The organism is Streptomyces sp. NPDC020801, assembly GCF_044334385.1.
Classification (GTDB): domain Bacteria; phylum Actinomycetota; class Actinomycetes; order Streptomycetales; family Streptomycetaceae; genus Streptomyces.
In genome coordinates, this window is record NZ_JBIRST010000008.1 from 1 (window position 1) to 57,671 (window position 57,671).

38 protein-coding genes and 1 pseudogene (1 of these 39 running past the window's edge) are annotated in these 57,671 nt (G+C 73.3%); 17 read left to right on the forward strand and 22 right to left on the reverse strand.

Features of this window, described 5'->3' with window-relative positions:
* Window positions 1–198 precede the first annotated feature (198 nt).
* The 6 genes from ACH4UM_RS17925 to ACH4UM_RS17950 form a co-directional block, all read right to left on the reverse strand.
* Entirely contained in the window at window positions 199–1,035 is an 837-nt protein-coding gene (locus tag ACH4UM_RS17925) for an undecaprenyl-diphosphate phosphatase (RefSeq protein ID WP_398179630.1), read from the reverse strand.
* A gap of 79 nt (window positions 1,036–1,114) precedes the next feature.
* Window positions 1,115–1,483: a fluoride efflux transporter CrcB gene (gene crcB, locus ACH4UM_RS17930; RefSeq protein ID WP_398179633.1), complete on the reverse strand. Its 369-nt coding sequence runs from the start codon at window positions 1,481–1,483 to the stop codon at window positions 1,115–1,117.
* A gap of 2 nt (window positions 1,484–1,485) precedes the next feature.
* Window positions 1,486–1,860: a DUF190 domain-containing protein gene (locus tag ACH4UM_RS17935; protein ID WP_398179636.1), complete on the reverse strand. Its 375-nt coding sequence runs from the start codon at window positions 1,858–1,860 to the stop codon at window positions 1,486–1,488.
* Complete coding sequence (gene crcB, locus ACH4UM_RS17940; protein ID WP_398179639.1) at window positions 1,857–2,318, reverse strand: fluoride efflux transporter CrcB; 462 nt, start codon at window positions 2,316–2,318, stop codon at window positions 1,857–1,859. The genes ACH4UM_RS17935 and crcB (ACH4UM_RS17940) overlap by 4 nt, the downstream gene beginning before the upstream one ends.
* Window positions 2,319–2,961: 643 nt before the next feature.
* Complete coding sequence (locus ACH4UM_RS17945) at window positions 2,962–3,924, reverse strand: SMP-30/gluconolactonase/LRE family protein (protein ID WP_398179642.1); 963 nt, start codon at window positions 3,922–3,924, stop codon at window positions 2,962–2,964.
* A 67-nt stretch (window positions 3,925–3,991) separates the two neighbouring features.
* Window positions 3,992–4,285 carry an ArsR family transcriptional regulator gene (locus ACH4UM_RS17950; protein WP_398179645.1) on the reverse strand — a complete coding sequence of 98 codons (294 nt, stop codon included), beginning with the start codon at window positions 4,283–4,285 and terminating at the stop codon, window positions 3,992–3,994.
* Between the two features lie 510 nt (window positions 4,286–4,795).
* On the opposite strand from ACH4UM_RS17950, the gene ACH4UM_RS17955 reads away from it, so the two are divergent.
* On the forward strand, window positions 4,796–5,140 hold the full coding sequence (locus ACH4UM_RS17955) for a VOC family protein (protein ID WP_398179648.1): 345 nt from the start codon (window positions 4,796–4,798) through the stop codon (window positions 5,138–5,140).
* Between the two features lie 58 nt (window positions 5,141–5,198).
* On the forward strand, window positions 5,199–5,591 hold the full coding sequence (locus ACH4UM_RS17960; protein ID WP_398179651.1) for a MarR family winged helix-turn-helix transcriptional regulator: 393 nt from the start codon (window positions 5,199–5,201) through the stop codon (window positions 5,589–5,591).
* Between the two features lie 209 nt (window positions 5,592–5,800).
* Here ACH4UM_RS17960 and ACH4UM_RS17965 read toward each other — a convergent pair whose 3' ends face one another.
* The 4 genes from ACH4UM_RS17965 to ACH4UM_RS17980 form a co-directional block, all read right to left on the reverse strand.
* On the reverse strand, window positions 5,801–6,208 hold the full coding sequence (locus ACH4UM_RS17965) for an SseB family protein (protein WP_398179654.1): 408 nt from the start codon (window positions 6,206–6,208) through the stop codon (window positions 5,801–5,803).
* Window positions 6,209–6,748: 540 nt separating this feature from the next.
* Entirely contained in the window at window positions 6,749–7,855 is a 1,107-nt protein-coding gene (locus tag ACH4UM_RS17970; protein ID WP_398180595.1) for a PP2C family protein-serine/threonine phosphatase, read from the reverse strand.
* A 120-nt stretch (window positions 7,856–7,975) separates the two neighbouring features.
* Complete coding sequence (locus tag ACH4UM_RS17975) at window positions 7,976–8,701, reverse strand: GNAT family N-acetyltransferase (RefSeq protein WP_398179657.1); 726 nt, start codon at window positions 8,699–8,701, stop codon at window positions 7,976–7,978.
* Window positions 8,702–9,036: 335 nt separating this feature from the next.
* Window positions 9,037–9,525, reverse strand: a complete 489-nt coding sequence (locus tag ACH4UM_RS17980) for an STAS domain-containing protein (protein ID WP_398179660.1) — start codon at window positions 9,523–9,525, stop codon at window positions 9,037–9,039.
* Between the two features lie 131 nt (window positions 9,526–9,656).
* Between ACH4UM_RS17980 and ACH4UM_RS17985 the strand changes: the two genes are divergently transcribed.
* On the forward strand, window positions 9,657–9,980 hold the full coding sequence (locus ACH4UM_RS17985) for a helix-turn-helix transcriptional regulator (RefSeq protein ID WP_398179663.1): 324 nt from the start codon (window positions 9,657–9,659) through the stop codon (window positions 9,978–9,980).
* Between the two features lie 94 nt (window positions 9,981–10,074).
* Here the strand turns inward: ACH4UM_RS17985 and glpK are convergent, their stop codons facing one another.
* Together glpK and ACH4UM_RS17995 are read right to left on the reverse strand one after the other, a co-directional pair.
* Entirely contained in the window at window positions 10,075–11,601 is a 1,527-nt protein-coding gene (gene glpK / locus ACH4UM_RS17990; protein ID WP_398179666.1) for a glycerol kinase GlpK, read from the reverse strand.
* Between the two features lie 49 nt (window positions 11,602–11,650).
* Complete coding sequence (locus tag ACH4UM_RS17995; RefSeq protein WP_398179669.1) at window positions 11,651–12,418, reverse strand: IclR family transcriptional regulator; 768 nt, start codon at window positions 12,416–12,418, stop codon at window positions 11,651–11,653.
* Window positions 12,419–12,565: 147 nt separating this feature from the next.
* Here ACH4UM_RS17995 and ACH4UM_RS18000 point away from each other — a divergent pair, with 147 nt between their 5' ends.
* Both ACH4UM_RS18000 and ACH4UM_RS18005 read left to right on the forward strand, forming a co-directional pair.
* Entirely contained in the window at window positions 12,566–12,991 is a 426-nt protein-coding gene (locus ACH4UM_RS18000) for an ATP-binding protein (RefSeq protein WP_398179672.1), read from the forward strand.
* A gap of 100 nt (window positions 12,992–13,091) precedes the next feature.
* The gene (locus ACH4UM_RS18005; protein ID WP_398179675.1) at window positions 13,092–14,543 is read left to right on the forward strand and encodes a purine-cytosine permease family protein; all 1,452 of its coding nucleotides are present in this window, start codon (window positions 13,092–13,094) and stop codon (window positions 14,541–14,543) included.
* 13 nt (window positions 14,544–14,556) lie between these two features.
* Here ACH4UM_RS18005 and ACH4UM_RS18010 read toward each other — a convergent pair whose 3' ends face one another.
* On the reverse strand, window positions 14,557–15,564 hold the full coding sequence (locus tag ACH4UM_RS18010; RefSeq protein WP_398179678.1) for a LacI family DNA-binding transcriptional regulator: 1,008 nt from the start codon (window positions 15,562–15,564) through the stop codon (window positions 14,557–14,559).
* 130 nt (window positions 15,565–15,694) lie between these two features.
* Between ACH4UM_RS18010 and ACH4UM_RS18015 the strand changes: the two genes are divergently transcribed.
* Complete coding sequence (locus ACH4UM_RS18015; protein WP_398179681.1) at window positions 15,695–16,849, forward strand: Gfo/Idh/MocA family protein; 1,155 nt, start codon at window positions 15,695–15,697, stop codon at window positions 16,847–16,849.
* Window positions 16,850–16,866: 17 nt separating this feature from the next.
* Here the strand turns inward: ACH4UM_RS18015 and ACH4UM_RS18020 are convergent, their stop codons facing one another.
* On the reverse strand, window positions 16,867–17,625 hold the full coding sequence (locus tag ACH4UM_RS18020; protein ID WP_398179684.1) for a TIGR03943 family putative permease subunit: 759 nt from the start codon (window positions 17,623–17,625) through the stop codon (window positions 16,867–16,869).
* Window positions 17,622–18,659 carry a permease gene (locus ACH4UM_RS18025; protein ID WP_398179687.1) on the reverse strand — a complete coding sequence of 346 codons (1,038 nt, stop codon included), beginning with the start codon at window positions 18,657–18,659 and terminating at the stop codon, window positions 17,622–17,624. The genes ACH4UM_RS18020 and ACH4UM_RS18025 overlap by 4 nt, the downstream gene beginning before the upstream one ends.
* 259 nt (window positions 18,660–18,918) lie before the next feature.
* Between ACH4UM_RS18025 and ACH4UM_RS18030 the strand changes: the two are divergent.
* Together ACH4UM_RS18030 and ACH4UM_RS18035 are read left to right on the forward strand one after the other, a co-directional pair.
* Window positions 18,919–19,242 (forward strand): annotated as a pseudogene (locus ACH4UM_RS18030) (DUF1731 domain-containing protein); the annotation flags it as partial.
* Window positions 19,243–19,286: 44 nt separating this feature from the next.
* Window positions 19,287–20,312: an alcohol dehydrogenase catalytic domain-containing protein gene (locus ACH4UM_RS18035; protein WP_398179690.1), complete on the forward strand. Its 1,026-nt coding sequence runs from the start codon at window positions 19,287–19,289 to the stop codon at window positions 20,310–20,312.
* Window positions 20,313–20,405: 93 nt separating this feature from the next.
* Here the strand turns inward: ACH4UM_RS18035 and ACH4UM_RS18040 are convergent, their stop codons facing one another.
* From ACH4UM_RS18040 to ACH4UM_RS18065, 6 genes are all read right to left on the reverse strand, one after another.
* The gene (locus tag ACH4UM_RS18040; RefSeq protein ID WP_398179693.1) at window positions 20,406–21,185 is read right to left on the reverse strand and encodes an alpha/beta hydrolase; all 780 of its coding nucleotides are present in this window, start codon (window positions 21,183–21,185) and stop codon (window positions 20,406–20,408) included.
* Between the two features lie 64 nt (window positions 21,186–21,249).
* Window positions 21,250–22,398, reverse strand: coding sequence for an alpha/beta hydrolase (locus ACH4UM_RS18045; RefSeq protein ID WP_398179696.1), 1,149 nt, complete (start codon window positions 22,396–22,398; stop codon window positions 21,250–21,252).
* On the reverse strand, window positions 22,395–24,869 hold the full coding sequence (locus tag ACH4UM_RS18050; protein ID WP_398179699.1) for a thioester reductase domain-containing protein: 2,475 nt from the start codon (window positions 24,867–24,869) through the stop codon (window positions 22,395–22,397). Before ACH4UM_RS18050 ends, ACH4UM_RS18045 begins: the two co-directional genes overlap by 4 nt.
* A gap of 63 nt (window positions 24,870–24,932) precedes the next feature.
* Window positions 24,933–38,879 carry an SDR family NAD(P)-dependent oxidoreductase gene (locus tag ACH4UM_RS18055; protein ID WP_398179702.1) on the reverse strand — a complete coding sequence of 4,649 codons (13,947 nt, stop codon included), beginning with the start codon at window positions 38,877–38,879 and terminating at the stop codon, window positions 24,933–24,935.
* A 196-nt stretch (window positions 38,880–39,075) separates the two neighbouring features.
* Complete coding sequence (locus tag ACH4UM_RS18060) at window positions 39,076–40,800, reverse strand: fatty acyl-AMP ligase (RefSeq protein ID WP_398179705.1); 1,725 nt, start codon at window positions 40,798–40,800, stop codon at window positions 39,076–39,078.
* Window positions 40,801–41,105: 305 nt separating this feature from the next.
* Entirely contained in the window at window positions 41,106–41,618 is a 513-nt protein-coding gene (locus tag ACH4UM_RS18065) for a class I SAM-dependent methyltransferase (protein WP_398179708.1), read from the reverse strand.
* 104 nt (window positions 41,619–41,722) lie between these two features.
* Between ACH4UM_RS18065 and ACH4UM_RS18070 the strand changes: the two genes are divergently transcribed.
* Window positions 41,723–42,217, forward strand: coding sequence for a lamin tail domain-containing protein (locus tag ACH4UM_RS18070; RefSeq protein WP_398179711.1), 495 nt, complete (start codon window positions 41,723–41,725; stop codon window positions 42,215–42,217).
* Between the two features lie 77 nt (window positions 42,218–42,294).
* Here the strand turns inward: ACH4UM_RS18070 and ACH4UM_RS18075 are convergent, their stop codons facing one another.
* A complete protein-coding gene (locus ACH4UM_RS18075; RefSeq protein WP_398179714.1) occupies window positions 42,295–43,227 on the reverse strand; it encodes an MIP/aquaporin family protein in 933 nt (310 codons plus the stop codon).
* Between the two features lie 476 nt (window positions 43,228–43,703).
* Between ACH4UM_RS18075 and ACH4UM_RS18080 the strand changes: the two genes are divergently transcribed.
* The 8 genes from ACH4UM_RS18080 to ACH4UM_RS18115 form a co-directional block, all read left to right on the forward strand.
* Entirely contained in the window at window positions 43,704–46,244 is a 2,541-nt protein-coding gene (locus ACH4UM_RS18080) for a Pls/PosA family non-ribosomal peptide synthetase (RefSeq protein WP_398179717.1), read from the forward strand.
* Window positions 46,245–46,258: 14 nt separating this feature from the next.
* Window positions 46,259–49,522, forward strand: coding sequence for an amino acid adenylation domain-containing protein (locus ACH4UM_RS18085; RefSeq protein ID WP_398179720.1), 3,264 nt, complete (start codon window positions 46,259–46,261; stop codon window positions 49,520–49,522).
* A 69-nt stretch (window positions 49,523–49,591) separates the two neighbouring features.
* Window positions 49,592–50,596: a TauD/TfdA family dioxygenase gene (locus ACH4UM_RS18090; protein ID WP_398179722.1), complete on the forward strand. Its 1,005-nt coding sequence runs from the start codon at window positions 49,592–49,594 to the stop codon at window positions 50,594–50,596.
* Window positions 50,593–51,672 carry a 2,3-diaminopropionate biosynthesis protein SbnB gene (sbnB, locus tag ACH4UM_RS18095; RefSeq protein WP_398179725.1) on the forward strand — a complete coding sequence of 360 codons (1,080 nt, stop codon included), beginning with the start codon at window positions 50,593–50,595 and terminating at the stop codon, window positions 51,670–51,672. The genes ACH4UM_RS18090 and sbnB overlap by 4 nt, the downstream gene beginning before the upstream one ends.
* 37 nt (window positions 51,673–51,709) lie before the next feature.
* A complete protein-coding gene (gene sbnA / locus ACH4UM_RS18100; protein WP_398179728.1) occupies window positions 51,710–52,843 on the forward strand; it encodes a 2,3-diaminopropionate biosynthesis protein SbnA in 1,134 nt (377 codons plus the stop codon).
* Window positions 52,844–53,389: 546 nt separating this feature from the next.
* Window positions 53,390–55,720, forward strand: a complete 2,331-nt coding sequence (locus ACH4UM_RS18105; protein ID WP_398179731.1) for a GH92 family glycosyl hydrolase — start codon at window positions 53,390–53,392, stop codon at window positions 55,718–55,720.
* A gap of 446 nt (window positions 55,721–56,166) precedes the next feature.
* The gene (locus tag ACH4UM_RS18110; protein ID WP_398179734.1) at window positions 56,167–57,021 is read left to right on the forward strand and encodes a CAP domain-containing protein; all 855 of its coding nucleotides are present in this window, start codon (window positions 56,167–56,169) and stop codon (window positions 57,019–57,021) included.
* Window positions 57,022–57,508: 487 nt separating this feature from the next.
* Window positions 57,509–57,671: the 5' end (the start) of an STAS domain-containing protein gene (locus ACH4UM_RS18115; protein ID WP_398179737.1), read on the forward strand. The gene runs 176 nt beyond the window's last position; 163 of the gene's 339 nt are visible here — the first part of the coding sequence; the start codon lies at window positions 57,509–57,511; its stop codon lies beyond the right edge, outside the window.

Below are 57,671 nucleotides of genomic sequence, written 5' to 3' on the forward strand. Positions count from 1 at the left end.
CGCTCGGCGATCGGGCTCCACCCCCGGCCCCCCCCCCCCGGCCCTTTCGCCTTGACCCCCCCCCCCCCCCCCCCCCCCCCCCCCCCCCCCCCCCCCCCCCCCCGCCCGGGCCCCCCCCCCCCCCCCCGGGGGGGGGGGGGGCCCCCCCCCCCCCCCCCCCCCCCCCCCCCCGCGCGGAAGGAATGTGCCCGGGTGGGCTCAGGCGTTCAGGACGCCCGCACCGAGCAGGCCGAACAGCATCAGGCCGACGGCGATGCGGTACAGGACGAAGGCGTTGAAGGAGTGCTTGGCGACGAACTTCAGCAGCCAGGCGATGGAGGCGTAGGCGACCACGAAGGAGACGATGGTGCCCACGGCCAGCGGGGCGGCACCGACGCCCGCGCCCAGGGCGTCCTTCAGTTCGTAGATGCCGGCGCCGGTCAGGGCGGGGATGCCGAGGAAGAAGGACAGCCGGGTGGCGGCGACGCGGTCGAGGTCCAGGATGAGCGCGGTGGACATCGTGGCGCCGGAGCGGGAGAAGCCGGGGAAGAGCAGGGCGAGGATCTGCGAGGTGCCGACCAGCATCGCGTCCTTGAAGGAGGTGTCGTCCTCGCCACGCTTGTGCCGGCCCATCTGGTCCGCGCACCACATCACACCACTGCCGACGATCAGAGAGCCGGCGACCACCCACAGCGAGCCGAGCGGCCCGTCGATCAGCGGCTTGGCGGCAAGCCCCACGACGACGATCGGGATCGTCGCGTAGATGACCCACCAGGCGAACTTGTAGTCGTGGTGGTAGCGCTCCTCACGGTTGGTCAGACCGCGGAACCAGGCGGAGACGATCCGCACTATGTCCTTGAAGAAGTACACGAGCACGGCGGCGATGGCGCCGACCTGGATGACGGCGGAGAAGCCGACGACGGACGCGTCGTCGACGGGGATGTCCATGAGCCCCTCGGCGATCTTGAGATGGCCGGTGGAGGACACGGGGAGGAACTCGGTCACCCCCTCGACGACTCCGAGGACGACGGCCTGACCGACGGAGATGGCGCTCATGGGATCCAGTTCTGGGGATAGTTGGTCGACAGTGCTGTAGACAGTCTTACTATGCCGAGGTGACGGCCAGGTGCCCGCGTCACAAAGCTTCGGCAATCCCGACCCCGGCGAACGCGGCGCCGAGGCCCGCCACCACGCTCGCGACGGCATTGGCGGCAGCGTAGAGCCCGGCGCCGGTCTCGGTCAGCCTCAGGGTCTCGTAGGAGAAGGTCGAGTACGTCGTCAGGGCACCGCACAGGCCGGTGCCCAGCAGCAACTGCACATGGTGACCTGCGGCGCCCGCCGAGACGGCGCCGGTCAGCAGGCCGAGGACCAGACAGCCCGTGACGTTCACCACGAAGGTGCCCCAGGGGAAGACCGAGTCGTGCCGGGACTGCACCGCGCGGTCGGTGAGATAGCGGAGCGGGGCGCCGATCACGGCTCCCGCGGCCACCAACAGCCAGTTCACAACTACCTCTCACCCTTCGCACCCGTATCGCCGGGGTCGTCCCCTCGGCCGACGTACCGGATGACCTCGCAGTCGTCGAGGATCACGAGTCCCTCGGCCACGAGTTCGTCCAGTTGCGGCAGGAAGGCCCGCACCCGCTCCTCGGTGTCGACGATCACGATCGCCACGGGCAGGTCCTCGCTCATCGACAGCAGCCGTGAGGTGTGGATCAGCGAGGACGCGCCGAAGCCCTCGATGCCGCGGAAGACGCTCGCGCCCGCGAGGCCCGCCGCGTGCGCCCGGTGCACGATCTCCGAGTAGAGGGGCCGGTGGTGCCAGGTGTCGTTCTCACCGATGAAGACGGTCACGCGCAGGGCGTTGCCGGTGAGCCTTGTCATCGCTGCCTCCACTTCAGGATGCGGCGGGTCGCCGCCACGGCGAGCCACACCGCGGCGAGCGCCGCGCACAGGGTCACGGCGAGGTAGGTCAGGCCGGTGCGGGCGTGGCCGGAGTCGACCAGCTTCTGGATGTCCACGGCGTAGGTGGAGAAGGTCGTGAAACCGCCGAGCACGCCGGTGCCGAAGAAGGGCCGCACCAGGCGGTGGGCGGCCCACACGTCGGTGATGACCACCATGAAGACGCCGATCACCGCGCAGCCGACGACGTTGGTCCAGAAGGTCGCCCACGGGAAGCCGCCGGGCGGCGTCGGCCACCACAGGGAGGCCGCGTAGCGGGCCGTGGCGCCGAGCGCGCCGCCGAGCGCCACCACCGCGACCACCGGGGCCTGCGCACGCCAGGCACGCCGCCGCGCCGGACCTGTCCGGACGCGGAGGCTCTCGGCCTCTGGGGCTGTCATGGTCGTACGTCTCCTACTCGCCCGGGCCCCGGACATGCGGGGCCGCTGCCTTCGCAAGCAGGGACCGTTGGCGGCGCCGGTGCCGCGGTTCGGTTACGGCGGGCCCCACCGCCGCGCCACGAGATGATCGCGGCCGGGCACCAGGGTAGCGCCGGCGGACGGAGCGGGTCACTTCGAGGGGCGGCGGGTGCCGGCCGCCTTGCACCACGCCGCTTCCGAGGCGGACGGGCGCGGGGCGGCCGCGAGGCCGGTCGTGGGTGGGCCGAAGGCGGCACCAGGCCGCCCGGACCGCCTACGGGCCGCCACGACCCGGCGCTGAGACACCAGGGACGGCACGGTGGGGGACGCGGGCGGTCGGGCACCGCGCGGTGGGCGACGCGGACGGTCGCGGACCGCGCGGTGCTCCGGCTCGGGCAGCCGGCGACAGCACGGCGGCCCGACACGGACGCGCGGTGGGCCGACACCGACGGCCGGGGACCGCGCGGTGGGCCGACGCGGACGGTCGCGGGCGGGGCCGCGGCCCGGCGGGGAGGTGTAACGGCGGCGGCGAGGTGCTGTGCGGTCGTGTCGTGGGGGCGGCTAGGCGGGCCGGGGCCGGAGGCCGTGTGCGCCGGTGGCTGCCCGGCCGCCCGCGCGGAGGGGGTCAGCGCCAGGCCGGTGCCCGGCAGATCGCGACGCCCCGCTCCCGGAGGCTGCCGAGGATCAGGTGGCCGTTCGTCTCGCAGACGCTGGTGACCATGCGGTAGCCGGAGTGGCGGCGGGCGAGGTGGTGGGTGATGCGTCCCTCGTCGTCCACGGCGAGGACGCCGATGGTGCCGGTCGGCCGATAGGGGGCGCGCACGGCGACGCGGGCGGCGGCGGCGCGCACGGCCGGGGCGGCGCGGTGGAGGAGATCCAGCGGGGGCACGCGCGGGCCCGCCAGCGCCACCCATACCGGGCCGGCCTTGCCCGTGCGCCAGACGTTGTCGGGCATGCCCGGCAGGTTCTCGACGAAGGGCTCGCCGCGCCCGGCCCGCGGGCCGGTGAGCCAGTAGCGAGTGAGCCGGCGGGCACCCGTCTCGGCGACGACGAGGAAGGACTCGTCGGCGCTCGGGGCCAGCCCGTTGGCGAACTGCAGCCCGTCCAGGACCACTTCCGGCGTCCGGCTGCCGGGGGCGAGCCGCAGCAGCCGTCCCGTGCCGGTGTGTTCGACGATGTCGCCGATCCACTGCTGAAGGGGGTAGCGGCGGGTGGACACCGTGAAGTACACGGTGCCGTCGGACAGCGCCACGACGTTGCTGCAGAAGCGCAGCCGCTCCCCCGCCACCGAGTCGGCGAGGACCCGGACGACGCCGTCCGCCAGGCTCACCCGCAGCAGGCCCCGTTCGGCGTCGCACACCAACAGCTCGCCGTCCGGGAGGAGTTCGAGGCCCAGCGGCCTGCCCCCGGTCTCGGCCAGCACCTCGATACGGGCCCCCGCGGGCTCGTCCAGCCCGTCCAGACGCAGGATGCGGCCGTCCTCCACACCCGTGAGCACACGGCCGTACTCGTCCGCCACGACGTCCTCGGGGCCGCGGCCGCCGATGGCGACGTAACCGAGCGGAACGAGAGCGGTGGGACGGTCCATGAGTGCCTGCCCTTCGACGTCGTGAGGCCGCTCATCCTCGCAGCCGGGCACCCTCGCGGTCCCCCGGTTACCAGCCTTTCTCGAACATCCGGGCCACCTCGGCGATGCGGAACTCGTCTCGGCGGTAGTACGTGCGGCGCCCGACCCGCCGGGCGCGCAGCAGACCCAGGTCGGTGAGCAGACCGAGATGCGTCTCGGCGACCCGGCGCGGTATGCCCAGTGCGGCGGCAACGGCCTTGGCGCTCACGCCGTCCTCCAGCGGGTCGCCGTGCCGTCGCCGTCGCCGGGGCCCGGGCGGGCAAGGGTCCTTGAGCCACTCCAGGATGACCAGACGTGTCCGGCCGGCGGGAGTCCTCACCATCTCCGCCCCCTGTCGTCGAAACAGCCTCGTCCTGACGCCCTCCCACTGTCCCGCAGACCGGCCCGTCGCGTACGGGACTCTCCGCCCCTTGTCCGGTACCGGACGGCCCCTCCACGGATGCCTGTGCGACGGGCCCGGCCCCGCCGGGCGGCCGGGCCGTCGCGGCGGACTCGACGGTCGCCGGACCCCGTCATGGCCGTGGTCGCCCGGTTGCCGTAGCCGGACAGGGCCTGGTTGTCGCAGCCGTCGGGACGGCCCGTGCGGACGATGGGCCGGCCCGGCGGCGAGCGGCAGCGGCAGCGGCAGCGGCAGCGGCAAGGATCTCGGGGGGCCGTCTGCGACGCAGCCGTTGAAGCCGGAGTCGGCATGGCCGTCGCGGGGGTGCCGCTGCCGCACGGTGTGTGGCGGGACAACCGGTCAGGATTCGAGAAGCGGCCCGGCACTCCCCCGTCCTAGCGTGGGACCACCGGCGCATCCCGTCGGCCCACGCACACACCGAGGAGTCACGCCATGACCGCCGGCGTCAAGACGATCATCTACCCCGTCAAGGACCTCGACCGGACGAAGGCCCTGTTCAGCGCACTTCTGGGCGTCAAGCCGTATGCGGACGAGTCCTACTACGTCGGCTTCAAGGACGCCGGGCAGGACGTCGGTCTCGACCCGAACGGGCACGCCAAGGGCATGACCGGGCCCGTGCCGTACTGGCACGTGGACGACATCCGGGCCCGGCTGGCGGCACTGGTGGCGGCGGGCGCCGAGGTGCTGCAGGACGTGCAGGACGTCGGGGGCGGCAGGCTGATCGCCTCGGTGAGGGACGCGGACGGGAACCTCGTCGGGCTGCTTCAGGACGCCTGAGCCGGCCGTCGTCCCGCACCGGACCCGGTGTCGATGCACGCGCATTAACATGCGGTGTATGGGAGCGAACGCGGCCGGGGCCCGGCTCGAGGAACAGTGGCGGGACATCCTGTCGGTGCACGCGCGGACGATGTGCGAGATCGACCGGGTGCTCCATCCGCACGGGCTGGGCGCGAGCGATTTCGAGGTGCTCGACATCCTCGCGTCCGAGTCGCCGGCGGCAGGCGACCAGTGCCGGGTGCAGAACCTCGTCGGCCGGGTCCACCTCAGCCAGAGCGCACTGTCCCGTCTCATCGGCCGGCTGGAGAAGGACGGCCTGGTGGAGCGCTCGGTCTGCGCCGAGGACCGGCGTGGCGTATGGGTCTGCCTGACCCGCCGGGGCCGTGACCTGCACGCCGAGGTGCTGCCCCTGCAACGAGCGGCCCTGGCGCGCATGCTGAACGGTTCCTGAGCCGGACACGGCGTACCGACGACACAGGGCCGGCCGGGTGAGTGCCACCCGGCCGGCCCTGCGCGTGCCCCGGGCCCAGCCGTTCGAGCCCGACCGCACGGGTGAGGCAGCCGGCGTTCGAGTCCCCCGGGGCGGCGACGGTTGCGCCGCGTCCCCTGGGGCGGCGACGCTTGCGCCGGCCCTCGGGGCACCCTGTCGGCGGCGCGTACTCAGCCCTGCGGCCGGGCCAGCAGGGTGCGTACGCCCTCGGAGGTGAGCGTCAGGCCGTGGGGGGAGCTGGCGTCTATGGTGAGCGACAGGTCGTCGGCCGGCCACTGGGAGGCGAGAGCGCCAAGGGGCACCAGACGGTAGCGGGAGACGAAGGGCAGCAGCCCGGACATCTCGAGCTCGGAGGTGAACACGGGGACCACCGGTGCGCCGCCCGGCTGTTCCAGGACGGGCAGCGCCAGCGCCGTGGGGTCGGTGGCGTCCTCCTCGCTCGTGTCGTCGGGCACTGGGACCAGCACGTCGCTTCCGGCGAGCGTGTCCAGTGCCACCGCGTCCTCGGCGTTCTCGGCGAGGACGTCCAGCGCCCGCTGGGCGGGCGTCGCGGCGTTGTCGTTCGCGGGTGTGTCCATGGCAGATTCCCTGGTAGCGGCGGTCGTGCGGCCCGCCCGGGAGGTGATCGCCCGGGCACGGCCCTGCTCGCGTACCCGGTCGCACGCGACACAACCGTTCCAGGCTTCGTCAATCGGCGGGACCTGCGCCCGGGAGATCTTCCGGCGCCGGCGCCTCCCACGGCGCCCTTCCTCGGTCATGCACCGGTGACGGCGGCGTCCACCCGCAGGGTGTGCCGACCCCCGGGTACCGGCCGGTGGGCCAGGTCGCGTTGGCATACGCCGATGCGCAGGTCGTACGCGCCGGTGGCGGCGAAGGCACCGTGCACGGCTGGGTGGGCCGCCAGGGCCGGCCGAACGGGGTCCCGGGCAGGGTCCGGGCAGGGTCCGGGCAGGGTCCGGACGGGGTGGCCCGCGAGGCGGGCGCCCGGGTCACGGACACCGAGGGCCGCCCATGGACGACTGGCGCGGGGCCCCCTTCCCGGTGGCCTCGCGGGCTGCAGGGCCGACTGGCGCGGGCTCTCACGGACCGCCGCCGAGCCGGGGCGGCGCTCGCGGACGTCACCGCGCCGGGCGGCTGATCGCGACCGCCGCCGCATCGTCGCCGAGGCGGCCGTCGGCATGGGCGACGAGGTCGTCGCGGAGCAGGCGCAGTACCTCGCCGGGCCGTTCGGCGGCCGAGGCTCCGGCCCGGGCGCCGGCCCAGGCGACGAGGGGGAAGAAGTCGCCCCGCGCGTTGCGCGCCTCCAGGACGCCGTCGGTGTACAGCAGCAGCGTCTCGCCCGGAGGGAAGGGGAACGACGCGACGGCGTAGTCGACGGTCCCGCACAGTCCGCCCAGGCCCAGCGGCGGTGCGATCACCTCGGCGACCAGCGGCCGGGCCCGGCCCTCGCCCAGGAGGACCGGCGAGGGGTGGCCGCAGTCGACCAGGTGGAGCACGGGTTCCCGGTCGGGGATGTCGAGGATCAGCGCGGTGGCGAACGCCTCGTCGGCGTCGGGTGCCTGTTCCGTCTGCCATTGCCGTGACTCCCACCGCATGGCCCCGTCCAGGTGCGCGGCGAGCCTGGGCAGTGTGGGCCGGCGGTGCGAGGCGGCGCGGAAGGCGCCCAGCAACAGGGCGGCGTGGCTGATCGCCGGCAGGCCCTTGCCCCGTACGTCCGCGATGAGCAGCCGGGTGCTGTGTCCGGTGCGGGCGGCTGCGTAGAGGTCCCCACCCATGGTGGCCTCGTCCTGGGCGGCGAGGTACAGGCAGGCCATGTGCAGGGGGCCGCTGCGCTCGGGCAGCGGCGGGAAGAGCACCTCCTGGACGGCCTGGGCCACGGACCGGCTCTGGTTCAGCTGGTGTTCGTGCCGGTCGCGGAACCGGCAGAACAGGACGATGAGGCCGGAGACCAGGACCAGGGCGGCGATCTGCGCCTCGAGGTTCTCCGTGGCCAGTACCCCCCGGGCCGCCCCGATGAAGATCTGGGCGCCAACGGCCAGCAGTCCGATCAGCGCGGTGAGCCGGGGTCCGGCGAACGCGGCGGTGATGGCGGGGGCCGCGACCAGCAGGGGGCCGAGGTGCACGTCGGGCGGGGCCAGGACGTCCACCACGCACACGGCTGCGATCAGTCCCAGCGGGATGAGGACCAGCGCCCGCCCGGACCGCGAACGGCGCAGGTCCTGCAGTGACACACGTCATGATCTCACCGCGGCCCGGCCACCACCACACACCGCGGCCCGGCCACCCCGCACACCGCGGCCCGGCATCCGGCGCACCGCTGCGCCCTGCCCGCCCCGTGCGGTGCCCTAGGTCCTGACCAGCCGGGCGTCGCGGTCGTCCGGGCGGACGGCGGTGTCCTGCGGCGTGCGCCCGGGCGCGGCGGGCGGGCCCGCGGCGAGACGGAGTTCGACGATGGCCCGGACGGTGGGCCACTCGTCGTCCAGCACCGAGTAGAACGCGGTGCTGCGCACGGCGCCGTCCAGTCCGCGCGAGTGGGCCCGGCGGACCCCCTCGCAGGTGGCGCCGAGCCGTTCGATGGCGGCGCGCGAGCGCAGGTTGCGGGCGTCGGCACGGAAGGAGATGCGGCGCACCCGCCAGGTCTCGAAGGCATGGCGCAGCATGAGCAGCTTGGCCTCGGTGTTGATGCCCGTGCCCCGGGCGGGCGCGGTGAGCCAGGTGTTGCCGATCTCGGCGGCGTCCGGCACGGCGGTGAACGGGTCGCCGTGCGGAACACCGGGCACGGCGGGCCAGATCAGCGGGCCCTGCCAGTAGTCGAGTTCCAGGAAGCGGGTGGATCCGACGACCCGTCCGTCGGTGGTGCGGACCACGGCGAACGGCAGGGCGCGGCCCGCCGCCTGTTCGGCCATGGCCCGGTCCACGTAGTCCCGGGCCGCCTCGAGGTCATGGGGTACGGGGGTGAAAGCGTAGGAGGCGCGGTCCTCGGCCCCGGCCTGGGCCAGGCCCTCGGCGTGGTGCGGAGCGAGGGGCTCCAGCCGTGTCATACGGCCGGTGAGAACGACGGGTACGGGCACGGGGCCTTCGGTCCTTCTGGGAAAAACGAGGGGGGTGCTGCCCGCCACCGGCGACCGGTGCGAGGGCGGTGGTACAGCATGCGCCGTAAGGCACGTTCTGCGAGTAACGGGAACATGACGGACAGAGGACGGTCGGATGAAGCAGCCGCGGGGAGCGGCCCCAAAGGACCGGTCCCCGCGCCCAGACCGTCGCCCCGGCCACGGAGGCGGGACGAAAGCGGGCCCTCCGCGTTCAGGGCGGAGAGCCCCGGGGCTCACTTCCGAACCCCTCGGGGGTCCGGGTAACCACTGGCCGGGGGCCGATGCGGCGGAGCGCCGAATCGGCCCCGAACGGATCAACCGGTCGCGCCGTCCCGGCTGGGCGGCACCCCGGGGTTGCCGGGTCCACCGGGCGCGCCGGGCCTGCCGGGCCCCGTGCGCCGGGGGCCGTCGGCGCCGAACAGCGGGAGCATGCCGGTCAGGTGGAGGAGGCGCTCGCTCACGGGGCTGGTGGCGCAGACGACGATCGTCTTGCCCTGCGCCAGCGCACGGTGCCGGAGGCTGATCAGGATGTTGAGGGCGGAGCAGTCGCAGAACCCGACCCCGCTCAGGTCGAGGTCGATGCCCCGGACGGAGCGCCCGAGGGCCTCGCGCAGGGCGCGCTGGAAGGTCTGGCCGGCGTCCAGGTCGAGTTCGCCGCGCACCGCGACGACCACACGGTCGCCGTCCATGCGGCTGTCGATCGCCGGCCCGGGCCGCGGGTGTGCCACAGGTGAGCCGCCGCGGTCACCGCGGGCCGCGGCACCCCGGGTCGTGGGCTGCGCGCCGTACGCAGGCTCCGACATGACCGCCTCTCTCAAGCGTTCGCCCGTCCGTCTGTCCTCAGGCTGACTCCGGCGTATGGAACACGTCAAGATATACCTGAAAATCTGTTCAGGCTTTTGTATACGTGAATGACAGGGCCTAGTCTTGCGCCATGGGAGGAGTGCCTGAGCCGCATGCCGGATGGACGTTCCTGACGAATCACGCCCGCGTGCTGGCAGCCATCGCCGACAACCACAACGCCCGGATCCGCGACATCGCCGCCCACTGCCGGCTCACCGAGCGCGCCGTGCAGAAGATCATCGCCGACCTGGAGCAGGACGGATACCTCTCCCACACCCGCGCGGGGCGCAGCAACACCTACCGGATCGACCCGAGCAGGGTGCTGCGTCATCCGGCCGAGGCGGGACTCACCGTGGCCTCCCTGCTCTCGCTCCTGATCGAGGCCGAGGCAGGCCGCTCCGGGCCGGGTCACTGAGCGCGGTCCGGGCCGGGCCACCGGGCGGCCGGGACACCGCTCAAGCCTCCGAGCCGTCGGCTGAGCCGTCAGCCCCCGCCGCCAGCCCCAGCCGTCAGCCAGAGCCGCCCGGCCGGCTGGACGGCTGGATCCAGCCCAGGGAGCGCTCCACGGCCCGCTGCCAGCTCTCGTACTCCCAGGCGCGCCGTTCGGGGTCCATGTCCGGCAGCCACTGGGCGGCCCGGTGCCAGTTGCGGCGCAGCACCTCCATGTCCGGCCAGTAGCCGGCCGCCAGCCCGGCGGCGTAGGCGGCGCCCAGCGAGACCGTCTCGGCCACCAGGGGCCGTACGACGGGCACGTCGAGCACATCGGCGAGCATCTGCATGAGCAGGTTGTCCGACGTCATGCCGCCGTCCACCTTCAGCTGCTTCAGGGCGAGCCCGGAGTCGGCGTTCATGGCGTCGACGACCTCCCGGGTCTGCCACGCGGTCGCCTCCAGGACCGCCCGGGCCAGGTGTCCCTTGGTGATGTACGAGGTCAGACCGACGACCACCCCGCGGGCGTCGCTGCGCCAGTGGGGGGCGAACAGGCCGGAGAAGGCCGGGACGATGTAGCAGCCGCCGTTGTCCTCCACCGTGCGCGCCAGCGTCTCGATCTCGGGCGCGGTGCTGATCATGCCCAGCCGGTCGCGGAACCACTGGACCAGTGAGCCGGTGACGGCCATCGGGCCTTCCAGGGCGTAGACCGTGGGCTGGTTCGCGATCTTGTAGGCGACGGTGGTGAGCAGCCCGTGCCGGGAGCGGACCAGGTCGGTGCCGGTGTTCATCACCAGGAAGCTGCCGGTGCCGTAGGTGCACTTCGCCTCGCCGGGCGAGAAACAGGTCTGCCCGAACAGCGCCGCCTGCTGGTCGCCGAGGGCGGCGGTGATGCGGACGCCGGGCAGCAGCGCGCGGGCCTCGCCGTAGCTCTCCGCCGAGGAGCGGATCTCCGGCAGCAGCGCCCGCGGCACCCCGAAGAAGTCCAGCAGTTCCGGGTCCCAGGTCAGGGTGCGGATGTTGACGAGCATGGTGCGGCTGGCGTTGGTGGGGTCGGTGATGTGCAGGCCGCCGTCGGTGCCGCCGGTGAGGTTCCAGATCAGCCAGCTCTCCATCGTGCCGAACAGGACCTCGCCGTCCTGGGCGCGCTTCTCCAGGCCTTCCACGTTCTCGAACATCCAGCGGATCCGGGGGGCGGAGAAGTAGGTGGAGGGGGGCAGACCGCAGCGGTCGAGGAAGAACTCGTCCCCGGGCCGGTCCCTGAGCACGTCGACCAGCGGAGCGGTGCGGGTGTCCTGCCAGACGATCGCCCGGCCCAGCGGGAGGCCGGTCCGCCGGTCCCACAGCACCGTCGTCTCGCGCTGGTTGGCGATCCCGATGGCGGCGATCTCTCCGGCGTCCACGCCCGCGCCGACCAGCATCTCGGGCACGATGCGCTGCACGTTGCGCCAGATCTCGACGGCGTCGTGCTCGACCCAGCCGGGCCGGGGGAAGTGCTGCTGGTGCTCGCGCTGGGCGACCGACACCAGGCGTCCGCGATGGTCGAACAGGATGCATCGGGTGGACGTGGTGCCCTGGTCGATGGACATCACATACCGGTCAACCATGATCGGGCCTGCCTTCCGACGCGTCGCGCGAATGGGGACCTGCCAGGACCTACCAGCGGGCCGCCCCCAGATCTCGGGAGATCGCCCGTGCGGCCTCCCGGAGCAGGGCGATCAGGGCGGGCATCGGCCGGCCCCTGGTGTCGCAGATCCGCTCGACGGGGCCGGACAGTCCCATGGCGCCCACCACCAGGCCGCCGTGCCCGCGGATCGGGGCCGCGATCCCGGCGTCCCCCATGCTCATCTCCTGCACCTCGGCGCCCCACCCGAGCTCCCGGATCTCCCCCAGCGCCCGGTTGAGGTCCTCCCGGGCCACCAGGGTGTGCCGGGTGTACGCGGCGAGCCCCTCCTCCGGCAGCGGGTCCAGGGAGGCGGCCCCGAAGGCCAGGAGCACCTTGCCGAGCGAGGAGGCGTGCAGTGGCAGCAGCGCACCCACGTCCAGGGTCTGCAGGGTGTCGTCCGGGCGGAAGACGTGGTGGATGATCAGGACCTGACCTTCCAGGGGGGTGCCCAGCCGGACGGCCTCGCCGCTGCGCGCGGCCAGCGCGTCGGCCCAGTTGATGGAGCGCGAGCGCAGTTCGTTGACGTCCAGATAGCTGGTGCCCAGATGCAGCAGCGCCGCCCCGAGCTGGTACTTCCCCGTGGCCTCGTCCTGCTCGACGAAGTCCACGTGCTGCAGTGTGCGTAGGATGCCGTGGGCGGTGCCCTTGGCGAGCCCGAGGGACGACGCCACCTCGCCGAGTCCCAGCCTGCGCGGGCCACCGGCGAGCAGGCGCAGGATCGCCGCCGCTCGTTCGATGGACTGGACGGGTCCGGCCATGGACAGATCCTAGCCCGATTTGCCCTGATAGGGACTGGCGTTCGGTAATGCCGACCCTCGTTCATTGACCGACCGCACGTTGGTTCTCTAGCGTGCAGTGTCGCGCCCGGCCTCCGGTCGGCAGCGTCGCCCGGAGGAGGAGGGCACATGTCCGTAGCGCAGCTCTACGCAGCGCCCCGCGAGGAAGCCACCCACGGCTTCCCGCTGCCGCACGCCCCAGGGGGCGTCGGTGCCGTGCGCCGCCGCGTACGTGCGGTCCTCAGTGGCTGGAACCTGTCCGCCGAGGCCGCGGACGACGTGCTCCTGGTGGTCTCGGAGCTGGTCACCAACGCGCTCGTGCACGCCCGGCCACCCGCGATCCTGCGCCTGTGGCGGGTCCCATCGGCGGGACGCGGGGCCGTGCACGTCGAAGTGACCGACCAGGGGCCGGCGGCTCCGCCCGGCCCGTCGTCCGCGCCCGACCCGGACGAGCACGGCCGCGGCCTGGGCATTGTCACCGCCCTGTCCGCCCGGTGCGGCGTGCACACGCACTCCGGCGGGATGAGCCGGTGGGCGGAGGTGCTCGCGGGCTGAGCGGCCGGGACGAGCCCGGCGAGTTCCTCCGCGCGGCTTGACCACGGGCGCCCGGGGCCCGAATGTGGCCACAGGGGTGGATCAGCACTCGGGAGGCGCCGTGACCACATCATCCGAGCCGCGGGTGTCGGGCCTGGAGATCCGGTCCATCGACTACGTGCCCCTGGACGAGCGCCACGGCAAGCTGTGGCATCTGGGGCCCCTGTGGTTCATGTCCAACGCCCAGATCGCCACCCTGGCGGTGGGCCTGATCAGCATCACCGAGGGCGGCAACCTCGTCTGGTCGCTCCTGGCGATCGTGGCGGGCACCGTCATCGGCACCTTCTTCATGGCCTTCCACTCGGCCCAGGGCCCGCAGCTGGGACTGCCGCAGATGATCCAGTCTCGGCCCCAGTTCGGCTACGTCGGCGCCCTGCTGGTGTGGCTGTTCGCCTATGTGCAGTACGCGGGCTTCAACGTCTTCAACACCATCCTCGCCGGCCAGGCCCTGCACACCACGGTCCACGGCGGCGTCAAGCTGTGGGTGGCCGTGGTCACCGCGGTCGCCCTGGTCGTCGCCCTCGTCGGGTACGACATCATCCACAAGGCCGAGCGGCTGCTGACGTACACCTTCCTGGTGATCTTCGGCGTCTTCACGGTGGGCGTCCTGGTCAACCTGCACTACCCGCCTGGCTCGTTCGACCTCGGCGGCTTCAAGTGGACGCCGTTCCTGGCCCAGTTCGGCGTGGTCGCCGGCTACCAGATCAGCTGGGCGATCTACGTCTCGGACTACTCGCGCTACCTGCCGCCGGACGTCACCGTCCGCAAGACCTTCTACTGGACCTACTTCGGCTCCGCGCTCGGCGGCATCTGGCTGATGGTGCTCGGCACCCTGCTGGCCGGCTGGGCGGGCAAGAACTTCGACACGATCCCCTCGATCAACGCGGCGGGCGACACCGTGTTCACCGGGTTCGGCGCGATCGTGCTGCTGTTCGCCGCGCTGGGTCTGGTGTCCGTCACCGCGCTCAACATGTACGGCGGGTCGCTGACGCTCATCAGCGCCATCGACTCCTTCCGGAGGGTGCGGCCGACGCTCGCCGTGCGGCTGGTGACCCTGGGGCTGACCGCGGTGCTCTCCCTGATCGGCGCACTGGCCGCGACGTCCCACTTCCTGGAGAACTTCAACGACTTCCTGCTGCTGGTGCTCTACCTGTTCATCCCGTGGACCGCGGTGAACCTCATGGACTACTACGTCGTGCGCCGCGGGCACTACGCCATCGCCGAGATCTTCAACCCGCACGGCATCTACGGGCGCTGGGGCTGGCAGGGCATCTTCTCCTACCTGGCCGGTTTCGCCCTCATGGTGCCGTTCTTCTCCGTCGGCACGCTCTTCGTCGGCCCGGCCGCCAAGGCACTGGGCGGCGCCGACATCTCACTGTTCATCGGGCTGCCCGTCTCCGCGCTGCTGTACTGGTGGCTGACCCGTTCGATCGACGTGGCGGCCGAGCAGCGGCTGGCCGAGGAGGAGGCCGCGGAGCTGGACCGGGCGGCGCACGAACACCGCGAGCCGTGAGCCGGGCGGCGCCTCAAGGGCCGTCGGAGGGCGGTGCGGTGGTGCCGCGCACTTCCAGGAAGGGCACGGTCAGGTCGACCGCGCGCGGGCGGCCCGGGTCCTCGATCCGGTCGAGCAGTCGCTGGGCGGCGCGGCGGCCCACGTCGTGGCCGGCGTTGTCCACCGTGGTCAGCCACAGGTGCCGCAGCCGCGACAGGTAGGTGTTGTCGTAGCCGACCAGGGAGAGGTCCCGGGGTACCTCCAGGCCGCTCTCCTCGGCGGCCGACAGCGCGCCGAGGCAGGCCATGTCGTTGACCGCGAGGACGGCGCTCGGCCGTCGCGGCCGGCTCAGCAGCCGGACGGTGGCCCGGTAGCCGCCCTCCTCGGTGAGGTCGCTGCGCGCCACGACCGCCGTGCCCTCCAGCCCGTGGGCGTGCATGGCGGCCTCGAAGCCGCGGCGGCGGAGCTCGCCGACCGCGCCGGGGCCGGCGATGTGGGCGATGTGCCGGTGCCCGAGGCCGATGAGGTGCTCGGTGGCCAGCCGGGCGCCGTGCTCGTCGTCGCCGGCGACGACGTCCACGCCGGGCAGCACCGGTTCGCGGGTGCCGGCGACGACCGTGGGGATGTGCCCGGCCGCCGCGCGCAGCGCCTGGGGGTCCCGCAGGGTGCCCACGGCGACCAGGCCGTCGACCCTGAGCTCGACGAAGGTCCGGGTGAGGTCCTCCCCCAGGCGCCGGCCCAGCCTGCCGTCGGCCAGCAGCACGTGCATTCCGCCGTCGTACAGCCGTGCGTTCAGCCCGTCGAGCAGTTCCACGAACCAGGGGTTGCGCAAGTCGTTCAGCAGGACGCCGACGGTCCGGGTGCGCCGCTCGCTGAGGCTGCGGGCGGCGGCGTTGGGGCGGTAGCCGAGCTCCTCGACCGCGGCGAGGACGGCCTGCCGCTTCTCGGGCCGCACCTTGTCGGAGCCACGCAGCACCAGCGAGACCAGGGACTTCGACACGCCGGCCCGCGCGGCCACGTCGCGGATGGTCGGGGGTCGCATGCAATGGACCGTTCCATACCGGGCCCGCTCCTGTAAAGGGCCTCTGCGTCGCCTTGACACCTGGCCGGAGCGGCGTTCATCGTGAGCCACAGGTTTTGGATCGGTCCAAGTTGGCGTTGGAAGGGTTGTCATGGTGAACACGCTCGGCGTCGCGGTCGTGGGTTTCGGCTGGATGGGCCGGGTGCACACCCAGGCCTACGCCCGCGTGTCGCACCATTTCCCGCAGTTGCCGGTACGCCCGCAGCTGGTCACGGTCGCCGACGAGGTGCCCGGCCGGGCGGAGCAGGCAGCCGGGCAGTACGGCTTCGGCTCCGCCACCCGCGACTGGCGGGAGGTGGCCGCCGATCCCCGCGTGCGGGCGGTCAGCATCACCGCCCCGAACTTCCTGCACCGCGAGATCGGCATCGCCATGGCCGAGGCGGGCAAGCACATCTGGATCGAGAAGCCGGTGGGCCTGACCGCCGGCGACGCCCGGGCGGTCGCAGACGCGGCCGCCAGGGCGGGCGTGCAGGGCACGGTCGGCTTCAACTACCGCAACGCGCCTGCCGTGGCCGCCGCCCGCGAGATGATCGCGGCCGGTGGGATCGGCACCGTCACCCACGTCCGCATCCGCCTCTTCAGCGACTACGCCGCCCACCCCGAGGGCGCTTTGACATGGCGGTACGAGCGCGAACGGGGCGGCAGCGGGGTGCTGGGCGACCTCGCCTCGCACGGCGTCGACCTGGCCCGGCACCTGCTCGGCGAGATCGACTCGCTGGCCGCCGACACCGCCGTGTTCGTGCCCGAACGGGCCCGTCCGGCCGGCGCCACCGCCGGGCACACCCGGGCGGCCGGCGGCGAGCTCGGCCCGGTCGAGAACGACGACTACGTCAGCTGCCTGCTGCGCTTCGCCTCCGGCGCGCGCGGAGTGCTGGAGGCGTGCCGCGTCTCGGTCGGCGAGCAGAACAACTACGGCTTCGAGATCCACGGCACCGGGGGAGCGCTGTTCTGGGACTTCCGCCGCATGGGCGAGCTCGGCGTCAGCCGCGGCCCGGCGTACCAGGACCAGCCGGTCTGCACCGTCCACGTCGGCCCCGGGCACGGCGAGTACGGCGCCTTCCAGCCGGGTGCGGCCAACGCCATGGGCTACGACGACCTGAAGGTCATCGAGGCGTACCACTTCCTGCGCTCCATCGCCGAGGGCACGGCGTACGGGGCGGCGCCGGCCGACGCCGTGGCCGCAGCGACGGCCCTGGACGCCATGGCCCGCTCGGCCGCGCGGCGCGGATGGGTGAGCCTGGTGTGAGCCGGGCCGCCGCCCGGTCAGCGCGACGGGGTGAGCGGCAGGTCGTCGGTGTAGCCGTTGACCGGCCGGGGGATCTGCCCGACCTCGCGGGCGTCCAGGGCGGCCGGTGCGGAGCCGGTGCCGAGGGTGCCGCCGGGGTGCCAGGTGCCCGTGACGGAGACCCAGGTGTTGGCGGGGAGGGCCTCGGTCCCGTAGATCCGTACCTTCACGGACTGGGCGTCCGCCGCGCAGCACGAGAGGATGATCCGGGTCAGGTACCAGGTGTCGCGCCCCTTCTCGGGCGTGACGAAACCGGTCAACTGCACCGTGCGCCCCCTGATGGCCTGCTCGCGGTCCTGCTGCACCCGGCGGGTGAAGTCGGTGAGGGTCATCGGGAGCTGTGAGGTCGCCGGCAGCGGTTCGAACCTGCTCTGCCGCGCGACGGCCTTGGGGGCCTCGCGGGCAGCGGTGTAGGCGCCGAGGGCCGGCGGGGCGTAGAGGAGCAGGCTCAGCGCGGGCAGGAACAGCAGCCAGGCGACGCGGGGCACGGTGGAGTGGTCGTGACCGTGACCATGGCCGCCGGCGTCCTGGTCGTGGCCCGCGTCCCCGTGCCCCGCGTCCGGCTTCGCCGACCAGGCCTCGGCCACTCCCAGCAGGAGCAGCAGCGCGCCCGAGGCGATCAGCAGGGGGCGCATCCCCTCCTTGACGTAACGCAGGAACAGGTCGGTGAAGAGCGAGGCGTGCAGCAGGCCGAGGCCGCTGAGGACGAGCAGGGAGACCTGGACGGGCCGTCTCACAGCAGCACTCCTCCGATCAGCACGGTGCACAGGACGGCGACGACCGTCGTGGCGGCGGAGAACCGGACCGCGAAGGCCCGGCCGAAGGTGCCCGCCTGAAGGGCGATCAGCTTCAGGTCGACCATCGGGCCGACCACCATGAACGCCAGCCGCGCGACGGGCGAGAAGCCGGCGAGCGAGGCGGCGACGAACGCGTCGGCCTCCGAGCACACCGCGAGCAGCACGGCGAGGGCGGCCAGGAACAGCACCGACAGCCAGGGCGAGCCGGAGAAGGTGTCGAGCACGGTGCGCGGCACCGTCACGTTGAAGGTGGCCGCCGCCATGGCGCCGAGCACCAGGAAGCCGCCCGCGTGCAGGAAGTCGTGCTGGAAGCCGCGCCGGAACTCCGTCCAGCGGCTGTGCCCCGGCCGGTGGCCGGTGTGCCGTACGGCCGGCCGGAGCCACTCCTCGCGGCCCAGGAGCAGCCACAGCCAGCCCATCAAGGCGGCGGTGGCGAGCGAGGCGAGCAGCCGGGCCAGCACCATGGCCGGACTGCCGGGGAAGGCAATGGCCGTGGCGGTCAGCACGACCGGGTTGACGGCGGGCGCCGACAGCAGGAACGCGAACGCGGCGGCCGGCGTCACACCCCGGTTGATCAGGCTGTTGGCGACCGGCACCGACGCGCACTCACAGCCGGGCAGGACCACTCCGGCCACTCCCGCGACCGGCACGGCGAACACCGGCCGCCGGGGCAGTACGCGGGTGAACACCCGGGCCGGCACGAAGGCGTTGATGGCGCCGGACAGGGCCGTGCCGAGCAACAGGAAGGGCAGCGCCTGCACGGTGACGGCGAGACAGACGGTCCGCCATGCCTGCAGGGCCTGCGCGTCGGTCCACCGGCCGACGGCGAACACGACCGTCCCGGGCAGGACGGCCGCGCCCAGCAACAGCAGCGGCCAGTGCCGGGGCCAGCCGCGGCCGGCGGCGCCCTCGGCCGCCGCGGGGGTCACCACGACGGCCGGGGCATCCCCGGCCAGTACTTCCGTCTTCTGCATGCCCGCTCCGAAGGTGGGATGTTCGCACCGAACATAGCGGGCCTGCCGCGCCGCGGCGCAGCACCCCCGGCACGCGCCGTGCCGGCTCGGCCTCATTGCCCCACGGACAGCTGACGCAGTGTCCGCGCGGAGGGCGACCCGGGATCGGCCGACCATTTTCGAACATGTTCAGGATGACCGACTCACGGGGGGACTCCGCCCGGGTCGTCGGCGAGGCGACCGCCGACCACGGCTTCGTGCGCGCGGTGGGGTTCCCGGCCGGGGGGACCTCGCCGGGGCGGTGAACCTCGCCGCGCCCGCCCCCGTGCCGCAGCGCGCGTTCATGCGCGCCCTGCGCGCCGCCTGAGGTGTCCCGGTGGGCCTGCCGGCGACGAGATGGATGGCGGAGATCGGCGCGTTCGTGCTCCGCTCGGGCACCGAGCTGCTGCTGAAGAGCCGCCGCGTGGTCCCCGGGCACCTGCTGGAGGCGGGATTCGCCTTCGGCCATCCCGGGTGGCCCGAGGCAGCCTTCGACCTCGTACGCCGTGTGTGGAGCGGGCGGCCGGGTCCTCCCGCTCGGCGCGCGCGATCCGGGCCGAGCTGATGTGCTGGGTGCGGGGGCCGTCGTACCCGTTGTGGGAGAGCCGGATGAGTACCTACAGAGTTGCGCAGGCCGGCGCGGCCGGTGGGCCACTGGAGATCGCCGAGCGCGAGGTGCCGGAGCCGGGGCCCGGCCATGTCCGGATCGCCGTGGAGGCCTGCGGGATCTGCCACAGCGACGCCCTCTTCGTGGACGCCACGGTGCCGGGCGTGCGGTTTCCGCTGGTCCCCGGGCACGAGATCGCCGGGCGGATCGATCAGCTCGGCGAGGGGGCGCGGGAGCAGGGCTGGCAGACGGGCGACCGGGTGGCGGTGGGCTGGTTCGGCGGCAGCTGCGGTCATTGCACGCCCTGCCGGCAGGGTGACTTCATCGTGTGCGTGAACCTGAAGGTCCCCGGCTGGGCCTACGACGGCGGCTTCGCCGAACGGGTGATCGCACCGGTCGACGCCCTCGCCCGGATTCCCGGGGGGCTGGCGGCGAGCGACGCCGGACCCATGGCGTGTGCGGGCGTGACCGTGTTCAACGGGCTGCGGCGCAGCGCCGCCGAGCCGGGGGACCTGGTCGCCGTGCTCGGCATCGGCGGCCTCGGCCACCTGGGCGTGCAGTACGCGGTGGCCATGGGTTTCGAGACGGTGGCGATCGCCCGCGGCGCCGACAAGGCCGGCTTCGCCAAGCAGCTCGGGGCGCACCACTACGTCGACAGCACGGCGGACACCCCGGTCGCGGAGACGCTGCGGGCCCTGGGCGGCGCCAGGGCGGTACTGGCCACCGCGGGCAGTTCCGAGGCCATCACCGCGACCGTGGACGGCCTGTCGCACCGCGGGGAGCTGGTGGTCATCGGGGCGGTGCCCGACCCCATGGGGATCAGCCCGTTCCAGCTGATCACGGGCGGCCGGGTGGTCCGCGGTCATCCTTCCGGCACCGCGCAGGACGTGCAGGACACCATGGCGTTCAGCGCCCTGCACGGCATCCGTCCGATGACCGAGGTCCTGCCGCTGGACCAGGCCGACGCCGCCTACCGGAAGATGCTCTCGGGGGCGGCCCGCTTCCGCATGGTGCTCACCACCGGCTGATGCACCGGGCCCGGTGGCCCCGGCCCGGTGCGTGCCGTCCGTCAGGACCGCCTGGGCGGGCAGGACGGTCAGGGTCTTCCGGGGGCGGGTTCGTCAGGACCGGTTCGTGACGAACCGGTCGAGGGCCGCGGTCAGTTCCGCCGGTTTCTCGAGCGGGAGTTCGTGGCCGGCGTCGATGACGCGGACCTCGGCGTCCGGGTAGGCCGTGGCCATGCGCAGCATCTGCCGCACCGGCAGCTGGATGTCGTGGCAGCCGTGCACCAGCAGGGTGGGCACGCGGATCTCGCCCACCCGGTCCAGGACGTCGAAGGCGCGCATGGCGGAGTAGCACGTCATGACCACCTCGCGCGGGGTGGCGGCCGAAGCCCGGATGTGGCGCCGGATCTCCTCGCGCGGGTAGCCGGGGGCGAAGGCGCGCTGGATGTTGGCGGCGACGAACAGCTTGAACGGCACCAGCGTCGAGGCCGCCATCAGCAGCCCTCTCCCCCGGCTGTAGGCCATCCGGCTGATGGAGCCGACCAGCACCAGGCGTTCGACCCGCTCGGGGTGGGCCAGGGCGATCGTCTGCGCGATCATCCCGCCCATCGAGTGGCCGATCAGCACGAACCGGTCGATGTGCAGATGGTCCAGGAGCGCGAGCACGTCGCGGGCCGGTTCCTCGATCGTGCGCGACCCGGCGCCGCCGCTCTCCCCGTGTCCCCGCAGGTCCAGCCGGACGACCCGGCGCTTCACGGAGAAGTGCTCCAGCTGGTGGTCCCAGCGGTGCCGATCGGCCGTCCAGCCGTGCACGAACACCAGGGGCACGCCGTCGCCGTCGCGCGGGCCCTCGTCGTCGTACGTCAGCAGCGCGCCGTCGACTTCGAGCTGCGGCATGGGGCACCTCCGGGGATGCGATCAGGTTACTGGCGAGTACGGTAGCGGTCGTCCGGGCCGGCCGTCACCGCCGTTCGCCGAGGAAGTCCAGGATGTGACCGAAGACGTCCAGGGCGGCGCCCCGGCCGAAGAACGTGTCGAGGTGCCCGTAGCCGGGGATCTCGGTGTAGGTGACGTCCAACTGGGGCTGCCGGCGGGCGAGTACGTCGTGGCAGAGCTTCTGGGAGTCCAGCCACAGCCCGTTCTCGCTGCCCGCGAGCAGCAGCACGGGGGTGTCGATGCGGCCGGCCGCGTCGAGGGCGTTGGGCGGCAGGGCGCGGTAGCGGTGGTCGGTGTCGTGCCACCGGACCACGCTGCGGGCCAGCTCGATGCGGCGCAGATGGGGCAGGATCCACAGCGGCGCGGGGCCGAGGAGCTGTGCGAGCCGGTCGTGGGTGGCCTCGGCCAGGTTCTCGTGCAGGAAGAGCGAGGCACCCGAGCCCCAGGCCGAGTTGTGCAGGATCTGGCAGGTCGGGTCCGGGCAGTCGGCCCCGCGGGAGGCCAGCGCGAACAGCGGGGTGTACCTCGACCACAGGCCCACCTTGCGGAAGTCGACGGGGATGTGGTCGATCCGGGTCTTCAGCAGCTCCCCCACCACCGACATGCGCAGCGAGGTGCGGCCCGCGAGCTTCGGCGTGAGGAACACGCCCTGGGAGACCACTCCCGCCAGGCCGGGGACGAGCCCGGCCGTCATGCTCAGGGAGAGGGCGAGGGAGCCGATGCAGTGGGCCACCACGAACAGCGGGCGGTCGCCGATGCGTTCGCGGATGTGGGAGACCGCCGCGGGGATGTCGTAGAGGGCCACGTCGTCGTAGGTGTACCTCTGGCCGGTCTCGTTGTACGGCAGCCGGCAGCTGCCGCGCCAGTCCAGCAGCCACGGCTCGTAGCCGTCGTCGAGGAGGACGTCGACGAGGTTGCGGGTCTCCGGCAGCAGGAACATGTCGGCGGAGGCGGTGTGGCCGTGCAGGATCAGTACGGCGGGCCGGTCCGTCGCGCCGGTGCCGATCCGGGTCAGGGCGAGCCGGACGCCGTCGCCCGCCCGCAGGGGGATCTCCTCCACGGCCGCCGGGTCGAGGCGGTGCAAGAGGGGGCGCGGGGCCGCGGTGCTCCTGACCCTGCGCAGCGCCGGCCTGCTGGTCCTGGTGGTCCTGGGGTTCGTGGTCCGGAAGATCATCGGTGGTGCTCCGTAAAGGTCGGGGTACGGCGCAGGTCGAGGAGGTCGGCGGCGGCGCGGGCGAAGGGTCCGAGCAGGCCGCGGCCCATCTCCAGGCCGAACCAGGCGAGCCAGGTCAGCTTGGCGGCCCGCTTCTCCCGGCCGGTCAGACGCGGGTCGACCTTGATGCCGTCGATCTGGTCCCGGACGTAGGAGTCGGCGGGGACGACGACCTCGCCGATGAGGCTCGCCGCCTCGCCCTGCCGGCCGATCTCCACCGTCAGCGCCCGGGTCTGCCGCCACACGTCCCGGCGGGCGCGGGCGTGCTTGCGGCCCTCCAGCCACCACCGTCCGCCGTCCGCGTCGCGCAACCGCAGCCGGTAGCGCAGGAGTTGGTGGGTTAGACCGTGCTGCTGCGGGATGCCCTCCTCGGGGCGGATCCAGACGTCGCCGCGCTCGACGGTCAGCGGCCGGGGGTGCACTGCGGCGCAGGTCACCTCACCGGTCACGTCCACCCGGCGCTCCTTGACCAGCTGGTACATGCTCGCGATGGAGAGGGTGAGCGCCATCGAGCAGGGGGTGCCGGCCGCGGCGCCGACCGGGCCCACGGTGCCCTCGGTCGTCTCGGCGAACCACAGGTAGGGCCGGTCGTCCTTGTGCGGCAGACGGGCCAGGCCGTCGCTCGCGAGCCGCTCGAAGGTCCTGAGCTGGGCCTGCGCGTCGTAGCGGGCCGCGGGCGGCAGCCCGAGCGCCTCCACCAGCGCGGCCGTGCGCTCGCCGCCGGCCGCCGGGCCCTTCAGCGTGGCCTCGCACAGCTTGAGCGCGGTGGGACTCTGCAACACCCGGGTCAGGAAGGCCAGTTCGGGTATCGGTTCGGCTTCGAGGCGGGCCACGGTGTCGGTACGCCACTCGTCCCAGTCCTGGACGCGGACATGCATTCCGCCGAGGGCCATGTCGCGGACCACGTCGTCCAGGGTGTTGGGCACCCCGGTGAGGTTGTAGTCGTAGCCCCAGGCGTCCGGTTCGCAGATCGCGGCGACGGCGACCCGGCTGACCCAGTCGACCGGGGCCGCGTTCAGGAAGCGGAAGGCGGGTACGGTGCGGAAGCGCCCGAACGCCGAGATCAGGCCGCTGCTCAGGTCCAGCGGGTTGTAGGCGCCGGTCTTCGTGTGACCGCCGATGCCGCCGGGACGCAGGGCGGTGACGACCAGGCCGTGGTCGCGGGCCCGGCGCAGGGCGACCTCGGCGGCCCACTTGGACTGGTCGTAGCCGGAGATGAGCCGGTCGACGTGGGCCAGCGGGTCGTCCTCGCCCATGGCGGTGATGCCGACCTCGTTGAAGACGGCGACCGAGGAGATGTGGTGCAGCGGCTTGGGCCGCCCGGTGGCCGCGAGTTCGGCGAGGGTCAGGGTGCCGAGGACGTTGCTCGCCCGCAGCGAGCGGTACCCGCGCAGGAAGTCCACGGCGGCTGCCACACCCACGATGCCGTCCAGCTCGTGGGCGAGGCTGTGCCAGAGCTCTTCGGACAGGCCCAGGCGTGGCCGGCGGATGTCGCCGGGCAGTACGGTCACCCGGCGGCACACCTCCGACGACCACGGCAGCCGGTAGCTCCTGAGCGCCGCACCGAGCCGGGCGGCGGCCGCCTCCTCGTCGGCCGCGCGGACCAGGCAGTACACATGGGCGTCGCTGTGCCGCAGCAGGTCGAGCAGCATGTGGCTGCCCAGGAAGCCGGTGGCGCCGGTCAGCAGGACCCGGCGCGGCGGCAGCGGCTCGGGCACGTCGGTGAACGGCAGCCGGTCGGCGAGGGCGAGGTCGGCCAGGATCTGGTCGAGGTCCTCCCGGCGGGCCCGGCGGTACGGGCCGTCGCCGGCGCCGGGCAGGGAGGCGGCCGGCAGGGCCGGTGGGGTGCGGGGCGCCGCGACGGGCAGGTTGTGCGGGGTCGCGGCGTGGTCCCCAGGGGTGGCGGCGGTGCTCGCAGGGGCGGCCGGGTGGCCCGCCGGGGCCGCCCGTGTGCTCGCCGGGGCCGCCGGGAGGCCCGCGGGGGCCGTCAGGGTGGTGGCGGGGGTCCCCGGGACGCCGGCTGCCGCCCCCGCTGCCGCCAGATGGCGTCGGGCGAGGCTGATCGGCCGCGCATCGGCGAACACCTCGTCCAGGTCGAACTCGACGCCCAGTTCGCCCTCCAGTTCCGCGACGAGTTCCACGGCGTGCACGGAGGTGCCCCCGGCGTCGAAGAAGTCGGCGTCGGGTGGCAGGTGCCCGCCGGGCAGATAGCGGCCGGCCGCGGCGGCGATGGTGGCGGCCAGGCCGTCCACGTCCCCCGGAGGGGCGGGGACGCGGGACGTGGACACGTCCCCGGGCGGGGCGGGGGCGGCGGCGAAGTGCGTCCCGGCACCGGCCGCCGTCACCCTGGCCAGCAGGTCGTCGACGCCGAGGCCGCCCCCGCCGCGCTCGATCGACTCCGCGGTCGCCCGCTGCCCGGTGTCCTCGTTCATGTCACGCATCAGAGCCCTTCACCATGTACGTCGTCGGCCTTTTCATCACGGCCCCGAAAGTCCTCACCGCTGCTCCCAGGAGCGGAAGGCCCGCAGCTGGTCCGGCGTGGTCACGGCCTCCAGGTGCGCGTCGTCCTGGTCGCCGCCGCCGAGCGCGGCGATCAGCCGCCGGGCCGGCACGTTGCGCTCGGTGCGCTCCGCCGTCAGCCGGACCTTGGCGCAGCCCAGCTCCTCGGCGCGGCCGGCCAGCCATCCCAGCAGGCGTTCCTCGACACCCCGGCCGAGCGCCCGGCAGCTCATCAGCCAGGCCAGTACGTCGAGTTGACCCCCGTCGGCACGCAGGGCGAGGAGGCCGATCTGGCCGTAGTCGCCGAACCGGTCGCGCGCCGCGGCCGTCCACACCTCGCCCCGCTCCCGCCACCGCGCGACGTCGCCACCGTCGGCCGAGCGAGCGCGCAGGGTGAACTGGTTGGTGCGGCGCACGAGTTGCTCGGCCCGCGGGACGTCGCCCGGGGCCAGGGCCCGGATGCCGACCTCCAGCTGCAGGCCGGCGAGGAACTCCTCGAACCCGGCCTGTTCGCGTACCGCGTCGCGCTCCCGCTCCTGTGCGTAGAACCGGGCCCGCAGCGTGTCCTCGGCGGTCGCGGCCGGCGGAACCAGCGGCCACAACCGGTCCAGGAACTCCTCCAGTTCGGCCGCCGGGGGACAGGTCACCGACAGCACCCGGGGCAGCGCCGAGCGCATCCTGGCGATCTCGGCCGGGTTGTCGTCCAGGTAGAGGAAGCTGTCCAGGCCGAGGCCGAGGGTGCGGGCCGCCTCGGCCAGACGGTCCGGCTTCGGGCCCCAGGCGGCGGACAGCACGCTGAAGTGCTCGGCCTTCAGCAGGCTGTCGGGGCGGTCCAGGACGGCGCGGACGGTCGCCTCGTCGTTGTTGCTGACCAGGGCCAGCAGAGCGCCCGCCGCCCGCCACCGCAGCAGCCTGCGGGCGAGCAGCGCGCGCGGTCCGGTGAGGTCGACGGCCTCGGGCCCCGACTCACCGGCGACTCCGCCCCACAGGGTCTCGTCGCCGTCGACCGCGATCACCTTCGGCGCGGGGCGCAGCGCCGCCCGTACCACCTCGGCCAGGCGCAGGGCCACCGCCGCCTGGAAGGGCGGGGTGAAGGGGAGATGGGCCAGCCGTTCGGTCCGCTCGTCGAAGCGCTCGGCGACGGGGTGGTGCCGGGTCCACTCGCCGGGGCCGAGGACCGCGACGCCGGGCAGCTCGGCGAGCGTGGCGGCCACCTCGCGTTCCCACCGCACGAGCCGGTCCCCGGCGCGGGCGGTGGGCAGGAAGCCGACCACCAGCGGCGTGCGGGTGCGTTCCGACAGGGCCTTGAGCGCGGCGGGGTAGGCGGTGCGCAGTTCCGCGAGGAGCGCATCGTCCACCGGCCCGAAGCGCTCCAGGTCCGCCGCCCGCAGCAGTACCACGCCGACCGCCATCGCCGGGTCGGCGAAGACGCCGGCGGGGTCCTTGAGGCTCGCGAGCACCTGGTGGTACGGCGCCTCGGCCACCGTCCATCGTTCTTCCCGGCCGCCTTCCCGGCCGTCCTGCCCGGCGTCCTGGCTGCCGCCCTCGCCGACGGCCGCCTCGCACATCAGCGGCAGGTTGCCGAGGGCGAAGGTGGCGGCGAGGGCGAGGGAACGGCGCGGCACGGGCGCGGCGGCCGAATCGGCGGGCGCGGCCGGCGAATCATCGGGAACGGCGGCCGGAACGGCGGACGCGGCGGCCGTCGCCGTCCGGGCCTCCTCCCGTACCAGCACGGTCGGGTCCTGGGCCGTCTCGCCGAGCAGCCGCAGGAACTCCTCCCCGAGTTCGGCGGTCGTCGCCGCGTCCAGGATGTCCAGGTTGTGGTCGAGGCGCACGCGTGCCGCGTCCGGGGTCATGGTGATCATCAGGTCGAGGTCCGAGTAACCGGTGCCGGCCGGCAGCACCTCCAGGCCGGTGAGGCGGCGCGAGGAGCGCACGTAGTTGAAGTAGACCTCCACCAGCGGTGCGCCCGGCCGGTGCAGCCCCTGCCGGGCCAGGGTGGCCAGGACGTCGGAGAACATGGCGCCCTTGGCCAGCACCCGCTGCAGGCGCTCGTCGGTGCGGCGCAGCACCTCCCCCACCGGCTCGCCCGCGCGGGCCTCGGCCGGGAACGGCACCGGTACACCGAAGAAGCCCACAGCGTCGTAGGCGTCGGTGTGGATGCGGGTGTCCACGGGCACCGCGAGCACGAACCGCTCCCGCTCCCGCTCGCGGGCCAGCAGCACGGTCAGCGTGCCGAGGCAGAACGCGGCCGGGGTGATCGCGAGCCGGCTCGCGGCCGCCGCGACCCGCTCGGTCAGCCCGTCGGGGATCGTCACCGTCACACTGCCCGCGCGGTAGGAACGGGCCGCGGGGCGGGGCCGGGAGAGTTCCAGGTCGAGCCGCTCACTGCCGTGGAAGGCCTCGTGCCACTCGGCGCCCGCGCCCTCGCCGCCCTGCTGGGCCTGGACGAGGAGGGCCACGTCGCGGTTGGTCGCGGCGGTGTCCAGCTCGGTGCCGGACAGCTCGGCGTCGATCTCCCCGGCGACGAGCAGCAGCGACTGCAGGTCGCTGACGGCGTGGTGGGCGCCGAAGACCAGGATCTGGCCCCGCTGGCCCGCGTCCACCAGCTCGAAGCGCCACAGCGGCGGCTCGGCCAGGTCGAAGGGCGGCTCCAGCAGTGTGCGCAGCCGCTCGGCGGCGTCCACCTCGCCCGTGGCCGCCGTCAGGCGCAGCACCGGCCCGGCGAGCTCGCGGTCCACGCGCAGATGCCACCCGCCGTCGCCGCCGACGGCAATCGCGGTGCGCAGGGCGGCGTGCCGGGCCACGAGCCGGTCGAGGATGCCGGTGAGCGTCCGGTGGGTCGTCGGAGTGGTGATCCGTACGGCCAGGCCGATGCCGTGCGCCGCGTCCGGCATGTCCGGCCGGGCGCTGCGCAGCAGCCGTACGACGTCGCGGGTCGCGGGCAGCAGCTCGGTGTCGGGCACCTCGGTGCCGGCATCGTCCTGCGGCTGCGCCGTCGCGCGCTCGGGCAGGGCCGCGCCCAGGGCCCGGGCGAGGCCCCGGATGTCGGAGGCCGCGAACACGTCGGCGGCGGGCAGTTCGACGCCCAGATCACGGGCGAAGGCGTTGCGCAGCCGTACCAGCATCAGGGAGTCCAGGCCGAGTTCCTTCAGGGCGGTGGTGGCGGTGGCGTCCACCGCTCCCCCGGAGACCTCGCCGACCCGGGCCCGTACGTAGGCCTCGAGCCAGGTGGCGCGGTCCTCGCCGGCCGTGGCCGCGAACACCTTCCGGACCAGGTCGTCCGGGACGGCCGCGCCCGCGGGTGCGGTGACCAGGTCGGCCAGGACCGGGCGGGTGCGGGCGGCGTCGGGGACGAGCGAGAGCATCTCCCAGTCCAGGGCGAGGGGCGCGAGCTGGCGGCGCGAGCTGGCCAGCACCCGCTCGAACAGCTCGCCGCCCTCCTGGGGGGTGAAGGCCAGCAGGCCGGACCGGCCGGTCTCGGCCGCCCGGGTGCCGGACTCGGCGACCATGCCGACACCGGACCAGGCGCCCCAGTCGAGGCTGAGCGCCCGCCGGCCGGTGCGGGCGAGGTGGTGCGCCCAGGCGTCGAGGAAGGCGTTCGCCGCGCAGTACGGGCTCTGCCCGGCCGAGCCGAGGAGTCCGGCCGCCGAGGCGAACAGGATCAGCGACCGTGCCTCCGGGACCAGTTCGGTGAGCAGGGCGGTGCCCAGCACCTTGGGGGCGAGCACCCGCAGGAGGCGTTCGCCGGTCAGGTTGGCGACGGTCGCGTCGTCGAGCACGCCGGCGGCGTGCACGACGGTGGCGATCGCCCCGGCCTCGCGTCGCACGGTGTCCAGGGCGGCCGCGAGGGAAGTGCGGTCGGCGACGTCGGCGCGGGCGAGGTGCACGAGGACACCGCGTTCTTCGAGGCCCCGGATCCAGCGCGCGGCGTCCGCGTCGGGCGTGCCGCGGCTCAGCAGCGCCAGCCGGCGGGCGCCCCGGCGGACCAGCCGCTCGGCGACCACCCGGCCCAGGCCGCCCAGCCCGCCGGTGATCAGGTGCACGCCGTCGGCGGTGATCTCTTCGTTGCCGCCGTCGTCGGGGCGGGTGCGGGCCAGGCGCGGCACCAGCCGGTCCCCTGCGCGCAGTGCGACGAGCCGTTCGTCGTCCGCGTGCCGCAGCTGGGTCCACAGCTCGTCCGCACCGCCGGTGGGCGGCAGGTCGATCAGCGTGGCCGCCAGCTCCGGGTACTCCTGCGCCACGGCGAGCCCGAAGCCCCAGGCGAGCGCCTGCTCGGGGTGGGCGACCCGGGTGCTGTCCGCGGCGGCCTGGCTGCCGCGGACCACCGTGAACAGGCGCGGTGCCCGGCCCCTGGGCCGGTCGGCGAGGGCGCGCACCAGGTGCAGGGTGCTCAGGCAGCACAGCCGGGCCGCCTCCTCGGCCGTGGCGGCGTCCGCGAGGGGCGGGGCGTCCAGGGCGGACAACTGGACCACGCGCTCGGGCGGTCCGTCCGGGAACGCCTCGGCCAGCAGCCGGGCCAGGTGTCCCGGATCGGCGGGATCGAGGACGTACCGGCCGGGTCCCTCGGCGGCGAAGTCGCCGCCCCTGCGCGCGAGGACGTGCGGCACCGAGGCTCCGTGCAGCCGCTCGCCGAGTGCCGCGGAGACCCCGCTGTCGTCGGCGAGGATCAGCCAGCTGCCCGAGGTGGGCGGCTCCTGTGCGGCCGGCCGCGACTGCCACCGGGTCTCGAAGAGCGCGCCGTCCAGGGGCGAGAGCGCCGCCAGCTCGAACTCCTCCGCTTCCAGCAGGAGTTGTTCGTCCTCGTCCCAGAGGGCGAGGTCGAAGGTGACGGTGTCCCCGCGCACGGAGCGCAGCCGGCAGCCGGCCCACGCGGGCGTGGTGCGCCGCCCGGTGAACCGCAGCCGTCCGACCCCGGCGGGCACGAACGCCCGGCCCTCGGGCGCGTCGCCGGGCAGGGCTGCCGTGTGGAGGGCCGCGTCGAGGACCGCGGGATGCAGGAGGTGGCCGGCCGCGGGTTTCGCGGCGAGCCGGCCGAGAGCCGCGTCGTGCGTACGGCGGCCCTCCGCCAGTTGGCGGAACGCGGGACCGTACTCGATGCCGAGGGCGGCCAGCGCGGCGTACACGGGCGGCAGGTCGACCGCCTCCGCGCACCGCTCGCGCAGCGCGGCGAGGGACGCCTCGGATTCCGGTGCACCGCCGCTCACCGCGACGCGTCCGGCGACGTGCCGCTGCCAGCGCGCACCCCGTTCACGGGCGGGCGCCGAGGCGACGGTGAAGTCCCAAAGGCCCCCGTCGGCGGGCCGCAGCACCAGTTGCAGCCGTACCGGCCGGTCCGGTTCCAGCCGCAGCGGTTGCACGAACCGCACGTCGGCCAGGCGCACTTCACCGCCGTCCTGTGCCGCTGACGCGGCCTCCAGGGCCAGGTCGAGGAAGGCGGCGCCGGGCAGCCACACCTCACCGCCCACGCGGTGGTCGGTCAGGTGGGCGAACCGGCCGTCGCGGAGGTCGATCTCGCTCTGGAAGGTGTGCCGGCCGGGCTCGTCGCTGGACTCGACGTGCGTGCCGAGCAGCGGCGAGGAGCCGGCCGCGGCGGCCGGGGCGGGCGCGAGCCAGTGGCGCTCGCGGGCGAAGGCGTAGGTGGGCAGGTCGACGCGGCGGCCCCGCGGGAACAGCGCCGTCCAGTCGGGCGTGTGCCCGGCGGCGTACAACTCGCCGAGCCTGCACAGCAGTACGCCGGGGCCGTCCTGCTGCCGGCGCAGCGATCCGATGCCCACCGCGTCGGTCCCGGCCTCGGCGGCGACCGCCTCGATGGAGGAGAGCAGCGACGGGTGCGGGCTGAGCTCGACGAAGTAGCGGTAGCCGTCGTCCAGCATGCGCCGGATCGTGTCCGCGAACCGGACGGGCCGGCTGAGGTTGGCGTACCAGTAGCCGGCGTCCAGCAGGTCGCCGGGCACCGGTTCGGCCAGCACCGTCGAATACAGCGAGGTGGCCGCCCCGGTGCCGCGGACGCCGTCGAGACGCTCCAGCAGTTCGGCGCGCAGCGGCTCCATGAGAGGGGTGTGGGAGGCGAACGGCGTCGACAGCCGCCGTACCGCGATCCCGCGATCCTCCAGATGTCCGCGCAGCTCGGCCAGGGCGTCGGCCTCGCCGGAGACGGCCGTGGCGGCGGCGCTGTTGACGGCCGCGACGAACAGCCGGCCCGCGTACGGCGCGAGCAGCTCCTCCACCTGTGCGCGCGGCAGTTCCACGGACACCATGCCGCCCCGGCCGGCCAGGGGGACGACGGCCTGGGCGCGGGCGGTCACGACGGCCACGGCGTCGTCCAGGGTGAGGGCACCGGCGCTGTAGGCGGCGGCGATCTCGCCCAGGCTGTGTCCGGCGACGGCGTCCGGGGTGATGCCGAGCGGCCGCCAGGCGGCGGCCAGCGCCGCGTTGACGGCGAAGAGCACCGGCTGCAGGTACTCGGTCCTCTCCAGCGGGGAGAACTCCTCCGGCGCCCGCAGCACGTTGAGCACCGACCAGCCGGCCTGCCGGCGCACCGCCTCGTCGATCCGGGTCAGCTCCTGGCGGAACGCGTCCGAGCCGGACATCAGCTCCATTCCCATGCCGGCCCATTGACCGCCGTGACCGGCGAAGACGAAGGCGACCTTGCCGGACTCCTCCTGGCGCGGCGGCACGACCGTGGCCCGCCCGTTCCCCAGGGCCTGCAGCGCGGACCTGAGTTCGTCGCGGTCGTCCGCCAAGAACGCGGCCCGCCACTCGAAGTGGCTGCGGTGGTGGGCCAGGCCGTGGGCGACGTCGGGCAGCGCGACGTCCTCGGTCAGGCGGCGGGCCAGCCGGGCGGCCTGCCCGCGCAGGGCTTCCTCGCTCCGGCCGGAAACGACGAACAGCCGCTTGCCGGAGGAGGGTTCGGCCTCCGTCGCACCGGTGCCGGTGCCCTCGCGCGGGGCCTCCTCGACGATCACGTGGGCGTTGGTTCCGCTGATCCCGAAGGCGCTGATCCCGGCCCGCCGGGTCCGCTCCCCCGTCGACGGCCACTCCACCGACTCGTGCAGCAGCTCGAGTCCGCTGCCGTCCCAGTCGACGTGCCGGCTGGGCGTGCCGGCGTGCAGGGTGGCCGGCAGCGTCCGGTGGCGCAGTGACTCCACCACCTTGATCAGCCCGGCCACGCCCGAAGCGGCCTGGGTGTGACCGAGGTTGGACTTGAGCGACCCCAGGTACAGCGGACGGCCCTGGGGGCGTGAGTCGCCGAAGACCTGGGACAGGGCGTTCGCCTCGATCGGGTCGCCCAGCGTCGTGCCGGTGCCGTGCGCCTCCACGTAGTCGATGTCGGCGGGTTCCAGGCCGGACAGCTCCAGCGCCCGCCGGATCACCCGCTCCTGGGCCGGGCCGTTGGGCGCGGACAGCCCCTGGCTGCGGCCGTCCTGGTTGACGGCCGTGCCGCGCAGCAGCGCGAGCACCTGGTCGCCGTCGCGCCGCGCGTCGCTCAGCCGCTTCAGTACGACCATGCCGGCGCCCTCGGCCCAGATGGCGCCGTCGGCGTCGTCTGAGAAGGAGCGGCAGCGGCCGGTCGCCGACAGCCCGCGCAGCCGGCTGAACTCGACGAAGGTCTGCGGCGTCACCATGAGCGTCACCCCGCCGGCGAGCGCCAGGTCGCACTCTCCCGACCTCAGCGCCTGGGCCGCCAGGTGCACCGACACCAGCGAGGAGGAGCACGCGGTGTCCACCGTCAGCGCCGGACCGTGCAGTCCCAGCGCGTAGGCGAGCCGGCCGGAGGCGACGCTGAGCGCCGAGCCCGTGCCGACGTAGCCGTCGAGCTGGTCGAGCCGGGAGCCCGCCAGGTAGTCGCTGGCGAACATGCCGACGTACACGCCGGTGGTACTCCCGGCCAGCCGGGCGGGCACGATTCCGGCGCGTTCCAGGGCCTCCCACGCGGTCTCCAGGAGCAGCCGCTGCTGCGGGTCCATGGCCGCGGCCTCCTTCGGGGTGATGCCGAAGAACTGCGCGTCGAAGGACTCGATGCCGTCCAGGAAGCCGCCTTCGCGCGCGTAGGACTTGCCCGGCGCGTCCGGGTCGGGGTCGTACAGCGACTCCACGTCCCAGCGTCCCTCGGGGAACGGGCCGACCGCGTCACGGCCCTCGGCCACCAGCCGCCACAGCTCCTCCGGACCGCTCACGCCGCCCGGCAGCCGGCACGCCGTGGCCACGACGGCCACCGGCTCGTCGGACGGGACGGCGCCCGTGCGGGCGGGACGCTGGTCGGTACGCCGGTCCGGGCGGCCGTCCGTGGCGAGCGCGGTGGTCAGCAGGTGCGTCGCGAGCCGGTCCGGGGTGGGGTGGTCGAACAGCAGGGTCGCGGGCAGCCGGGTGCCGAGGCGGGCGCCGAGACGGTTGCGCAGTTCGACCGCGGTGACCGAGTCCATGCCGAGTTCGCGCAGCGGCCGGCCGGCGCCGACGGACTCGGCCGAGCGCAGGCCGAGGGCGCGGGCGGCCTCTTCGCGGACCAGGGTCAGGACGCGTTCGGCGCGCTCGGCCTCGGGCAGCCGGGCCAGTCGGTCCGCCAGGCGGTCGCCGCCGTCCGCGGCGGTGCGGGGAGCGGGCAGCAGCGAGCGCCACAGCGCGGCCGCGGTGCCGCCCGCGGCCGCCGTGCTCTCGCGCAGGCGGGGCAGGTCCAGGGCCCAGGCGACCAGGTGCGGGGCACCCCGGCGCAGGGCGAGTTCGACCAGGTCGCGGCCCTGGTCGGGGGTGAGGGCGCGGTGGCCGAGGCGGGCCATGCGCTCCAGGTCGGCGTGCGCGGCGGCCAGACCCTCGCCTGCCCAGGCGCCGAAGGAGACCGACACGGCGGGCAGGCCGGCGGCCCGCCGGTGCTGGGCGAGTTGGTCGAGGAAGACGTTGGCGGCCGCGTAGTTGGCCTGGCCCGCGTTGCCCGCGACGCCGGCGGCCGAGGAGACCAGCAGGAAGAGCCCGAGCTCCATGCCCGCCGTCAGCCGGTGCAGATGGGCGGCTCCGTCGGCCTTGGGCCGCAGCACCCTCGCGAGGCGTTCGGGCGTCAACTCGGTGACCACCCCGTCGTCCAGGACGCCGGCGCAGTGCACGACCCCCCGCAGCGGCAGCTCCTCGCCGACGGTTGCGAGCACCTCGGCCAGGGCCGCCGCGTCCGCGACGTCGCACGCGGCCACCTCGGCGCGGGCCCCGAGTGCGGCCAGCTCGGCGGTTGCCTCCGCGGCGCGCGGGTCGTCCCCGCCCCGACGCGAGGTCAGCAGCAGGCGCGGGACGCCGCGCTCGGCGAGGAGACGGGCGATGTGGCGGCCGACGGCGCCCAGGCCGCCGGTGATCAGTACGGTGCCGTCGGTGGGTATGGCCGAGGCGTCGGTGCCCTGCGCGCGGGCGCGCGACAGCCTCGGGACCAGCAACTCGCCCTGCCTGAAGGCGGCTTCGGGCTCGTCCGGATGGGCAAGGGCACCCAGCAGCGCGCCCGCGGGGTCGTCGGAGCCGTCACGGCGGAGGCCGGGGGCAGGATCGAGGGCGGGCTCGGGGTCGGCGTCCGGGCCGGGATCCGGATCGGAGCCGGGGCCGGGACACGGATCGGAGCCGGGGCCGGGACACGGATCGGAGCCGGGGCCGGGATACGGGTCGAGGTCGAGCAGGGTGAGCCCGAGATCCGGGTGCTCGGCGCGGGCGCCGCGGGCCAGACCCCACAGCACCGACTGGGCCAGTCCCGGCACCGTGTCACCGTCGTCGGCCGCGACCGCGCCGCGGGTCACCCAGACGGTGCGGGCGGGCGCCTCCTCCCCGGTGATCAGCGACCGCAGCTCCGCCAGGCCCGCCTCCGCCAGCTCCCGGGCCGCGGCCGCCGGTTCGGCGTCCGGTGCGAGGCGCGGCCAGAACCGTACGCGAACGTCCGCCCCCGTCTCGCGCAGCTCGACGCCCGCCGCCTCGAGACCGCGTACGGCGGCGGCGACCTGCGGCTCGGACCGGTCGCCGGCGACGGTCCAGGCGCTGCCCGGTCCCCCGGCGGGCTGCGGCCCGGTCAGGGCCGTCCAGGTCACCTCGTACAGGTGGCGGCCGTTCGCCGAGCCGGCGGCGAGGTCCGCCGCCTTCGCCGCGCGCAGCCGTACGCCCTCCAGCCGGCCGGCCGGGAAACCGTCGGTGTCCCAGAGCGTGATGTCCAGCATGAGGTCCGTGTCCGTGGCGCCGGTCCGCCGCACGGACGCGGTCAGCTCGTCGGTGCCGGCGCCGGTGTGCGGCAGGGCGCAGCGGCCCACCGCGACCGGCAGCAGCGCCCGGCCGTCGAGGGTCCCGAAGGCGGCGGCCACGTGCAGCGCGGCGTCGAGCAGCGCCGGGTGGACCGGGTAGGGGCCGGTCGCGTCGCGGGCCACGGCGGGCAGCGACAGCCGGGCCAGCAGCGCGCCGTCGCCGGTCGCCGCAGCCTCCCGTACCCCCCGGAAGGCCGGTCCGTAGCCGAGGCCGAGCCCGGTCAGGCGTTCGTAGTCCTGCGGGCTCCAGGCGGGCTCGGCCGGTTCGGGCCACGCCGGCGGCTGTTCGTCCGCCACCGGGACCGGCTGCGCCGCGGAGGCGGTGGCGTGCAGGGTCCAGCCCGGCTCCGCGTGGCCGCGCGGGCGGCTGTGCACGGTGAGCTCGGGCAGCGGGCCTGCGGTGACGACCTCCACGGACACCTCCACGGTGCCGGAGTCGGACAGCGCGAGTGGGGTGAGCAGAAGCAGGTCGGTGACGTCGGCGGGGGAGTTCGGGCGGGCGACGGCGAGCGCTGCGCGGCACAGCTCCATCAGGGTGGTGCCCGACACCACGGTCCGGCCGAAGACGGTGTGGTCGGGCAGCCAGTCGGCGGTGGCCCGGGACCACTCGTTGCGGAAGGTCCAGCGGGTCTCGTCCGCCGACTGCAGCTGGATGCCGAGCAATGGGTGGGCGGCGCGGTCGAGGAATCCGGGGGTGCCGGCAGCCGACTCGGGTTCGATCCAGTGGCGCTGGGCGTCCCAGGCGTAGGTGGGCAGATCCGCGGGTGCGGTGCCGGGGACGAGACGGCGCCAGCCGACGCCGCGGCCGTGCACGTGGAGTTCGGCGGCGGCGCGGTCCAGGCAGGCGGTGCCGTCCTCGTCGCGGCGGAGCGAGCCGACGGCGACCACTTCCCGGGCCATGTCCTCGGCGTCTTCGCCGATGGTGTGCAGGGCGGTGAGCAGGGAGGGGTGCGGGCTCAGTTCGACGAAGTGCCGGTAGCCGTCGGCTGCCATGCGCTCGACGGTGGGAGCGAAGCGGACGGGTTCGCGGAGGTTGGTGTACCAGTAGCCGGCCGTCAGTTCCTCGGTGACCGGCTCGCCGGTGACCGTCGAGTACCAGGCGATGGGGGCCGGGCAGGTGGTGACGCCGTCGAGTGCGTCGAGGACCGTCGCGCGGACGGGCTCGACCTGTGCGCTGTGGGAGGCGTAGTCGACGTCTAGGCGGCGGACGAACACCTGCTCGCGTTCCAGGTCGGCGAGCAGGGTTTCGAGCGGCTCCACCTCACCGGCGATCACGGTCGAGCGGCCGCTGTTCACGGCGGCGACCGAGACCCGGCCGCCGAGCCCTTCGAGGCGCTTGCCGACCTCGGCGTGCGGCAGGGCGACGACGGCCATGGCGCCGGTGCCGGCCAGCCCGGTCAGGGCCTGGCTGCGCAGGGCGACCACCGCGGCGGCGTCGTTGAGGCTGAGTGCCCCGGCGACGCAGGCCGCGGCGACCTCCCCCTGGCTGTGTCCGAGCACCGCGTCCGGCCGTACCCCGCGGGCCCGCCACACGGCGGCCAGGGACACCATCACCGCGAACAGGACCGGCTGGACGACGTCCACCCGGTCCAGGGACGGGGCGCCCGCGTCACCGCGCAGGACGGCCGCCGCCGACCACTGGGTGAACGGCCGCAGCGCGGCGTCGCAGCGGTCGAGTTCGTCGGCGAACACCGGGTCGGTCACGAGCAGGTCGCGGGCCATGCCCTCCCACTGGGCGCCCTGGCCGGGAAAGACGAAGGCCACCTTGCCGGCCTGCGAGGTCCGGCCCGGGCCGACGATCCCCCCTTCGGTCCCGGGCCGTCCGTCGGCCAGTGCGCACAGCGCGGTCAGCAGGCCGTCGCGGTCGTCGGCCCGTACGACGGCGCGGTGCTCGAAGTGGGTGCGGTGGTGGGCCAGTGTCGCGGCCACGGCGGCCAGCGGCACCTCGGGCCGGGCGGCGAGGAGTTCCGCCAGGCGCCGGGCCTGCTGCCGGAGTGCGGGGAGGGTGCGGGCGGACAGCGGGAAGAGGGCGGGGCCCGTCGGCTCCCCCTGCGTGGCGGGCCGGAGGAGGTCCTGCGGTGCCTCCTCCAGCACCACGTGGGCGTTGGTGCCGCTGATTCCGAAGGCGCTGACCCCGGCCCGCCGTACCCGGTCCTCGTCGCGCGGCCACGGCTGGGCCTCGTGGTGCAGGCGGAGGCCGCCGGCGGCCCAGTCGACGTGCTCGGTGGGCGTCTCGGCGTGCAGGGACGCCGGTATCAGCTCGTGCTGGAGGGCCAGCACCGTCTTGATCACGCCACCGATGCCCGCCGCGGCCTGGGTGTGGCCGATGTTCGACTTCAGGGAGCCCACGCCCAGGGGGCGGCCGGCCGGGCGTTCCGGTCCGAAGACGGCGGCCAGCGCCCGGCCCTCGATGGGGTCGCCGAGCGGGGTGCCCGTGCCGTGCGCCTCGACGTGGTCCAGGTCGCCCGGACACAGGCCGGCGGCGTCCAGGGCGGCGCGCAGCACCCGCTCCTGGGCCGGCCCGTTGGGGGCGCTCAGGCCCTGGCTGCGGCCGTCCTGGTTGATGGCCGAGCCCTTGACGACGGCGAGCACGCGGTCGCCGTCCCGGCGCGCGTCCGCCAGCCGCTTCAGCAGCACCACGCCGCAGCCCTCGGCCCACACCACGCCGTCGGCGTCCGCCGAGAAGGGCCGGCACGTCCCGGACGGCGACAGTCCGCGCAGCCGGCTGAACTCCACGTGCCCGCGCGGGGTCACCAGCAGGGTCGCGCCGCCCGCGAGCGCGAGGTCGCACTCTCCGCTCGTCAGCGCCCGCGCCGCCAGGTGCAGGGCGACGAGGGAGGAGGAGCAGGCGGTGTCCACGGTGACCGCCGGGCCGTGCAGGCCGAGGGTGTAGGCGATGCGCCCGGAGGCGACGCTGGGTGCCGTTCCGGTGCCGACGTGACCGTCGAGCCGGCCGAGCGGGGCGGAGGCGAGGTATCCGCTGTCGTAGAGCCCGATGTAGACGCCGGTCGCGCTGCCGTGCAGGGTCTGCGGGACGATGCCCGCCCGCTCCAGCGTCTCCCACGAGGTCTGCAGCAGCAGTCGCTGCTGGGGGTCCATGGCCGCCGCCTCGCGCGGCGAGATGCCGAAGAACGGGGCGTCGAAACGGTCGATGCCGTCGAGGAAGCCACCGCGCAGGGTGTACGCCGTGCCGGCCGCCTCCGGGTCGGGGTCGAGCAGCCCCTGGGTGTCCCAGCGGCCCGGTGGCACTTCGCGCACGGCGTCCTCGCCCGCGCCGAGCAGCCGCCACAGCCCTTCGGGGTCGTCGGCGCCGCCGGGGTAGCGGCAGGCCATGGAGATGATCGCGACGGCGTCGTCGTCCCGTGGCGGTGCGGCGCCGGTCGCCGGGCCGGCCGTGTCCGTGGGCCGTTCACCGTGGATCGCCTCGGCGAGTTCGGTGATCGTGGGGTGGTTGAAGACCAGGGACGGATCCACGGGACGGCCGGTGCGCTCGGCGAGGCCGGCGGCCAGGGTCACCAACTGGCGTGATCCCAGACCGAATTCGGCGACCGGGCGGTCCGGGTCGACGGCCAGTGGGTCGAGCCCCGCGGCCTCGGCGACGGCCGCCGCCAGCCAGGCGCGCAGGTCCTCGGAGGTGGTGACGGGCGTCTCGGCGGGCTGCTGGACGTTCTCGTGCGCAGGCATCAGGGGAGGTGTCCTCGGGGAACGGGGGCTCGGGCGTGCGGCAGGTTCCGCACGACCGGTGCGGCGGCGCGGTCCGGCCGGTGCGGCGGCCGGCGTGCGGATGCGCGGGCCGTACGGCGGGTACGGCGGACGCGCGTCTGGAGGTGCGGCGGCCGTCACCGGCGCCGGCGGAAGGGGCGCCGGTGACGCTTCGGTGTCACCCGGCGGCGGGCTCGCCGAGCAGGGTGAGGGTGCCGTCGAGGTACGCCGTGCGGGTGGCGTGGCGCTGGATCTTCCCGCTGGACGTCTTGGGGATGGTGCCGGGACGGACGAGTACGACGTCCCGCAGGGACAGGCCGTGGGCCTCCCCGATCGCGCCGCGGACCTGGTCGGTGATCTTCTCCGCCTCGCCGGCCGCGTCCGGGGCCACTTCGGCGACCACGACGGGCTGCTCGCCCTCCGCCGTGCCGTCGACGGAGAACGCGGCGGTGCAGCCGGGCCGCAGCGCCGGGTGGGACAGTTCGGCGGACAGCTCCAGGTCCTGCGGGTAGTGGTTGCGGCCGTCGATGACGATCAGATCCTTGAGGCGGCCGGTGACGAAGAGTTCGCCGCCGCGCAGGAAGCCGAGGTCGCCGGTGCGCAGGAAGCGGCCCGCACGGCCGGTGAGGGTGGCCCGGAAGGTCTCGCGGGTGGCGAGGGCGTTGCGCCAGTAGCCCTTGGCGACGCTCGCGCCGTCGACCCAGATCTCGCCGGTCTCGCCCTCGGGGAGTTCCTGCTGCCGCTCGGGGTCGGCGATCACCACGGTCAGGCCGGGGCCGGGGCGGCCGCAGCCGACGGCCGCCGCGTCCACGGCGCCGGAGTGCGGGCCGTCCCCGTCCGCCTCCAGCAGGGTGGGCGGGGTGTGCACGGAGCCACCGGTGACCATCAGGGTGGCCTCGGCCAGGCCGTAGCAGGGATAGAAGGCCTCGCGGCGGAAGCCGGCCGCGCCGAAGGTCTCGGTGAAGCGGCGCAGGGTGGCGGCGCGGACCGGTTCGGCGCCGTTGAAGGCGACCTTCCAGCTACTCAGGTCCAGTTCGTCGAGGAGGCCGGGGGTGGCGTGCTTGAGGCAGAGCTCGTAGGCGAAGTTGGGGCCGCCGGAGGTGTGCGGGCGGTAGCGGGTGACGGCGGTGAGCCAGCGCTCGGGCCGCTGCAGGAAGTGCAGTGGGGAGAAGAGGGTGGCGGTCGCGCCGAGGTGGACCGTGTTCAGTACCGGGCCGATGAGGCCCATGTCGTGGTAGACGGGGAGCCAGCTGACGAACATCTCGTGGCCGTACTCGGCCATGGCGTCCGGGGTGTGGCCCATCCGCTCCGTGACGAGCCGTTCGTTGTCCAGCAGGTTCCCGTGGGTCACCATGACGCCGCGCGGGGCGGAGGTGGAACCGGAGGTGTACTGCAGGAAGGCGACCGAGTCCGCGGCGAGATCGGCCTCGCGCCAGGAGCCGGCCGCGTCGTCGGGTATGTCCTCGGTGGTGACGCGGGCGATGCCCTCGAGTTCGGGCAGGTGCCCCGCCAACGTGTCCAGGACACCGATGACTTCGCGCCCGCCGAGGATCACCTTGGCGTCCGCGTCGGCGATGAGGCGTTTCATCCGGGTCAGGGCGCGGTGGTTCTGCGACCGCCCCTGCGGCGGCACGCCCGGTACGGCGACGACCCCGGCGGCGAGGCAGCCCAGGAAGGCGCTGACGAATTCCAGCCCGGGCGGGTACAGCAGCATGGCACGGCAGCCGGCCAGACCGCGTTCCTGCAGCCAGGCGGCCACGGCCCGGGAACGGCGGGCCAGTTGCCCGTAGGAGATCTCCTGGATCTCTCCGTCGCAGTCACCGGTGACGAGATACCGGTAGGCGACGCGATCGGGATGGTGCGAGGCGTGTGCGGTCAGTGAATCGACCAGGGAACGAACCATGTGACGAGTCTCACCTGTCCGGAATATCGGGCGAGGGAACCTGAGTTCGATGGCCGCGTGATGTGTACGCGCAGAAGCCGTGGGCCGACCTGGCCCCCTTGCCAGACCGTCCGGTCTCGACCACCCGCCCGAGGAACTCGCGGCGACAGCCCGCGCGCTCCCCGTGCCCCCCGTTCAGCTTGCTACTGCCGAGTAGCACCATAACAAGCCTGCGTCGGCCGACGGGTCGAACACATGTAAACGCTGTGTGTCCAAGCGGAGTTGGACCCGTCACCGACCATATCCCTTTGTCATCGGTACGGCTTTCAAGGTTTGCGCGCCACAAGACAGGCGTGCGGCCGAGCCAGGCGCCCACCGGGCTCCTGCACCAGCCGCGCCGTCACCACCGGCCCGGCACGGCCCAGCACTTCGGCCACTCGTTCCACGGACCGGAGGTACCACCGGCAGGACACCGGATGTCCGTAGCCCCGACCGGGCCGCAGGTTCTCGTCGCCCGCATGACAGCCCCAGAGCAGGTGACCGCCGGGCGCGAGCGTTCGAGCGAACTCGGCGAAGACCGCCCGCAGCCGCTCAGGTGGCGTGTGACGGGTGGAGTACCAGGCCAGAATGCCGCCGAGCGTGCCGTCGCCGAACGGCAGCGCGGTCATCGAGCCCTGCGTGAAACTCAGTTGCGGATGGGCGCGCCGGGCCAGGCCGACCATCGCGGACGACAGGTCGACCCCGAAGACGTCCAGCCCCGGCCCGGCCAGATGGGCGGTGACACGGCCGAGCCCGCACCCCAGGTCCGCCACCCGCACCGGCGACCCGCGCAGGGCCAACCCGCGCCAACCTTCTTCACACTTTCCGCACCTCTACGTCACCCTGCCATCACGTTTTGTGTATGCTCCAGGCGCTCCATTCGCACCACCGAGGGGGGATCCTCATGCGTATACGTTCCATGCTGGCCGTGGCCGCCACGGCCGGAACGGTCGCCGTCGCCGTCGCGGTCCCGGCGCAGGCCACCGAGTACTCCTCCGCCCTGAAGATCAAGGGCGTCCAGTACGACGCGCCCGGGCGGGACTCCAACAGCTGCACCACCGGCAACACCAGGGACGAGTACCTGACGATCAAGAACTACTCGCGTTCGACGACCGTCAACCTCAAGGGCTACTTCGTCAAGGACGCCGCCGGGCACCGCTTCACGTTCGCCGCCAACCACTACCTCCAGCCCGGTGACTACGTGAAGCTCCGCGGGGGCAGGGGCACGGACTCCGACGCCGGGAACGTCGTCTACCGCCAGAACTGCAACTTCATCTGGAACAACGACAAGGACACCATCTACCTGTACAAGCCCTCCGGTGCCCGCGCCGACGTCCACTCCTACACCCGGTCCCGCGACGACCGCGACGGCAACGGCTACATCAACTACCACGGCTGACCCCGCGCCCGACGCGTCCGGCCGCCCGGCACACCCCGGCGGCCGGTCCGGCCGTCGCCGGGGCCCGACGACAGGGCCTAGTCCTCCGGGCGGGTGCGGCCGACCTCCGGGAGCTCGCCCTCCTGGGCGCGAATGTGCAGGACGTCGCCGATGAAGAGGTCGTACACCAGCACGCCGATCACGCCGCCGATGAACGGTCCGACGATGGGGATCCACCAGTAGTCGCTGAACGCGCCGGCCAAGCTGCCGGGCAACGCGAGATCTCCCCACCCCGCGAAGTAGGTGAACAGGCGCGGACCGAAGTCACGGGCGGGGTTGATGGCGTATCCGGCGTTCGCACCGAAGGACATGCCGATGGCGGCCACCGCGAAGCCGATCAGCAGTGGCCCGAGGTTCGCCTGCACGGCGGTGTTGCGCAGGTCGATGAGCGCCACCACCAGCATCACCAGGAACGCGGTGCCGACGATCTGGTCCACCAGCGGACCCCAGTCGCCGCCGTGGAAGTAGGGCGCGGGGAAGGTTCCGAAGATCGAGAACGAGGCGAGCGTGTGCCCGTGCGTCTTCGGCCCCTTCATGGCGGCGTCGAAGGTGTTGATCGCGGCGTGGTAGACGCCGTACACCAGGGCCGCGCCGACGAAGGCGCCGGCCAGTTGCGAGATCCAGTACGGCACGACCTTCACCCACGGGAACTTGCGCCGCACCGCGAAGGCGAGCGTCACCGCCGGGTTGATGTGGGCCCCGCTGACGCCGCCGGCCACGTACACGCCGAAGACCACGGCCATGGCCCATCCCCAGGTGATCAGCAGCCAGTCGCCGGAACTGATGAAGAAGGTCGTGGGGCCCGACGTGCGGCCCGAACCCGGCAGTGCCGCGACCGCCACGGCCACCACGCCGGTGCCGAAGGAGATGAGGACGAAGGTCCCCAGGAACTCTGACAGGCACTCGCCCCACAGACCTCCACGACGCCTGAGACGGGAGGGTTTGATCAGAGGCGGGATTTCTACGGCCATATCGGCCCCCTCAACGAACGGTCCGGCCCACGGGCCGGCACAGCCCTGCTTCGGGCGGCCCCGCGATACTGCCCAGTCGCGGCCCCGCGTCACTGCCCAGTCTGCGCGCCGGGTCGGGCGGTGGCCACTCGGGGCCCGGATACCCGGATGCGACGCCCCTCGCGGCCCGGCAGGCGCCGGCCGCCGGTGCCGGCCGGGCACCCGGCGCACGGGCATATGCGCCGTGCGCTCCGCTCCTGGGGTGAACCTCCATACGGGTGATCCCGTCACCCGGCAGGGCGGTGCGCAGGGCCGGGAACAGGAGGAACGGCCCGGCCCGGGCGCTCATCGCGTCCGTCGGCGCGTCCGTATCCGAGTGGCAACCCCGCGGTGATCGCACAAGACTGATCCTTGGTTTCGTGATCAGGCGAAAACGCACGGTCTCGGGGACCGGCCACCGCTGGCCGATGGTTTCTACCTTTCCTCAGGGAGCTCGCATGGTGGAGAAGTCTGCGGACATCCTGGTGCCCGGTCCGGACGAACCCGCGACCGCCCCGCGCACCGGAACCGCCCCGGCGACGACGGACACCGAGACGGAACTGGCCGGAATTCTGGCGGACGTCGTGCACGTCGAGCGGGTCGCGCCGGACAGCAACTTCTTCGACGACCTCGGGGCCAACTCCCTGGTGATGGCGCAGTTCTGCGCACGGGTGCGGAAGACACCCGGTCTGCCGTCGGTGTCCATGAAGGACATCTACCGCAACCCCACGGTGCGCACCCTGGCGCAGGCCCTCGGGCAGGCCCCGGCCGCAGCCCCGGCCGCAGCCCCGGCGGCCGGCCCGGACGTTTCGGCGCCGCCCCCGGGACACACGGCGCCACCCGCCCGCAGGTCGCCGAAGAGCACCCTTCGTTATGTGCTGTGCGGAACAGCGCAGTTGCTGGTTTTCCTCGGGTATTCGATCGTCATCGGAATGGCCACCGCCCGCGCCTACGACTGGGTCGCCGCCGGTTCGGGCCTCGTCGGTATCTATGAGCGTTCCCTCCTGTGCGGCGGCATCGGCTTCGTCGCCGTGTGCGCGTTCCCGGTGGTGGCGAAGTGGATTCTGATCGGCCGTTGGAAACCGGCGGAGTTCCCCGTGTGGGGTACGGCCTATCTGCGCTTCTGGATCGTCAAGGCACTGCTGCACGCCAATCCCATGATCCTCTTCGTCGGCAATCCGCTGTACGTCATGTACTTGCGGGCCCTCGGCGCGCGGATCGGCAAGGACGTAACGATCCTCTCCCCCTCCGTCCCGGTCTGCACCGACCTGCTCACGATCGGCGCCGGCACGGTGATCCGCAAGGACTCCTTCTTCCTCGGCTACCGGGCCCACGCCGGACACATCCAGACCGGCCGCATCACTCTCGGCCGTAACGTCTTCGTCGGCGAGAAGACCGTGCTGGACATCGACACGTCGATGGGCGACGGCGCACAACTCGGCCACGCCTCCGCCCTGTACCGGGGGCAGGAGATCCCGGCGGGCGAGCACCGGCACGGGTCACCGGCACAGCCCACGGCGATCGACTACGTGCGGGTCGGGCCGGCCCGGTGCGGCACGCTGCGCCGGGCCGGCTTCGGTCTGACCACGCTGCTCCAGCTGTTCCTGCTGTACCTGCCGCTCGTCGTCGGCGGGATGTACATGCTCTTCGCCGAGGTTCCGGCGCTCAGGGGGCGGATGACCGCGGAGACGGCCGGCACCACCGCCTGGGAGTTCCTCACCGACAGCTTGCTGGTGTCCACGGTGGTGTTCTTCGGCACGCTCGTGGTGGGCCTGGTCGCCCTGTACACGCTGCCGCGTCTGCTGAGCCTGGCCTTCGAGCCGGACCGGGTCTATCCGCTCTACGGCTTCCACTACGCCGTGCACCGGGCGGTGGCCGGCCTGACGAACATCAAGTTCTTCACCTGGCTGTTCGGCGACAGCTCCTACATCGTCCCCTATCTGCGCGGCCTCGGCTACGACCTGTCCCGGGTGGAGCAGACCGGGTCGAACTTCGGCACCGAGGTGCAGCACGAGACACCGTTCCTGGTGTCCGTGGGCAGCGGAACGATGGTGGCCGACGGGCTCTCCGTCATCAACGCGGATTTCTCCAGCACCTCGTTCCGGGTGAGCCGGGCGTCGATCGGCCCGCACAACTTCCTCGGCAACAACATCGCCTACCCGGCGGGGGCCAGGACGGGTGCCAACTGCCTGCTGGCCACCAAGGTGATGGTCCCGCTCGACGGCGAAGTCCGCCACGGGGTCGGCCTGCTGGGCTCACCGTGCTTCGAGATCCCCCGGTCGGTGGAGCGGGACACCCGGTTCGACCACCTGCGCACCGGCGACGAACTGCGCCGCAACCTCGCGGCGAAGAACCGCTACAACCTCCGCTCGATGGCGCTGTTCCTCCTGCTGCGCTGGCTGCACGCCTTCGTCCTCACCGCGTTCGCCCTCGCCTCCGTGGGCCTCTACGGCACGCTGGGGCACGTGGTGATCGGCGCCTATCTGGCGCTCACCCTCGCCTTCACCTGCCTGTACTTCGTCCTGGTGGAACGGGCCATCGCGTCGTTCCGGGCGCTGCGCCCCCGTCTGTGCTCCATCTACGACCCGTACTTCTGGTGGCACGAGCGTCTGTGGAAGGTGCCGGACAAGTACCTCAACGTCTTCAACGGCACCCCGTTCAAGAGCGTGATGTGGCGGCTCATGGGCGTGCGCATCGGACGCAGGGTCTTCGACGACGGCTGCTACATCACGGAGCGGACGCTCGCCGTCATCGGGGACGACTGCACGCTCAACGTGGGCAGCAAGCTCCAGTGCCATTCGCAGGAGGACGGCACCTTCAAGTCCGACCACACAACGCTCGGCGCCGACTGCACGCTCGGCGTCGGTGCCCATGTGCACTACGGCGTGGTCATGGGCGACGAGGCCGTGCTGGCGCCCGACTCCTTCCTCATGAAGGGCGAGGAAGTCCCCCCGAAAGCGGAATGGGGAGGAAACCCCGCCGCGCCGACGGCGAACTGAGGAAGGAGCGGTCAATGGGAGCGCTCGTAGCAGCGGACAGGGACTTCTGGGGCGATGTGCTGGCCGCCGGCGGTTTCACCGCCGTCCCCCGGTGGGCGTGCGAACCCGTGCCGGGCACGGCCGAACACGAGCTGGCGGTGCCGTCCGTGACGGTGCGGGCGGTGCGGGAGACGGCGGCGGAGCTGGGCGTGCCGGTGAGCGCGGTACTGCTGGCCGCCCACGCCAAGGTGCTGGCCGCGCTGTCGGCCGAGCAGGACGTGGTGACCGGTTATGCCGCGCGGACCGACGGCGGCCCGCTGCCCTGCCGGCTGAGCGTGGTGCCGCAGTCGTGGCGCCGGCTGGTGCTCGGCGCGCGTCGCGTCGCGGCGGACCTGCTGACACACCGCGACTTCCCCGTGGACGAACTGCGCCGGGAGATGGGACTGACCGGACCGGCGTACGAGGTGGTGTTCGATCCCGCGGACACCGAGGGCCCCCTGCCCGGCGACGCGGTGCTCCGCGTCGGCTGGAGCGACTGGAGCGGGCGGCCGGTGCTGCGGCTGCGGTACCGCACGGACGCGCTGGACGCCGGGTCCGCGGCCCGGATCGGCGGCTATCACCTGAGCGCGCTCAGACTGATCACGGGCGACACGGACGCCGAGCACACCCACGGCACCCTGCTGTCGGACGAGGAGGTGCGCGAGCAGCTCGAAGGGCTGGCCGGACCGCACCGGGAGCTGCCCGACGCACGGGCGCACGAACTCTTCGAGCAGCGGGTGCGGGCGCATCCGGAGGCGGTGGCCGCGGTGCACGGCGACCTCTCGTGGACGTACGCGGAGCTGAACGCGCGCGCCAACCGGCTGGCGCGGGCACTGCTCGCCCGCGGACTGGGCCGGGAGGACGTGGTGGCGGTGGTCACCGAACGCAACCTGGACTGGCTGGCCGCGGTGCTGGCGGTGTTCAAGGCCGGAGGCGTCTACCTGCCGATCGAGCCGCACTTCCCGGCCGGCCGGATCGCGGCCACGCTCTCCCGCGCCGGATGCCGGCTGGTGCTGACCGAACCCGGCAGCACCGGGACCCTGGACCAGGCGCTGGCCACCCTGCCGGCGCGGGTCGAGAGGCTGCTGGTCGGGGCGGCGTACGGGGAGGGGCACGCGGAGACCGACCCCCGGGTGGAGGTGACGGCCGATCAGCTGGCGTACATCTACTTCACCTCCGGCTCCACGGGCGAGCCGAAGGGCGCGATGTGCGAGCACGCGGGCATGCTCAACCATCTGTATGCCAAGATCGACGACTTGGGCATCGGCCCGGACCGGGTGGTGGCGCAGACGGCCCCGCAGTGCTTCGACATCTCGCTGTGGCAGTTGCTGGCCGCGCTGCTGATGGGTGGGCGCACCCTGCTGGTCGAGCAGGACGCGATCGTGGACGTGGAGCGGTTCGTCGACACGCTGGTCCGCGGCCGGGTCGCGGTGGCGCAGGTCGTTCCCTCCTACCTGGAGGTGGTGGTGTCCTACCTGGAACAGCGTCCCCGTCCGCTGCCGGACCTGGCCTGTGTGTCGGTGACCGGCGAGGCGCTCAAACGGGAGCTGGTCCAGCGCTGGTTCGCCATCGAACCGGGGATCAAGCTGGTCAACGCCTATGGACTGACCGAGACTTCCGACGACACCAACCACGAGGTCATGACCGCGGTGCCGGACCGGGTGCTGCTGGGGCGCCCGGTGGGCAACGTACGGGTGTACGTCGTCGACGAGCAGCTGTCGCTGGTGCCACTGGGCGCCCCGGGCCTGATCGCCTTCTCCGGGGTGTGCGTGGGGCGCGGGTACGTCAACGATCCCGAACGGACCCGTGAGGCCTACCGGGAGGATCCGTACCGGCCTGGTGAGCGGCTGTACCTGGGCGGCGACTGGGGACGCTGGCATCCGGGCGGCGAGCTGGAGTTCCTCGGCCGCCGGGACAGCCAGGTCAAGATCCGCGGCTTCCGGATCGAGATCGGCGAGATCGAGAACACCCTGCTGAGGGTGCCGGGCGTACGGGACGGGGCGGTCGTCGTAGCCGAACTCGCCGGCCGCAGCGCGCATCTGATCGCCTTCTATTCCGGCCGGCGCCTGGACGCGCAGGAGTTGCGGCAGGCACTGGGTGCCGCACTCCCCGCGTACATGGTCCCGACCGCCTTCCACTGGCACGAGAGTCTGCCACTGACCGGCAACGGCAAGATCGACCGCAAGGCCCTGACCGCGCTGGCCGAGCAGGCCGCACCGGCCGCCGGCCCGGACGGCACCGGGCAGCACGACGACGCTCCGTGCACCCCGACCGAGCGGCGGCTGGCGACCGCCTGGGCCGAACTGCTGGGCCTGCCCCGGGAGTCGATCGGCCGGCGGGACCACTTCTTCGACTCCGGCGGTACCTCGCTGTCGGCGGTGAAGCTCACCATCGCCCTGGACCGCGCGGTGTCCCTGAAGGACATCACCCGCCACCCGGTGCTCGCCGACCTCGCCGCGCTCCTCGACGGCGCCCGGCGGCAGCACCCGGAACTGCTCCAGCCGCTGGTGGCGGACGGCACGCCGGAGTGCGCTCTGGTGTGCTTCCCCTACGCGGGCGGCAACGCGGTCAACTTCCGCCCGATGGCGAGCGCACTGGCGGACAGCGGGCTCGCGGTGTACGCGGTCGACCTGCCCGGTCACGACCTGGCCGCCGGGGAGGAGCCGTTCGCGCCGATGGCGACGGTGGTGGAGCAGGTGGTCGCCGAGATCGCCGGGTGCGGCCCGAAGAGGGTCATGCTGTGGGGCCACTCCTCCGGTGCCGCGCCGGCCGTGGAGACGGCGAGAAGGCTGCAGGAGCGCGGGACCGACGTGGTGCGGGTGTTCCTCGGCGCCCAGCTGCTCGGCACGGCGGCCGAACGGCTCGCCGCCGTCACCGAGTTGACGCAGCGGAGCAACGCCGAGATCGCCGCCGGGCTGAGCGCGGACAGCGGCTACACCGAGCTCGGCGAACTGAACGCGCGGCACGCCGAACACATCGGGGCCGCCTACCGGCACGACTGCGTCTGCGCCCACCGCTACTTCGCCGACGCCCTGCGGACGCCGCCGACGGTGAAGCTGACCGCGCCGGTCACCGTTGTCGTCGCCGACGACGACCCGCACACCACGGGATTCCGCGACCGCCACCGCGACTGGCGGCTGCTGGCCGAGCAGGTGGACCTGCACGAACTCCCCGACGGCGGCCACTACTTCCTGCGCACCCGGCCGGCCGAGGCGGCGCAGGCCGTACTGGGCGCGGCCGAACTGCTGGCCTCCTCCTGAACACTCCGTTCCCCGAACACCCCGGAGCTCCTGAGCCTCCCTTGGTGTGACGAACGAAAGGAAACCGAGATGTCGTTCTCGTCCCCGGCGTCGCTGCTGGAGGTGGAGCTGCGGCCGGACAGGCCGCCGGTCCTGCATGTCGACACCCCCGTCGACGTGGCCAGGTGGGCGGCCGAGTACCGCGAGGCACTGCGCGCGCAGGTCACCGAGCACGGCGCACTGCTCGTACGCGGCCTCGGGCTGCGGGATCCGGACCAGGTGGGTTCGGTCTTCGCCCAACTGGCCTCCACCCTCATGACGGAGCGGGAGGCCTTCGCCCCCCGCGAACTCCACGGCCCGAAGCTGTACTCCTCCACCGCCTGGCCGGCCAACCAGCCCATGTGCATGCATCACGAGCTGAGTTACGCGCTGGAGGTGCCCGGACTGATGCTCTTCGCGTGCCTGACCGCGCCCGCCCAGGGCGGGGCGACCGCGGTGGCCGACGCGGAAGAGGTGCTCCGGGCGCTGCCCGCCGAGCTGACCGAGCGGTTCGAGCGTGAGGGCTGGCTGCTCACCCGCAGCTACAACGACGAGATCGGGGCCTCCCTGGAGGAGTCCTTCGGCACCGACGACCGCGAGACCGTCGAGAACTACTGCCGCGCCCACGCCATCGACTTCGCCTGGCAGCCCGACGGCTCACTGCGCACCCGGCAGCGCCGCATCGCCGTGGTACGGCACCCGGTCAGCGGCCGCCGGTGCTGGTTCAACCAGATCGCGTTCCTCAACCAGTGGACGCTGGCGCCGGAGGTGCGCGAGTACCTGGTGGACGAGTACGGCCCGGACGGACTGCCGTTCAACACCCGTTACGGGGACGGCACCGAGATCGGCGCGGACGTTGTCGAGCTGCTCAACGCCACCTACGAGGAGCACACCCGGCGCGAGCCCTGGCAGTCCGGCGATCTGATGCTGGTCGACAACATCCGTACCGCGCACAGCCGGGAGGCCTTCACCGGTGAGCGTCAGGTGCTGGTCGCCATGGCCGAGCCGCAGCGCCCGGACTCGGGCGGCACCACCCCGAAGGGAAAGCAGCGATGACCTCTGTGCCGTCCCCCGCCACCCGCACGGCCGCCGCACGGCCGGCCCCGGTGCCCACCTTCGCGGTGATCCCCGGCGCCCAGGTCCGGCAGGCGCTCGAAGGGCGCGAGAAGGAACTCGCCGAACTGGTCGAGGCCACCTACCGGTTGCACGGTGCCGGGCAGACGGTGAACCCGCCGTCGTACTTCCTGCGCTTCCCCGACCGGCCCAGCTCCCGGATCATCGCCCTGCCGGCCTCCGTCGGCGGACCGGCGGGCGTGGACGGCCTGAAGTGGATCTCCAGCTTCCCCGAGAACGTGGCGGACGGTCTCCCCCGCGCCTCCGCGGTCCTCATCCTCAACGACCACGACACCGGCTACCCGTTCGCCTGCCTGGAAAGCTCCATCATCAGCGCCACCAGGACCGCGGCGTCCGCCGCGCTCGCCGCGGACTGGCTCACCCGCACCCGGACCCGGCCGGCCCGCGTCGGGTTCTTCGGCACCGGTCTGATCGCCCGTTACATCCACACGTTCCTGGCCGGCACCGGCTGGAGCTTCGACACCGTCGGGGTGTACGACGTCTCCGCCGACAGCGCCAACGGGTTCTGCGGCTATCTGCGGCAGGCCGACGCCGCCGGACCCACCGGCACCGTCACCGTCCACGACAGCCCCGAGGAGCTGATCCGCTCCAGCGACCTGGTGGTCTTCGCGACCGTCGCCGGCCGGCCGCACGTCACCGATCCGGCCTGGTTCGCCCACCGTCCCGTGGTCCTGCACGTGTCGCTGCGCGACCTGGCTCCCGAGATCCTGCTCGGCTCGGCCAACTTCGTCGACGACGTCGAGCACTGCCTGAAGGCCGACACCTCCCCCCACCTGGCCGAGCAGCTCACCGGCAACCGCGACTTCCTGGACGGCACCCTCGACGACGTGATGACGGGCCGGGTGGATCCGCCGGCCGACCGGACGGTGATCTTCTCACCCTTCGGCCTGGGAGTCCTCGACCTCGCCGTCGGCCGTTACGTCCACGACGAGGTGGTCCGGGCCGGAAACCTGCGCGTGATCGACGACTTCTTCCACGAGCTGCGCCGGTACGGCTGATCATCCCTTCCCCCGGCCCAGGCACCAGGAGGCCACCGTGCCCGTCATCTCCACTCCCCACGCCTTCAACGAAGGTCAGCTCTACGTCGACCTGAAGTCGATCTTCGGACGCTCGCTCTACCTGAAGTGCGAAGGCTTCAACTTCGCCGGCTCGATCAAGTTAAAGGCCGCGATAGAGATGGTGGAGGCCGCGGAGCGGGACGGTCTCCTGAGCCCCGACTCGGTCCTGATCGAATCCTCGTCCGGCAACCTGGGTGTGGCGCTGAGCATGATCGCCGCCAGCAAGGGCTACCGGTTCCTGTGCGTGACCGACTCCCGCTGCAACCTGTCGACCAGGCTGCTGATGGAGGCGCTGGGCAGCGAGGTGCACATCATCGCCGACCTGGACGCCAACGGCGGCTTCCTCGGCGCGCGGATCGACTACGTCCGCGCGCTGTGCGCCTCCGACGACCGGTACGTCTGGCTCAGCCAGTACACCAACCCGGGCAACTGGGGGGCGCACTACCGGCGGACGGCGCCCGAGATCGCCCACCAGTTCCCGCACCTCGACGTGCTGTTCATCGGCGCGGGCACCACCGGGACCCTGATGGGCTGCGCACGCTGGTTCCGCGAGTGGCACCGGCCGGTGCGGATCGTCGCGGTGGACACCGTCGGTTCGGTGGCCTTCGGCGGCGAGCCGGGCCGCCGGATGATCCCGGGCCTGGGCATGAGCATGCGCCCGCCGCTGCTCGACGAGTCCTACGTCGACGAGGTGGTCCGGGTCGAGGAGGCGGACACCATCCGCGCCTGCCACCGGCTGGCCCGGCGCGGCTTCCTGTTCGGCGGCTCCACCGGGACGGTGGTCAGCGGCGCGATGGAGTGGCTGGCCCGGCACGAGGCGGCCGGCCTGACCGCCGTGGCCATCGCACCGGACCTCGGCGAGCGCTACCTCGACACGATCTACCAGACCACCTGGCTGCAGGACCTGTACGGCGACGGCATCCTCGGCTCCGGGCAGGACTCCGCCTCCGCTTCGGACGCCGGCCGCGGCTCCGACGCCGACGCCGACGCCGACGCCGGCTCCGGCTCCGGCTCCGGCTCCGGCTCCGGCTCCGGCTCCGAGGAAGTGACCGCGGGCTCCCGGGGCGCCGAGCGGATGCCGCGGACCTCGGGCCACCGCCGGAAGACATAACCCCGGCCGGACAGGGCGGGACGGACGTGAAGGCGGCACATCGGCCGTCGGCTCCGCTCGCCTTCCTTCCCAAGTGACTTCGCGACGGCCCCCGGACGAGTGCGACCGGGGGCAGTCGTGTGTGTTCCGGGTGTTGTGAACTGCCGTCGGCGGTGAGGATCCGGCCGGCCATCGCGCCACCTTGGCGGCGAGGGGGGCCATGACGGCGGCACCGGCACGGCCGAAGTCCTCGGCGCCGACGGCCTGTTCCTCGGCGACGGACGTCTGCTCCGGACGGCGCCCGACTGCCGGAGGTGGACGGCCTCCAGCGGGGTGCCGGTGTCGCGGGCGAGCCGTGTCACGGTGCCCACGATCACGGCGCCCTTGTCGAAGGGGCCCGCACGGCGGCGGTTCCGGCGGGGCGCCGACACCGCTCGTTGCCCGGACGCCGGGGGGAGCGCCGGGGGGCCGGGTTGCGCAGACTCTTGACGAGTACACGTACACCCCGAAGAATGAGCGCGGCTCTTTGACAACGTTGTCCAGGTCTTTGGGGAGGGGCTGTCGCCCATGAGATGGACTCGGCTGATACGGGCTGGGGGCACGGCGGTCGCGGCGGTTGCGCTCCTCGGCGCCGCCCTCACCGCTCCCACGGCGGCCCGGGCGGCGACCGCGAGGGACGGCCGGCTCACCGATCTCGTCAACCCGTTCATCGGCACCGAGAACGAAGGCAACACCTACCCCGGCGCGGCCGTGCCCTTCGGCATGGTGCAGTTCTCGCCGGACACCGGGCACAACACCGGTTACGACTACTCCCAGAACCACATCCGGGGCTTCTCCCTCGTCCATCTCTCCGGCGTCGGCTGCGGCCTGGGCGGCGACCTGCCGGTGCTGCCGACCACCGGCGACGTCACCGAGACGGACTACGGCAAGTACCAGGCCGAGTTCAGCCACGACACGGAGACGGCGAGCCCCGGCTACTACAGGGTCGGTCTCAAGACCGGCATCGAGGCCGAACTGACCGCCACCGCGCGCACCGGCGTCCAGCGCTACACCTTCCCCGCCACCGACAAGGCCGACGTTCTGCTCAACGCGGGCCAGTCACTGCACCGGACGGTGTCCACCGAGGTCGAGGTGCTCGACAACCGGACCGTGCGCACCGCGATCACCGGCAGCGGCTTCTGCCAGGACACCAAGCCGTACACCGTCTACACGATCACCCGCTTCGACCGCCCGTTCACCGCCTACGGCACCTGGAACGGCTCCACGGTCACCGACGGTTCCAGGACCGGCCGGGACGGCGCCTACGTCCGCTTCGACACGACCGGGGACCGGACCGTCGAGGCGACGACGGCGCTTTCTTACGTCGACGCCCACGGCGCGGCCGTGAACCTCCGCACCGAGGGCGGCCGTTCCTTCGACCAGGTGCGCGACGCCGCACGGCGCGCCTGGGAGGACCGGCTCGGCGACGTCCGCGCGCAGGGCGGCAGCGACACTCTGCGCCGCACCTTCTACTCGTCCCTGTACCGGTCCTTCCTCGCACCCAACATCGGCAGCGACGCCGACGGCCGGTACACCGGCTGGGACCGGAGGATCCACCGCGCACGGGGCTTCACCTACTACCAGAACTGGTCGCTGTGGGACACCTACCGCACCCAGTCCCAGCTCCTGTCGCTGCTGGCGCCGCGTGAGGCCCGGGACATGGCGATCTCCGTCATCAGGATCGACGAGGAGAGCGGCTGGCTGCCCAAGTGGGGCTACGGCACGGTCGAGACGAACATCATGACGGGCGATCCGGTCACCCCGTTCCTCACCAACGCCTACCAGCAGGGCCTGCTCAAGGGCTACGAGGAGCGGGCCTATCGCGCGCTGAGGAAGAACGCCGACTCGGTGCCGCCCGCCGACTCGCCGGCCGTGGGCCGCGAGGCCGACAAGGAGTACATCGCGGACGGCTTCGCGCCGTACGTCAAGGGCCGCCCGCACGCGAAGCCCGGTGACTCCGACTACGACCACGGTGCGTCCGCGACGCTGGAGTACGCCCTGTCGGACGCGGTGCTCGCCGAGATGGCCCGCGATCTCGGCCACGACGCCGACGCGGCGCGCTATGCCGCGCGGGCCCAGAACTACCGGAAGATCTTCGACGCTTCGACCGGCTTCTTCCGCGCGCGCGATGCCTCCGGCGCCTTCACCGGCCCGGCGGACCCCGCCCGGAGCGAGGGATTCCACGAGGGCACGGCCTGGCAGTACCAGTGGCTCGTGCCGCAGGACCTGCCGGGCCTGGTCGGCCTGATCGGCGGCAAGCAGGCGGCCAACGACCGGCTGGACTCCTTCTTCGCCTACGACCGGCTGGTGAAGGACCCCGCGAAGACCGCCCGCGAGGTGTGGGTGAACGGCCCGTACGACTACTACAACGCGGACAAGTACAACCCGCAGAACGAGCCCGATCTCATCGCCCCGTACACCTACCTCTCGACCGGCCGGCCGTGGAAGACCACCGACGTGGTGCACGCCGCGCTGACCCTCTTCACGGACACCCCGACCGGCATGACCGGCAACGACGACCTCGGCACCATGTCCGCCTGGAACGTGCTGTCGTCGATCGGCATCTTCCCGGTGCAGCCCGGCTACGACACCTGGGGCCTGTCCACGCCCGTCTTCGACCGCGTCGACCTGCGGCTGGACCGCCGCTACTACCCGCGCGGCGCGCTCACGGTGACGGCGCCCGGCACCTCGGACGCCCGCCGCTACATCCAGTCGGCGCGGCTCGACGGCTCCCCCTACGACCGCACGTATCTCACGACGGACGCGCTGCGGAACGCGCGCTCGCTCGGGTTCGCGGTCGGCACCGAGCCGTCCGCCTGGGGAACGAGCGCCGAGGCCGGCCCGCCCGCTCTGAACTGACACCGGCCCGCCGGCCGGGGAACCGAGCACACCGCTCCCCCGGCCGGTGACATCCCTCACACGGACTTTCGGATCTGGTCGGGCCGGATAGTAGGAAGCCCCCTGGGCGACATGGGGGATTTATCCCTCTTGAAACAGACGCTCTTCGCATCACACCCAACGGAGTTCCGCCCGCGCGCCGCATTCCCCGTTCCGGGCGCGTTCCAAGCAAAGGTGACGAGGCGACAGAACCGCTCGAAGGCCGGGGAGGCCGGACCAGCACGCCTCCACTCCCCTGACAAGGGCCCTGCGGACCTACGAAGCGAGGTAGTGGTGGAGCCCGTTGCGTTCCCGGCGAAGCCATCCTGAAAATGGCGGCCCGCAGGACATCGCCGCAGTTCAGGAGCAGTGTCCACGCAAAGCCAGCCGCACAGGAAGCGCTCGGCGACTACCGGGTGAGGTCACGCATGGGGAAGCACCGCAAGAAGCAGCACCGGCGGATCGCCGTCGCCGCCCTGGCCATCGGCGCCGTGGGCATACCGTCCGTCGCCATGGCCTGCACCGACTGGCCCGACAGCGGACGGAGCCAGTTCCACGGCGCACAGCAGAACGCGGCCAGGAAGTGGCGGCACGACACCGACCCGCACCGCGGTCGCACCGGCGACTGGAACTCCGGCTGGAATTCGAGCTGGAACCGCGACGAGGACAGGCCTGCCAGGCCGGCGGCTTCGAAGACTCCGGCCCCCTCTGCGAGCGCTCCGAGGACCGCCGCACCGAGGCACACCGCACCGGAGCCCAGGAGCACCGCGCCCGCGAGCACCGCGACCACCACGGCTGCACGGCCCCGGACCACGCCGCCTCCCAGCCCCCCGAAGGCCACCGTCCCCGCCTCTGCTTCGGCCACTCCCCCGGCGCCGAGTGCCCCGACGGCCACCGCCACGGCGTCCGGGACCACGGCCCGGATCGTGGAACTCGTCAACGCCGAGCGCGCCCAGGCCGGTTGCTCGCCCCTGACCCTCAATGCGACCCTGACGAAGGTCGCACAGGCCCACAGCGAGGACATGGCGGCCCACCAGAACATGTCCCACTCGGGGTCCGACGGATCCTCCCCGGGCGACCGGATCACGCGGGCCGGCTACCTGTGGAGCACCTACGGCGAGAACGTCGCCTACGGTTACGCCACCCCCGAGCAGGTCATGGCGGCCTGGATGGCCAGCCCAGGCCACAAGGCCAACATCCTCAACTGCGCGTTCAAGGAGATCGGCGTGGGCCTCGCCCAGCCCAACGCCTACTGGACCCAGGACTTCGCGACCACCCAGTAGCCGAGGGGGGCGGACGACGCGGCACTCTGCCGCCCCGGTGCCACCCGCGGCCGACCGCGGTGCCGTCCGGCGCGTTCTCGTCCCGTGCCTCGTCCGTCCGGCGCGGCCGGCGGCCGCGCCGGACGTCGCACAGGCCGCCGGTCCCGGCGACCACCACAGCGGGCATCACGCCGGTCACGTCCGACGGCCCCTTTCGGTCCGCAGCCACCGATGACCGCGCGGCGCACCGCCACCCGCACCCCGGCGCGGGCCCGGCTCCGGCTCCGGCTCCGGCTCCGGCTCCGGCTCCGGCTCCGGCTCCGGCTCCGGCTCCGGCTCCGGCTAGGGGTACGGGCGGATGGCCCCGGGGGGGGGATCGGCACCGGGGGCTGCTGACCGCCGTCGAAGGACTGTCCACCGCCGTGAGCCGGCGGGACGGGCCTCTCACCTCTGTTCGCGCGAAGATGGAGGCACCGCGCAAGTCCATCGTGTCGCGGAGGAGGTCGCCATGACATCCGGACCCCACCCAGTCCCCCGTCACTCGATGACCGTGGCCGTCGACGCCGACGGCGGCCGGGCACGGCTGACCTTCCCCGAGGCCGTCGACGCCGCGGCCCTGCGTGAGCTGGAGGAACGACTCGCCGAGCCCCCGCTGAGCGGGGCCGACGAGT

Bases quoted from the DNA above. Each gene is read 5' to 3' on its own strand.
- ACH4UM_RS17925 (WP_398179630.1), bottom strand. From the start codon at position 1,035: ATGAGCGCCATCTCCGTCGGTCAGGCCGTCGTCCTCGGAGTCGTCGAG.
- ACH4UM_RS17935 (WP_398179636.1), bottom strand. From the start codon at position 1,860: ATGACAAGGCTCACCGGCAACGCCCTGCGCGTGACCGTCTTCATCGGT.
- crcB (WP_398179639.1), bottom strand. From the start codon at position 2,318: ATGACAGCCCCAGAGGCCGAGAGCCTCCGCGTCCGGACAGGTCCGGCG.
- ACH4UM_RS17945 (WP_398179642.1), bottom strand. From the start codon at position 3,924: ATGGACCGTCCCACCGCTCTCGTTCCGCTCGGTTACGTCGCCATCGGC.
- ACH4UM_RS17950 (WP_398179645.1), bottom strand. From the start codon at position 4,285: ATGGTGAGGACTCCCGCCGGCCGGACACGTCTGGTCATCCTGGAGTGG.
- ACH4UM_RS17955 (WP_398179648.1), top strand. From the start codon at position 4,796: ATGACCGCCGGCGTCAAGACGATCATCTACCCCGTCAAGGACCTCGAC.
- ACH4UM_RS17960 (WP_398179651.1), top strand. From the start codon at position 5,199: ATGGGAGCGAACGCGGCCGGGGCCCGGCTCGAGGAACAGTGGCGGGAC.
- ACH4UM_RS17965 (WP_398179654.1), bottom strand. From the start codon at position 6,208: ATGGACACACCCGCGAACGACAACGCCGCGACGCCCGCCCAGCGGGCG.
- ACH4UM_RS17980 (WP_398179660.1), bottom strand. From the start codon at position 9,525: ATGTCGGAGCCTGCGTACGGCGCGCAGCCCACGACCCGGGGTGCCGCG.
- ACH4UM_RS17985 (WP_398179663.1), top strand. From the start codon at position 9,657: ATGGGAGGAGTGCCTGAGCCGCATGCCGGATGGACGTTCCTGACGAAT.
- glpK (WP_398179666.1), bottom strand. From the start codon at position 11,601: ATGGTTGACCGGTATGTGATGTCCATCGACCAGGGCACCACGTCCACC.
- ACH4UM_RS17995 (WP_398179669.1), bottom strand. From the start codon at position 12,418: ATGGCCGGACCCGTCCAGTCCATCGAACGAGCGGCGGCGATCCTGCGC.
- ACH4UM_RS18000 (WP_398179672.1), top strand. From the start codon at position 12,566: ATGTCCGTAGCGCAGCTCTACGCAGCGCCCCGCGAGGAAGCCACCCAC.
- ACH4UM_RS18010 (WP_398179678.1), bottom strand. From the start codon at position 15,564: ATGCGACCCCCGACCATCCGCGACGTGGCCGCGCGGGCCGGCGTGTCG.
- ACH4UM_RS18015 (WP_398179681.1), top strand. From the start codon at position 15,695: ATGGTGAACACGCTCGGCGTCGCGGTCGTGGGTTTCGGCTGGATGGGC.
- ACH4UM_RS18025 (WP_398179687.1), bottom strand. From the start codon at position 18,659: ATGCAGAAGACGGAAGTACTGGCCGGGGATGCCCCGGCCGTCGTGGTG.
- ACH4UM_RS18035 (WP_398179690.1), top strand. From the start codon at position 19,287: ATGAGTACCTACAGAGTTGCGCAGGCCGGCGCGGCCGGTGGGCCACTG.
- ACH4UM_RS18040 (WP_398179693.1), bottom strand. From the start codon at position 21,185: ATGCCGCAGCTCGAAGTCGACGGCGCGCTGCTGACGTACGACGACGAG.
- ACH4UM_RS18045 (WP_398179696.1), bottom strand. From the start codon at position 22,398: ATGATCTTCCGGACCACGAACCCCAGGACCACCAGGACCAGCAGGCCG.
- ACH4UM_RS18050 (WP_398179699.1), bottom strand. From the start codon at position 24,869: ATGAACGAGGACACCGGGCAGCGGGCGACCGCGGAGTCGATCGAGCGC.
- ACH4UM_RS18055 (WP_398179702.1), bottom strand. From the start codon at position 38,879: ATGCCTGCGCACGAGAACGTCCAGCAGCCCGCCGAGACGCCCGTCACC.
- ACH4UM_RS18060 (WP_398179705.1), bottom strand. From the start codon at position 40,800: ATGGTTCGTTCCCTGGTCGATTCACTGACCGCACACGCCTCGCACCAT.
- ACH4UM_RS18070 (WP_398179711.1), top strand. From the start codon at position 41,723: ATGCGTATACGTTCCATGCTGGCCGTGGCCGCCACGGCCGGAACGGTC.
- ACH4UM_RS18075 (WP_398179714.1), bottom strand. From the start codon at position 43,227: ATGGCCGTAGAAATCCCGCCTCTGATCAAACCCTCCCGTCTCAGGCGT.
- ACH4UM_RS18080 (WP_398179717.1), top strand. From the start codon at position 43,704: ATGGTGGAGAAGTCTGCGGACATCCTGGTGCCCGGTCCGGACGAACCC.
- ACH4UM_RS18085 (WP_398179720.1), top strand. From the start codon at position 46,259: ATGGGAGCGCTCGTAGCAGCGGACAGGGACTTCTGGGGCGATGTGCTG.
- ACH4UM_RS18090 (WP_398179722.1), top strand. From the start codon at position 49,592: ATGTCGTTCTCGTCCCCGGCGTCGCTGCTGGAGGTGGAGCTGCGGCCG.
- sbnB (WP_398179725.1), top strand. From the start codon at position 50,593: ATGACCTCTGTGCCGTCCCCCGCCACCCGCACGGCCGCCGCACGGCCG.
- ACH4UM_RS18105 (WP_398179731.1), top strand. From the start codon at position 53,390: ATGAGATGGACTCGGCTGATACGGGCTGGGGGCACGGCGGTCGCGGCG.
- ACH4UM_RS18110 (WP_398179734.1), top strand. From the start codon at position 56,167: ATGGGGAAGCACCGCAAGAAGCAGCACCGGCGGATCGCCGTCGCCGCC.